The sequence below is a fragment of the Pseudomonas sp. CP-1 genome (assembly GCF_021213715.1).
GTDB lineage: Bacteria > Pseudomonadota > Gammaproteobacteria > Pseudomonadales > Pseudomonadaceae > Pseudomonas > Pseudomonas aeruginosa.
In genome coordinates this window covers 1-57671 of record NZ_JAJQKY010000028.1, presented here as the reverse complement: position 1 = coordinate 57671, position 57671 = coordinate 1, and the positions used below count along the sequence as shown (strand labels likewise).

Below are 57671 nucleotides of genomic sequence, written 5' to 3'. Positions count from 1 at the left end.
CAGCACCTGGGTGTTGACGAACAGGCCGATCAGCCCTTCCACCTCGGCGCGGTTGCGGTTGGCGATGGGGACGCCGACCCGCAGGTCGGTCTGCCCGCTATAGCGTTGCAGGAGGATATTGAAGCCGCCGAGCAACAGCATGAACAGGGTCAGCCCCTGGCGTCGGGCGGTGCCGCGCAGGGCCTCGGCCAGGGCCGGCTCGATGCTGAACTCGTAACGGCTGCCACGGTAGCTGGGAACCGCCGGACGCGGGTGGTCGGTCGGCAACTCCAGGACCGGATGCCGCTCGCCGAGCTTGCCGCGCCAGTACTCCAGCTGGCGCTCCTGCTCACCGGCCTCCAGCCAGCTGCGCTGCCACAGGGCGTAATCGGCGTACTGGATCGGCAAGGCCGGCAGGCCGGGCTCCGCGCCAGTCGCATAGGCACTGTAGAAACGACTGAATTCTTCGATCAGCACGTTCATCGACCAGCCGTCGGACACGATGTGATGCAGGGTCAACAGCAGCACATGCCGCTCCTCGCCCAGGCGGATCAGGCGGACCCGCAGCAACGGCCCCTCGCACAGGTCGAACGGCTGCAACGACTCGCGCTGCGCCTCCTCGCGCAGGCGGGCTTCCTGCTCGGCCTCGGGCAGGCCGCTGCAATCCTCGAAGGCAACCTCCAGCGGGCGTTGCAGGGGCGCCTGCGCCAGGCTGTCGTCGGCGCCGCGCGGGAACACCGTACGCAGGGTTTCATGACGCTGCACCAGGCTGGCGAAGGCGCGCTCCAGCGCCTGGCGATCCAGCGGTCCGTTCAGGCGCACCGCGCTGGGCAGGTTGTAGGCGCCACTCTGTGGCTCCAGGTGCCAGAGGAACCACATGCGCTGCTGGGCGTAGGACAGGCGGTCGCGCTCGGCCGAAGACACGCCGGCCGGAATCGGGAACAGCGAGAAATCGATTCCCTCCCCTCGCAGGGTTTCGAGGAAGACCCGACGCTTCTCAACGGGTAGTTCGATAAAGCGGCGGGCGAGCTTGAGGGAATCTTCTGCGTTCATCGGTCTTCTTCCGTGCACATGGGCAACGAGCGCGGGGCTCGGTCATTCATGTGAAACGGACGACACATCGTGAAAATTAACCGGACAGCGACTTCCGGTCGCACCTTGGCCGATCGGTTTTTTTGCATAGCCATCAGGCGTTTACGGAAGCCCTCGGACAAGCCGCCGGCACCAGGCTGAAAGCAACTGCGAAACATTTGCTTTCATCTTCCCCTTCAGGTTCTACCGGCCTCATTCGTCCTATATGGATGAACGGGGCGCATCCAGTCCCCGCAACCCATGGTCGGTGCCCACGACCCCTAACCTACCGTTAGCCTCATGTCGAAAAAGTCCCGCTCCAGACTCTGGTTCCTCGTCCACAGCTGGCTGGCCCTGCCCATCTGGTTCTTCGTCCTGATCGTCTGCGTCACCGGCACCCTGGCGGTGGTCAGCCAAGAGATCGTCTGGCTGGCCAACCCGGACGTCCGGGCCAGCAAGCCCTACGAAGATGCCGAGCCGCTCAGCTTCAGCCAGGTCCTGAAGGCGATCAACGAAGCCCAACCGGACCTCCTGGTCGAATCCATCCAGCGCCCCGACGAAGAGCATTTCGCCCTTACTGCCGAGGTCAGCTATCCCGGCGGCAGCGAGGCGACCCTGTACATCAACCCCTACACCGGCGCCATCCAGGGCGAAAGCCCCTCCTTCGACTTTCGTCAGTTCACCCGTGCCCTGCACGGATGGTGGCTGGTTCCGTTCAACAACGGCTACAGCTGGGGCTGGTACATGGTCTCGCTGCTCGGCCTCCCCATGCTGGCATCGCTCATCACCGGGCTGGTGGTCTATAAACGATTCTGGAAGGGCTTTCTCAAACCCAGATTACGCATCAACCAGGGCGCCCGGATCTTCTGGGGCGACTTCCATCGCCTGAGCGGCATCTGGTCGATCTGGTTCATCGCCCTGATTTCCATCACCGGCACCTGGTTCCTGATCCAGGCCATCCTTGCCGACAACCACGTCACCCTGACCAACGACGGCATCCCTCCGGTCATCGCACGCGCCGACGTGCCCCGCGCCGCACCCGGTCAGAAGGTTCCATACATCGAGCTGGACGAGGCGGTGCGGCTCGTCACCGGGCGCATCCCCAGCCTGGAGGCCAGCGCGGTGTTCCTGCCCGGCAACGCCTACAGCCCGATGTTCGTGGCCGGACGCGGCTGGTATCCGCTCATGTTCCAGTCGGCCGCGCTGAACCCTTATACCGGCAAGATCGAAACCACCCGCCTGCTCAGCGACCGTACCCCCCTGCAGTTCGTCACCGAATCCATGCGTCCCCTGCACACCGGCGATTTCGGCGGTATCTGGGTCAAGCTGATCTGGTTCGTCTTCGGCCTGCTGCTGAGCATGATGGTGCTCAGCGGCCTGCTGATCTGGAGCAAGCGCACCGCACAGGCCACCGCCGCGCTGGTCAAGCGCGGCAAGCGCCCGGCGCGCCAGCCGAAACCGGCCAAGCCGGCGCCGGTAATGGCCAACCAGACCGCGGAGGGACAGCCATGAGCAAGGCCGCCGTTGCCCAGCCCGTTTCGCCGCTGCGCCAGTTCTGGCTGCGCTGGCGTTTCCACCTGAACGTTCTGCTGATCCTGATCCCGCTCGGTTTCATGCCGCGTTATTTCGCCGACATGGCGTTGTTCTCTGGCAGCAGCGGACTGGGTGAACGCGAGATCGGCGAAGTCCAGGTAGGCCCCTGGAGTCTCAAGCTCGCCGAATGGCGTATCGAACCGCCGCACGACGAAGGCCCCGCCGGCTTCATGAAGGACTTCAATGCCGCCCTCTGCCAGGCCTGCATTCCCCAGGTCAAGGCGACCTACCTGCGCATCGGCAAGCCGCGCAGCCTGCGTGCCGCCGGGGTGATCTTCTTCGGCAGCCCCTACCGCATGGGCACCAGCGTGCCGATCCCGCCGCGCACCCGGCCCGATGCCGAGCTGTGGATCACCATGGAAGGTTGGGACGGCTCCATGCACCAGGCTTCCATTCCCCTGGCCGAGGCATCCCCCGCCACCGTGGCCTGGCTGAACAAACGAGGTAAGCAATGAGCATCCACACCCGCCCCTGGCGCCTGCCCCTGGCCGCCCTGTTGCTCGGCCTGAGCGGCGCGGCCCTGGCGCACAACCCGATCTGCGAATGCGAGGAAGTGCAGGCCGGCGAGATCCGCTGCAAGGGCGGCTTCTCCGACGGCAGCGGCGCCCCCGGCGTAACCCTCGACGTGATCGGCTACGACGAGCAGATCCTGGTTCCCGGCAAGCTCGGCGCCGACTCGACCCTGACCTTCAAGCGTCCCGACGGCGAGTTCTACGTGCTGTTCGACGCCGGCCCCGGCCACGTGGTGGAAATCGACCACGCCGACATCGCCGCGCCATGAGCGTCGAAACCGTCCGCCCGGCCGGCGCCGGCCACGAGACCCTCTACGTACTGCTCGGCAGCGTGCTGATCCTGGCCCTCGCCGCCACGGTGGTCGGGCTGCGCCAGCAGTCCCATGAAGCGCAAGCCCTGGACGCCCACCAGGTGGACGCCCGGCTCGACCTGAATGCCGCCGAACAGGGCATCTATGCCGACCTGCAGGTCGCCGCCGAAGACATCCAGGCGCGCCTGGACGACGGCGAAGCCGCGCCCTCCGTCGACGAACTGGCCGCCGAGGGCTTCCCGCCCTTCGTCGCCGACGTCGCCGCAAGCAGCCGCGGCGAGCACCGCTGGAGCCACGGCGAAACCGCCGGGCGTCCGAGCTACCTAGGCGTCAGCGGCAAGCCCGAGGTGGCCGGCTCGTTCCTCCTGCTGCTCGGCCCCGCCGAAGTCTGGCTGAAGCCCGCCGCGGCCGCTGCCGGCGCCGTACCGGGCGACGCCCGAGCCCTGGCCGACGCCGGCTGGCGCCAGGTGGTCAGCCGCTTCGACGCCGGCGTGACCCGTCAGCACCGCCATTGATCGCACATCGACTCCACAGAAGGCGTTTTTCCATGCTGTTCCCCCGTCGTTCATCCCGTCCGCGCGGCCTCGCCGCCCTCCTCCCGGGCCGTGCCCTGCTGGCCGCCCTGCTGCTGGCCCTGCTCGCCCCGCTGGCCCAGGCCGAAGACGGCAAGCGCCTGCGCATCGGCATCACCCTGCATCCCTACTACAGCTACGTGAGCAACATCGTCGGCGACAAGGCCGAGGTGGTGCCGCTGATCCCCGCCGGTTTCAACCCGCATGCCTACGAGCCGCGTGCCGAGGACATCAAGCGCATCGGCACGCTCGACGTGGTGGTGCTCAACGGCGTCGGCCATGACGATTTCGCCGAGCGCATGATCGCCTCCAGCGAAAAGCCCGGCATCCCGGTGATCGAGGCGAACGCCAAGGTGCCGCTGCTGGCCGCCACCGGCATGGCCGCGCGCGGCGCCGGCAAGGTGGTCAACCCGCACACCTTCCTGTCCATCAGCGCCTCGATCACCCAGGTCAACACCATCGCCCGCGAACTGGGCAAGCTCGACCCGGCCAACGCCAAGGCCTACACCCGCAACGCCCGGGCCTACGCCAAGCGCCTGCGGGCCCTGCGCGCCGACGCCCTGGCGCGGCTGAACAAGGCCCCGGCCGCCGACTTCCGCGTCGCCACCATCCACGGCGCCTACGACTACCTGCTGCGCGAATTCGGCCTGGAAGTCACCGCCGTGGTCGAGCCGGCCCACGGCATCGAGCCGAGTCCGAGCCAGTTGAAGAAGACCATCGACCAGCTCAAGGCACTGGACGTGAAGGTGATCTTCTCCGAGATCGACTTCCCCTCCACCTACGTCGAGACCATCCAGCGCGAGTCCGGGGTGAAGCTCTATTCGCTGTCGCACATTTCCTATGGCGACTACAGCGCCGGCAAGTACGAGGAAGAAATGGCGCGCAACCTCGACACCGTGGTCCGCGCCATCCAGGAGTCCGGCGCATGACCGTAGCCGAACGGCTTTGCGCCATGCCTTGCGGGCCGGCCATCGAGTTCGCCGGGATCGACCTGAGCCTCGGCGGCAGCCGCATCCTCGATGGCGTGCGCCTGCGCGTCGAGGCCGGTAGCGTGCACGCGCTGGTCGGACCGAACGGCGGCGGCAAGAGTTCGCTGGTCAAGACCCTGCTCGGGCAGATGCCGCATCGCGGCGAGCTGCGCCTGGAGTGGCCCGGCGCGCCCGGCTGCATCGGCTACGTGCCGCAGGCGCTGGAGTTCGACCGCGGCCTGCCGCTCACCGTCGACGATTTCATGGCCGCCATGTGCCAGCGCCGTCCGGCCTTCCTCGGCCTGTCGCGCAGCCGGCGCCCGGCGATCGACGCGGCCCTGGAACGGGTCGGCATGCTGGCCAAGCGCGGTCGGCGCATGGGCGCCCTCTCCGGCGGCGAGCGCCAGCGCGTGCTGCTGGCCCAGGGCCTGGTACCGCCGCCGCAACTGCTGGTGCTGGACGAACCGATGTCGGCCCTCGACGAGGGCGGCATCCAGGTCTTCGAGCGGCTGCTGCTGGACTGGCGCCAGGCCGGCGTCACCGTGCTCTGGATCGAGCACGACCTGGAGGCCGTCGGCCGCCTCGCCGACCGGGTCAGCGGTCTCAACCGCCACCTGCTGTTCGACGGTCCGGCGGCCAGCAGCCTGACCCCGGAACGCCTGCTCACGCTGTTCTCCACCCAGCCCCGGAAGAACGCGGAGGCCAGCCGATGAACGACGCCTACGAACAACTGCGCCAGGCCGTCCAGGCCTGGGCCGCCGCCGGCTACCTGCCGGAGACCCTGGCCTACGGCTTCGTCGTCAACGCGCTCCTCGCCGGCCTGCTGATCGGCCCGGTGCTCGGCGGCCTCGGCACCCTGGTGGTGGTCAAGCGCTTCGCCTTCTTCTCCGAGGCGGTCGGCCACGCCGCGCTCACCGGCGTGGCCATCGGCATCCTCCTCGGCGAGCCCTACACCGGGCCCTACGGCAGCCTGTTCGGCTACTGCCTGCTGTTCGGCGTCCTGCTCAACTACCTGCGCAACCGTACCGGCCTGGCCCCGGACACCCTGATCGGGGTGTTCCTCTCGGTGTCCCTGGCGCTCGGCGCCAGCCTGCTGCTGGTGCTGGCGGGCAAGATCAACGTGCATATCCTCGAGAACGTGCTGTTCGGCTCGGTGCTGACCGTGAACGGCCATGACCTCGCGGTGCTGGCGGCGGTCGCCGTGCTGGTGCCGTGCCTGGCCCTGCCGCTGTACAACCGCATCATGCTGGCCAGCTTCAACCCGCAACTGGCGGCGGTGCGCGGGGTCGCGGTGAAGAGCCTGGACTACCTGTTCGTGGCCCTGGTGACCCTGGTCACCGTCGCCGCGGTGAAAGTGATCGGCGCGATCCTGGTCGGAGCCCTGCTGGTGATCCCGGCGGCAGCGGCGCGCCTGGTCAGCCAGTCGCTGAAAGGGTTCTTCTGGCTGGCGGTGCTGATCGCCACCGTCAGCACGCTGGCCGGTATCCTGTTGCCGATCATGTTCGACCTGCCGATTCCCTCCGGCGCCGCGATCATCCTGGTCGCCGGCCTGGCCTTCGGCCTCGCCGCCATCGCTCGCGGCTGCCTGCCGCACCTGAAAGGAACCCCCGGATGAACCTGAAACCCCATTGCCTCGCCCTGGCCCTGGCTTGCGCCGGACTCGCCGGCCCGCTCCCGGCCCTCGCCGCGACGCCGGCCGCGGCTCAGTCCGCGCCAGTCACGGTACTGGCCAGCCTGCCGGTCACCCACGCCCTCGCCGAACGCCTACTGCGGGACACCGAGGTCAAGCTGCAACGGGTCGCCCCGGCCAACCTGCCGGCCAGCCGCCAGGCCTCGTTCTTCGCCGGGCGCGGCGCCGGCGGCCTGGCCAAGGCCGCCGGGCAGGCCGACGCGGTGATCGACCTGCGCTCGATCTGGAGCGACGACCCGCTCTACCCGCTGGCCCGCCGTAGCAATATCCGTATCGTCGAGATCGACGCCGCGCGTCCGGTGGACGGCGCCCTGCCCGGCATCGCCCTGCGCCCCGGCAGCGACCTGCATGCCTACCCCTGGCTCAACCCGACCAACCTGGGGCGCATGGCCGATGTTCTTGCCAGCGACCTGGAACGCCTGGCGCCCGGCGCCGCAGCGACCATCCAGGCCAACCTGGCGACGCTGAAGAAGCAATTGCTGGAAGCGACCGCCAGCAACGAGACTCGCCTGGCGAAGGCCGACAACCTCAGCGTGATCAGCCTCTCCGAACGCCTCGGCTACCTGCTCGCCGGGCTCAACCTGGACCCGCTGGACGTGGAGATCCAGGCCGACGACGGCTGGACCGAGACCAATATCCAGGCTTTCGCCGAGGAGCTGAAGAGCGAGGACATCGCCCTGGTCCTGCACCATCGCCAACCACCCAAGCCCCTCGCCGATGCCATCGCCGCCAGCGGCGCACGCCTGGTAGTGGTGGACACCGAGGCGGCGGACCCGGTGGCCGGCCTGGAAAGCGACATGAAAGCGATAGTCGAAGGGCTGCTGGCCGGTAAAGGCTGAGCCGCGCCTCGTAACGAAAAAGGCCGGGGAGCGCTGCTCCCCGGCCTTTTTTTCGTCGACATCGGACCCGCCGCAGGGCCTATGGCGCCCTCGCGGGCATCAGCAGATCGCCGCCGACTCCACCGCCAACGCCGCGGCGCCCTGCCCCGCGCGCCAGGCCTCGACCTGGCGCTCGACGACCGCCAGCACCTCGGCCTCGCGCTGATGGATGAAGAAGTGCCCGCCGTCGAACAGCTCCAGTTCGAAACCGCTGCGGGTTTCCTCGGCCCAAGCCAGCAACTGTTCCTCGCTGGCCTTGTCCTCCCTGCCGCCAAGCGTTCGGATCGGACAGGCCAGCGGCGGGCGCCGCTGGTGACGATAGCTGCCGCAGAGCAGGAAATCGGCGCGCAGGATCGGCAGGGTCAGGCTCATCAGCTCGCGGTTGCCCAGCACCTCTTCCGGCGTACCTTGCAGGTCGCGCAGGTCGGCGATCAGCTCGGCGTCGCTCTTCGGTTCGGCGAAACCGCGGTCATACTCGGCGCGTCGCGACGGCGCCGCGGTGCCGCAGGCGAAGAACCCCAGCGGCGTCGGGCAACCCAGCTCGCGCAAGGCATACAGCACCTCGCAGGCGAGCAAGGCGCCGAGGCTGTGGCCGAGCATCGCGTAGGGGCCCTGGCGGACCTCGTCGTGCAGCTCGCGCGCCAGTTGCTGCGCCAGGCTCGCCAGGTCGGTCTGCAACGGCTCGGCCATCCGCGCCCCACGCCCCGGCAACTCCACCGGACGCACCGCCAGCCAGGCCGGCAGCTTGCGCCGCCAGCGGCTGTAGGTCATGGCGCTGGCGCCGGAATACGGCAGGCAGAACAGCCGTACGGGCGTACCGCCCACTCAGCCGGCCGCCTTGTCCATGTGCTGGCGCAGGCTCAGCGGGCGCATGTCGGTCCAGACTTCCTCGATGTAGGCCAGGCAGTCCTTCTTCAGGCCGCTCTTGCCGGCCGCCCGCCAGCCCTGGGGAATCTCCTTGTATTCCGGCCAGATGGAATACTGCTCCTCATGGTTGACCACTACCTGGAACTGGATGTCGTCACGGTCGAACACTGAAGTCATTGCTTGCTCCTGATGGGATCGAACGGCCGCGCGCAGCACGGCCCTTGCGTTGGATAACGAAAAGCCCGGCGGGAAAATTAGCCGGCCAGCGCCGCGCCGAGGGCGCGGGCGAAACGCCGGGCCACCTCGTCGATCTGTTCGGCGCCGATGATCAGTGGCGGCAGGAAGCGCACCACGCTGCCGTGGCGGCCGCCCAGTTCGAGGATCAGGCCGCGCCTCAGGCACTCGCGCTGGACCCGCGAGGCCAGGGCGCCGTCGGTCGGCGGATGACCGAGGGCATCCGCCTCGCCCTGCGGGTCGACGATCTCGACCCCGAGCATCAGCCCCCGACCGCGGATATCGCCCAGTTGCGGATAGTCGCGCTGGAGGATGCGCAGGTGCTCGGCCAGGCGCTCGCCCATGGCCGCCGCGTGGGCCGCCAGGTCGTGTTCCTTCAGGTAGCGCATCACCGCCGAACCGGCGGCCATGGCCATCTGGTTGCCGCGGAAGGTGCCGGCGTGGGCGCCGGGCTGCCACTTGTCCAGCCATTCGCGGTAGACCACCACCGCCAGCGGCAGGCTGCCGCCGATGGCCTTGGACAGCACCACCACGTCGGGGACGATGCCGGCGTGCTCGAAGGCGAACATCCTGCCGGTACGGGCGAAGCCGCTCTGGATCTCGTCGACGATCAGCGCCACCCCGGCCTGCTCGGTGATCCGCCGCAAGCCGCGCAGCCAGTCGAGATCGGCCGGGACCACGCCGCCCTCGCCCTGGACCACCTCGACGATCACCGCCGCCGGCAACTGCACGCCGCCTTCCGGATCGTTCAGCAGGTTCTCCAGGTAGTGCAGGTTCGCCTTGACCCCCGCCTCGCCGCCGAGACCGAACGGGCAACGGTAATCGTAGGGATACGGCAGGAACTGCACGCCCGTGCTGAGCACCGCGCCCAGCGGCTTCTTCGGTCCGAGATTGCCCATCAGCCCCAGCGCGCCCTGGCTCATGCCGTGGTAGCCGCCCTGGAACGACAGGATGGTGCTGCGCCCGGTGGCGGTGCGTACCAGTTTCAGCGCGGCTTCCACCGCGTCGGTGCCGGTCGGGCCGCAGAACTGGATCTTCGCCTCGGCGGCCAGCGCCGGCGGCAGCAGGCCGAACAGGTCCTGGACGAACTGGTCCTTCACCGGGGTGGTCAGGTCGAGGGTGTGCAGCGGCAGCTCGTCGGCCAGAACCTGGCGGATCGCCTCGATCACCACCGGATGGTTGTGCCCCAGCGCCAGGGTGCCGGCGCCGGCCAGGCAATCGATGAAGGTCCGCCCCTCGACGTCCTCCACCAGCAGCCCCCTGGCCTTCTTCAGCGCCAGCGGAATCCGCCGCGGATAGCTGCGCGCGTTGGACTCCTGGCGGCTTTGCCGTTCCAGCAAGGGCGACTGGGAGAACTCGTAGAGCGTTTCGCCCTCCGCCGGGGTGGCGCGGAGCGGCTGGTCTTCGATGACGCTGGTGGCGACGTGCATGTCTTCAACCCTCAAGGCGTGGTGGTGTTCCACTGGCAACCGGCGATCCGGCCGCCAGGGGCGGCATTCGCGGATCGGATGCACAGGAGACGCAGGAGGGACGCACGGATTTACTGCGCCGGACCGCAGCACCGTGCCCGGACCGCCAGCTCCGGCCCGGACACCGTCGAGCGGGCCGCTAGTCGGCGCCCGCGGCGCTCACCCGCCAGATCGCGTTGCCGACGTCGTCGGCGATCAGCAACGCGCCGTCGGCCGCCTGCGCCAACCCCACCGGCGCGCCGAACAACTGCTTCTCGTCCGCGGAGACGAACCCGGTCACCACCGGCTGCGGCGCACCGGCGGGCTTGCCGTCGGCGAACGGCACATGGACCACCTGGAAGCCGCTGACCGGCGAGCGGTTCCAACTGCCGTGCTCGCTGACGAAGGCGCCGTTGCGATAGCGCTCGGGCAACTCGTCGCCGGTGTAGAAGAACAGGCCCAGCGCAGCCACGTGGGAACCCAGCGCGTAGTCGGGGACGATGGCCTTCGCCACCAGGTCGGGACGCTGCGGCTTCACCCGCGAATCCAGGTGCTGGCCGAAGTAGCTGTAGGGCCAGCCGTAGAAGCCGCCCTCCCGTACCGAGGTCAGGTAGTCCGGGACCAGGTCGTTGCCGATCTCGTCGCGCTCGTTGACGATGGTCCACAGCTTGCCGGAGACCGGTTCCCACTGCAGGCCGGTCGGGTTGCGCAGGCCGGAGGCGTAGATGCGGCTGCCGCGGCTGGCGACGTCCACCTCGAGAATCGCCGCGCGACGGTATTCGATCGCCGCGCCGTTCTCGGTGATGTTGCTGTTCGAACCGACGCCCACGTAGAGCTTGCGCCCGTCGGGACTGGCGAGCAGCGCCTTGGTCCAGTGGTGGTTGATGGTGTCCGGCAGGTCGGTGAACTCCATCCCCGGGTCGGCGACCCGGGTTTCACCCGGCACGTAGCGGTAGCGCATGATATTCCCGGTATTGGCGACATACAGGTAATCCCCCACCCGCTGCACGCCGAACGGCGAGTCCAGCCCTTCCAGGAACACGTACTTCTGCCACTGGCCTCCGGCGCCGGCTCGGCGCAGCAGGGTGATGCGGTTGCCGCCCTTGCCGGCCTTGCCGGACTTCCCCTTGACCATCCCCGCGATGAGTTGCTTCGGCGTGGTCACCGGCGCGGTGCCGGGCGAGTTGGCCTCCACCACCAGCACATCGCCGTTGGGCAAGACCAGCAACTGGCGAGGGTGTTGCAGGCCATCGGCGATCTTCTCGATCTTCAGGCCCTGGGCCACCGTCGGCTTGGCCTCTCCCGACCAGCCCACGCCTTCCGGTACCTTCATCGGCGGCAGGAGGAAGTGCTTCGGTTCCGGAAGCGCCGGATTGGCGCCGGTCTGCTGCTGCGGATCGTTCTGCGACCCCTGGTTGCAGCCGGCCAGGACCAGGCCGACGGCAAGCGCGACGGGGCGCAGCGAGTGAAAGCTAGCCATGCGCCACCTCCTCCGCGGATACCGCCAGGAGCGCCTCTCCCAGCGCCAGCAGCAGCACCGTCGCGATCGACAGCCATAGCCCGGCCGGCATCACCGCATAGGCGTCGCGGCTGTGCACGAAGGCATTGAAGATGGCCAGGACGATGCCGGCGAACTTCAGCAAGGAGGAAACCCTGGCCGCCGCGACGACTGCCGCGCGCCGCAGCAGCCATACGCGGCACAGGTCGACGACGCAGGGCAGGATGGCGAACAGCAGGCCGAGACTGATCAGCCAGGCCGCGCTCTTGCCCCACATCACCTCCGCCGTGGCGAAATAGGTGGCGTCGAAGACCAGAGCGGCGACGAAGAAACCGAAGGGAACCGGGTTGAGGACGTTGTAGAAGGCGTCCAGGGGTCTGAAGCGTAGTGCGGTGGCCATTGCGAAACACTCCTCTCGGGAAACGCAGGCTTCCCGACGTGAAGGGACGGGCAGGAGATTCGAACCGCCGAGGCCCTGCGCAAGGCGCGGGCAGCGGGGAACGGCACGGCGAAACGGCGACTGGGGGGCTCGCGCCCCTTCTGCGACGGACCTGCACGAAGCGCTGGAGTTCATCCGCAAGGACCTGTCGGAAGCGATAGGTACGCTGGCGATCCTTCCGATGGAACTTCGTGCGCCGCGACTCACCGAAACAGGGGTAGCGCCCTTCCCGGCCCTCCCGCCGGGTTGCCGCGCCGCCCCAGGCGCACCCCGCCGGCGACCGATCCGCGCCCGGCGTTTGCCGAAGAGGAGACAGCCGATGCCTGATCGAACCGCTCTACCCCGCGCCATGCTCGCGGCCTGGGTCCTGCTCCTGCTGGCGGCCTGCAGCCAGGGCCCGGCGCCTACCCCGCCCGCGTCCTGGGGTTGGCAGGACGCCAGCGGCGAACGCGCGATCGCCCCCGACGAAGCCTATCCCGAGCTGTTCCAGGCGGTGCAGGAAAGCCGGCTGTTCAGCGACCAGAAGCACTTCGTCGATGCGCTCCCGCTGCGCGAGCCTGCACGGATCCGCGCCGACTACCTGCACGAGAGGGAGCGGCCCGGCTTCGACCTGCGCGCCTTCGTCGGCCGCAACTTCGAGGAGTCCGGCAGCGTCGAGACCGCCCCGCCGGAAGCGGGTGCCGATCTCGCCAGCCACATCAGCGACCTGTGGCCGGCGTTGACCCGCCACTACGAGCAGGTGCCGGCCCACAGCAGCCTGCTGCCGCTGCCGAAACCCTACGTGGTCCCCGGCGGACGCTTCCGCGAGGTGTACTACTGGGACTCCTACTTCACCATGCTCGGCCTTGCGGAGAGCGGGCAGCACCAGCGGGTGCGCGACATGCTCGACAACTTCGCCTACCTGATCGATACCTACGGGCACATTCCCAACGGTAACCGCAGCTACTACCTGAGCCGTTCGCAGCCGCCGTTCTTCGCCTACATGGTGGACCTCCAGGCAAGACGCGAAGGCGACGCCGCCTACCGGCGCTACCTGCCGCAGCTACAGAAGGAATACGCCTACTGGATGGAAGGCTCCGCCGGGCTGCGCCCCAACGAGGCGCGCCTGCACGTGGTGAAACTGGCCGACGGAAGCCTGCTGAACCGCTACTGGGACAACCGTGACACACCGCGCCAGGAGTCCTTCCTGGAGGACCGGGCGACCGCCGCGCGCGCCCCGCAGCGCCCCGCGGGCGAGGTCTATCGCGACCTGCGGGCCGGCGCGGAAAGCGGCTGGGACTTCTCCTCCCGCTGGCTGGACGACGGCCGCGAACTGGCCAGCATCCGCACCACCGCCATCGTCCCGGTGGACCTCAACGCCCTGCTCTACCATCTCGAACGAACCATCGCCAAGGCCTGCGCCAGCAGCGCGCTGAAGGCCTGCGAGCAAGGCTACGGAGCCCGCGCGGAGAAGCGACGACAGGCCATCGAAGACCACCTCTGGCACCCGGCGGGCTACTACGCCGACTACGACTGGCAACGCCGGCGGCCCATCGAGCGGATCAACGCCGCCAGCCTCTTCCCGCTATTCACCGGGCTGGCCTCCGCCGAACGCGCCGGTCGTACCGCCGACAGCGTCGCCGCCCAACTGCTGCGCCCGGGCGGACTGGCCACCACCACCCGTGCCAGCGGCCAGCAATGGGACGAGCCGAACGGCTGGGCACCCTTGCAGTGGGTCGCCGTACAGGGCCTGCGCGCCTACGGCCGGGACGCCCTGGCGGAAGACATCGGCCGGCGATTCCTCGCCCAGGTGCAGCAGGTCTACGACCGCGAAGGAAAACTGGTGGAGAAATACGACATCAGCGGCAACCAGGGCGGCGGCGGCGGTGGCGAGTACCCGCTGCAGGACGGCTTCGGCTGGTCCAACGGCGTGACCCTGCAACTGCTCCGACTCTACGGCCCGGGCGCCGGTCGCTGAGCCTCAGCCCGGCGCCGGGTACTGGCGCTGCGCGGCGTCGGCGAAGCCTGCGGCGAGAAAGTCGATCAGCGCGCGGACCGAAGGCAACAGCCCGCGCCGCGAAGGGAACATTGCCACCACCATGCCTTCCACCGGCGTCCACTCCGGCAGCACCCGCACCAGCCGGCGCTCGGCCAGGTCGCGACTGACCACGCAGAGCGGCAGGCCGCCGATCCCGACGCCCTCCAGCACCGCCTGGCGCAAGGTGCCGAGGTCGTCGCTGAGCAGTTGCGGGCGCAGGTTGAGGGCCGCGCTGCTGCCATCCGCGCCGACCAGCCGCAGGCTGCCGTCCAGGCGCGAACGCTCCCAGCCGACGTAGGGCATCGCCGACAGGTCGGCCGGCAGCTCCGGCGGGCGGTAGCGGGCCAGCAGCTCCGGGCTGGCCACCAGCACCTGCGGACTGCGTGCCAGCACCTTCATCACCAGGTCGCTGTCCTCCAGCGGCGGGAAACGCAGCGACAGCGAGATGTCGTAGCCTTCGGCGATCACGTCGACCCGGCGATTGAAGGTCTTCACGTACAGCTCGACGTTCGGATACTGCGCCATGAAGCGCGCCAGCATCGGCGCCAGTTCGAAGTGCAGCAGCGGCGTCGAGCAGGTCAGGCGGACCATTCCGCACGGCTCCGAGCGGTTCTGTTCGATGACGTCCTCGGCAGCCTCCGCTTCCACCGTCATCGCCACGCAATGACGGTAATAGGCCTGGCCGATCTCGGTCACCTGGAATTGCCGCGTCGAGCGCTGCACCAGGCGCACACCCAGGCGCGCCTCGAGCTGCGCGACCTTGCGGCTGATGGTCGACTTGGGAATCCCCAGCACCCGCCCGGCGGGGGCGAAGCCACCGTGCTCGACCACCTTGGCATAGATGAAAAGCGCGTTCAGATCGAACACCAGCTCACCACTCATCGTTCCACCTGCGAGACTCTGAGACTTGATTTGCGGACTACCGGTTCCCACTCCCGGGAACTAGCGTATCGCTCCATCGACTCAATCGAGGAGCACCGACGTGAAAAAGGTCCTGGGAATCTACGGCAACGCCAACCGCCACTGGGTGGGCGACGGATTCCCCGTTCGTTCGCTCTTTTCCTACAACACACTGGGCCAGCATATCAGCCCGTTCCTCTTGCTGGACTACGCCGGGCCTGCTGATTTCCCCCCCGCACAGCAGCGCCGCGGCGTAGGCCAGCATCCTCATCGCGGCTTCGAGACGGTGACCATCGTCTACCAGGGCGAGGTCGAGCACCACGACTCCACCGGCGCCGGCGGACGCATCGGGCCGGGGGATGTGCAGTGGATGACGGCGGCCTCCGGGATCCTCCACGAGGAGTACCACTCGGAACGCTTCCGTAGCACAGGTGGAACGCTGGAAATGGTCCAGCTATGGGTCAACCTGCCCTCCAGCGACAAGATGAACCCGCCGCGCTACCAGACCCTGCTGGATGCCGACATTCCCCGCGTCGGCCTGCCCGACAGGGCCGGCGAACTGCGGGTGATCGCCGGACGCTACGGCCGCCACCAGGGGCCGGCGCTGACCCACTCGCCGCTGGCGGTCTGGGACGTGCAGCTGAAGGCCGGCAAGCACCTCGCCCTCGACCTGCCCAAGGGACATACCTGCGCCGTGGTGGTCCTGCGCGGCACCCTCGCGGTCGGCGACGAGATCGTTCGCGAAGCCCAGGTCGCCCTGCTCGACCGCGACGACCCGCGGCTGGAACTGGAAGCCAACAACGACGTGCAGTTGCTGGTGCTCAGCGGCGAGCCGCTGGACGAGCCGATCATTGGCTATGGCCCCTTCGTGATGAGCAGCCGCGAGGAAATCGACCAGGCCATCGAGGACTTCGAGAACGGGCGCTTCATCCGCGCCCACTGAAGTCCGCCCCCCTACGACATGGCCCGCGCAGGAAGCGCGGGCCCGGCCGGGCTTTGCCCGAAATTCACGGACGACCACCCTGCAAGAGGAAATGGAAATGAGCGCTCCCGCCAACTTCAACGGCCAGACCCCGAAGATCGATCCGGCCAACGCCGCCATGTTGCTGATCGACCACCAGAGCGGCCTGTTCCAGACGGTCAAGGACATGCCGATGACCGAACTGCGCGCCAACGCCACCACCCTGGCCAAGGTCGCCACCCTGGCGAAGATCCCGGTGATCACCACCGCCTCGGTACCGCAGGGCCCCAACGGCCCGCTGATCCCGGAGATCCACGAGGCCGCGCCGCACGCCCAGTACGTCGCGCGCAAGGGTGAGATCAATGCCTGGGACAACCCGGAATTCGTCGCCGCGGTGAAGGCCACCGGCAAGAAGCAACTGATCATCGCCGGCACCATCACCAGCGTGTGCATGGCCTTCCCCAGCATCGCCGCGGTACACGACGGCTACCAGGTGTTCGCGGTGATCGACGCCTCCGGCACCTACTCCAAGATGGCCCAGGAAATCACCCTGGCACGGGTGGTCCAGGCCGGCGTGGTGCCGATGGACACCGCCGCGGTCTGCTCGGAAATCCAGCGCACCTGGAACCGCGACGACGCTGTGCAGTTCGCCGAGGCCTACAGCGCGGTCTTCCCGCACTACCAACTGCTGATCGAGAGCTACGCCAAGGCCCAGGCCGTGGTCAACAACCACGAGCAACTGGATTCGCAGCGCAAGTGATCCATGGGAAGGAAGGGGCTGCACGCCCCTTCTTTTGCCGAGCAGGAGCCTGGTGGACAGCAACGACTACGGACCGGACCCATGCCTGATTCCTCCATGAAGCGCGGGGCTACGCTCTGCCTTGCCCTTGCCATAGGTCCGGGCTCGACCCTCGCCGACGACTCCCTGGGCCATCGCGACAACATCAGCACCGGCCTGAACCAGCGGCAGAAAGCCGAAATGAAGGTGCCGCCGGGCTTCGTCGAAGGCTCGACGCTGAACGGTTTCCTCCGCAACTACTATTTCGCCCGCGACAACCACGACACCCCGTCCCGCCGCGACCAGCGCGAATGGGCCCAGGGCCTGATGCTGTCGTTCCGCTCCGGCTATACCGACACGCCGATAGGCATCGGCCTGGATGCGCACGCCTTCTACGGCCTGCGCCTGGACGGCGGTGGCGGCAGCGGCGGTGCCGGCGTGCTGCCGCTGGACTCCGCCGGTCGCCCCGCCGACAGCTTCTCGGCGGCCGGCGCGGCCCTCAAGCTGCGCGGCCTGGACAGCCTGCTGAAGATCGGCGACCAGTTGCTGGAGAACCCGGTGATCGCCAGCGGCGTCAGTCGCATGGTGCCGCAGAGCTACCGTGGCGTGACCCTGAAGAACTACCATTTCCGCGCGTTCGAACTGGACGCCGGCTTCGTCGAAGCCACCCGCCTACGCAACCAGAGCGGCCACAGTCATCTCACCAGCGGCTACGGCAACGGCACCAAGGGCGGTATCGCCGCCGATCGCGAAAGCCCGCACATCGCCTGGCTGGGCGCCAGCTACAGCGCCCCCGGCGGCAGCCAGGCGACGCTCTACAGCGGCCGCCTGGAGGACATCTGGAACCAGCACTACCTCGGCCTCAGCCAGCCGTGGCGGCTTTCCAGCCAATTGACCCTGACGCCCTGGCTGCATTACTACAAGACCCGCGACCAGGGCCGCAGCCAGCTCGGCCGGATCGACAACGACCTCTACAACGTCGGCCTGACCCTGGCCGGCGGCGGCCAGTCGCTGAGCCTCAGCCTGCAAAAGGTCGATGGCGACACCCCGTTCGACTTCATCGCGCAGAACGACCGGACCTTCCTCTACGAAAGCAACGCCATGCAGTACGCCGACTTCAACGGCCCCGGCGAGCGCTCGTGGAAGATCCAGTACCAGGCCAGCCTGGCCTTCCTCGCCGCCCCGGACTGGCAGTTCGGCGCCGCCTACGGCCGTGGCCAGGCCGACCTGACCCGGGTCGACCCGGACAGCGCGGGCTACGGCTACCTCTACAACCCCAATGGCAAGAACGCCCAGCACTGGGAACGCGACCTGTCGCTGCGCTACGCCTTCCCCGCCGGCCCGGCCAAGGGCCTCAGCGTGACCCTGCGCTGGGCCACCCACCGCCCCGGCGAAGGCTACACCGCCCCCGGCAACACCCGCGGCAACTCCAGCTCCGACGAATACCGGGTGGTGGTCGACTACCCGATCAGGTTGCTCTGAACCCACGGAACCAGAAAAAAAGAGAAACTCCCTCATGCGTGCAGCCCTGCTACCCACCTTCGGCGCCCTCTCCGCCGCACTCTGCCTGGAGGCCCGCGCCGACGCCGTCGCGCTGCCGCCGCTGGCGCTCGGCAACGCCAGCTTCATGGACGGCGTCAGCCGTCCCGGCATGCTCTTCGAACTGCCCCTGCAATACGTTCGGGCAAACAACGCCAGCGACGCCGGCGGGCATTCGGTTCCCGGTCGGCAACGGGTTCGTGGCACCATGCTGTTGCCGCACTTCGCCTACCTCAGCCAGAACACCCTGCTCGGCGCCCACTACGGCGCCGAAGTGCTGCTGCCGCTGGTACGCCTGGACCTCGATATCGACGGCGGCCCGGACGGCCGGCGCACCCGCCAGGGCGACCTGATCGTCAGTCCGCTGATGCTGCAATGGGGGCCCGCTACGCTGTTCGGCCGCCCCTACTGGCAGCGCCTGAACTTCGTCTTCTCCCTGCCCACCGGCGACTACGACAAGGACGCCGCGATCAACACCGGCAGCAACACCTGGATCTTCAACCCGCACTACGCCTTCACCTGGGAACTGGGCGAGCGCCTGGAACTCAGCGGCCGCCTGCACTACGCCTGGATCAGCCGCAACGACGACCCCTCGCCGCGCCTGGGCGCAAACGACGTACAGCCGGGACAGGCGCTGCACGCGAACTTCTCGATCTCCTACGCGCTGGACCCGCACTGGCGGATCGGCCTGGCCGGCTACCAGTTGAAACAGATCAGCGCCGACCGCATCGACGACCACCGGCAGGCCGACTCGCGCGAGCAGGTCTTCGGCATAGGCCCGGGGGTGATGTACAGCCAGGGCAGGCAAACGCTGTTCGCCAACCTCTACGCCGAAAGCGGCGCGCGCAACCGCAGCGAAGGCAACCAACTGACCCTGCGCTACCTGCTGGCGTTCTGAATCGGCGGATAACGCCCTGGAAACGCCGACACCTCCCCAGCTCCGTAGGGCGAATAACCGCTCGCGGTTATCCGCCGCTTATCCGGGGTATCGGCGGATAACGCCCTGGAAACGCCGACACCTCCCCCGCTCCGTAGGGCGAATAACCGCTCGCGGTTATCCGCCGCTTATCCGGGGTATCGGCGGATACCGCCTGTGGCGGTATTCGCCCTACAGGCCCTGGAAACGCCGGACAGCTCCCCCGGACATTTCCGCAGGCTCTCTCAGAAGCCCGGGAATTGGATAAAAACCCAGTAGGAGGATGATGGAGGGGCCGGCAAATCCGTCCCGCAGGGACAGGACCGAACGGCACTGCCCTCTATTTTCTGAGGGCAAAAAAGACGCGGGCCGCAGGTGGTGGAACACCTACGACCCGCTAACCACAACCCAGCTTACTAAGGAGCTGACCCATGGCTAAGCCGAATGATACGTCCAACCCCGAGGTAACAGAATCGTCCCCCCGCTTCGTCCCGCTGCTACCCACCTCCCAGGCCGACATGTGTCCGCGTAGCGCCACCCTGTACGTGGACACCCATGCACTCCCCACGCACTTGTTCGACAACGCGAAAGTGCGCTTGAGGTCGGCGATCAACATCCTGGCCATGACCCGTTTGCTCGATGAGAAAGAAGAGCCCGGCGGCACCCTGGCCTACATCAACGGTGCGTTGCTGTCGCTGCTCAGCGATGCCTTGTCCGAAATCGAGGCGGGCCACCCGAGCCTGTAGCGCCGCTCCCTGGCGCGACGCCCCCGGCCTGGCCGGGGGCTTTGCGGCATCGCCATCACAAGACCTTTCGCGTCCGAACGGCACGCTTGATCGCCGTCCCGGTCCTCGCGAAACGGCCGCCAATTGCCCGAAGCTTCCGACCCTTTTTTCGGACGATTTCTTACGCCCTTATAAATCAGCAAGTTACGAGACCTCGAAAAAAGAGGTTTTCTGGCAGGGAAAAACCCGCCGCTCCTGTTTTCCGCCAAATGGCTATAGGTTTTCCGGGCCAGCCCAGTGCCACGCAGATAACCAGGAAATGCTCAGGGAACGGGTTCGGCTGCGAGCAGTTCACCGCCATATAGACAGTGGACAAGAGCCTACCCTCATAGGCCTAGCTGTTCAGCGGGCTTGTGCCATCGGAGACTTCGTACAAGGCTTAGCCATTGCCGTCCTACAGGCGCTGTCAGTAGGCTTTTTTCGCCGGCGACTTCGGTTCCCGGCAGGCCACAGCCTGCTGGCCCAACACCCACGAGCGGCCTGTCTCCCTGCCGCGCCGGCAGAAGCCAGGCAGCGGACAGCTCAGAGAAGGATTTCTCCTATGCACGGCCATACCCAGCTTGCCCCGCACTACTTCTTCCGACAGCAGCGATTGCTGCGCGCGCTGCTGATCGACGACCAGGCCTGGTTCGTCCTCGACGACTTCGCCCGGCTCATCGAACACAGCCAGCCCGAACAGATGCTCGCCCGCCTGGACGACGACCAGGCGCGCCGGGAGTCGTTGCGTTCCGAACGTGGCGAAGACCAGGCGCAGTGGCTGATCAGCGAGTCCGGCGCGTATGCCGCGCTGATCTACCAGCAGCGCGGCGATGGCGGCGAATTGCGCCGCTGGCTCAGTGGCGAGGTGGTGCCGGAGTTGCGCAGCGCCACCGACGACAGCGGCATGCCGCGCTACGTCAAGTTGCGCTGGGAGCGCCAGGTGGTGCACATGCTCGACTGGCAGGGCAAGCTCTGGGTGAATTTCAGCGAGATGCCCGATCTCCTCGAACGCCAGGGCGAACCCATGGTGCAACTGGGTTGGCGACGCTGGTTGCGCAAGTTGCGGCCGCTCTAGGCGAGCGGCCACTTGCTCGTCGCCGGGGCTCCACTCCTCCACCCGTTCGAGACGAAAGCCCGAACCCGATCAACAGGTTGAGCAGGCTGCCCAGCGTGCGGTGACGCTTGACCACGCCGCTGGCCAGCCAGTCGGTGGTACGCGGCCCTTCGTTCGAGTAGCGGTCCGGCAGGTGCGCCGACCCTCCCTGTCCAGCCGCCAGCCAGGCTGGCGGGACCACCTGTAGACAGGTTGCTCGATGGAGACGCCGGGCAGCGGTATGGCGTGCAGGTTGACCGGCAGGCGGCGAAGAAGTCGTCGCGATCGTGGATGTTCTGCGTCATCTGCCACCTCCCGGAAGGACAGCGAAAGAATAAAGGCCGGCGGCGAAGAGCGACCGCCAGCGCAGCGAGCCGAAGCAAGTTCCGAATATAAGTTAATACCCTGTCAGATCTGGCAGCTTAAGGCGTATGGCGGCGCCAGTTAACAATATGGAAATAGACTTTCCCTAGCCTCACCTCCACGCACAACAACAAGAAGTCATCGGCATGAAAAAAATTCGAAAATTAATATTGGATGATTCCTTCGGAGAAGATTATGACTGCCAGGATCTACCGGGAAGTCGTCAACCCGGGAAAACTCGACGAAACACAGAGGGGAAACCTCGCAAGCGAACTCTACGCGATTCACGCCAGGATCTTTCATGGCGTCCAGTATGAATCCTTCGCTCGCGAGGTCATCCACTCCACCGCCCGCCTCACCCGCATCGCCATCTACCGCAACCGCCAGCACGAGATCGTCGGCTACTGCGCCGTGCATTTCCACGACTCGGAAGTCTTCCAGTACAGCAAGGCCTGCGTGATCCGCGCCGAGTCGGGGATCCTCCCGGAGTACCGGGGGAGCAACCAGAGCATTCCCTTCCTTACCCGCCAGGTGCTGCGCTACAAGTTGCTCAACCCCGGCAAGCGCCTGCTGTTCCTCGACACGCTGATCCATCCCTCCAGCTACGCCCTGGTGACCAAGTACGTGGATGACGTCTGGCCCTGCCACTGCGACCTGGAAAGCCACCACGTGAAGTTCCTCGAACACCTGATCGCCCAGTTCAGCTTCAAGCGCAGCAGCAACGATCCGCTGGTGGTCGACACCGGCTGGACCACCACCGAGGCCGATCACGAACGGGCACGCTGGGCTACGCACAGCAATCCGAATGTGCGTTTCTTCCTTGATCGGAACCCGGAATATCACAAGGGCAACGGATTGATCACGGTATTCCCGATTACCTTGAAGAACATCTTTACGGCGACCCGGCGTTTCAAGCGCAGTTCTTCGGTCAAGCGTAAACAGCACCAGCGTTACAACGCGGCTTCGGCGAAAGTCGGGAATATCGCGTTGTAATGAATCAAGCCGACCCATATATCGGCGTTTATATATACGCACATATATGAAGAATGGCCGGAAGGGAGTATGGAACATTCCCTTCCGGCCATTTTCATCGCCCCCCGCGAAGGGCTCGGCGGCCGGATCCGATCAGAGCATTTCCAGCTTCGACATCAGGTCGTTCAGGCGCTCGGCCTTCTGCTCGCTGATCTCGCTCGGGGCCAGGGACTCGATGTAGCTGGCCAGCTCTTCCACCGTGGTGCATTCGAACATCGCCCGTAGCGGCACGTTGCGTTGCAGGGCCTTCTGCACCCGCGAGGCGATCTGGGTGGCCAGCAGCGAATGCCCGCCGAGTTCGAAGAAGTTGTCGAACACCCCGACCCGCTCGACCTTCAGCACCTCGGCCCAGATCCGTGCCAGGGTTTCCTCCAGTTCGTTGCGCGGGGCCTGGTAGGCCTGGTTCTGCATCTGGCCGATGTCCAACGCCGGCAGCGCCTTGCGGTCGAGCTTGCCGTTGGCGTTGAGCGGCATCCGGTCCAGCACCAGCCAGTGCAGCGGCACCATGTAGTCCGGCAGGTCGGCGCGCAGTTGCTGCTTGATCCGCTCGAACCAGGCGCCCTGCTCCACCATCAGTCCGGCCGGCGAGTCGGCGCTGGAACGCGGTGTCTCGCCGGGAACCAGGTAGCCCACCAGGTACTTGCCGTTCGCCCCTTCCTGGACCGCCACCGCCGCCTCGCGGACGTCGGCGCGTTCGTGCAGGCGCGCCTCGATCTCGCCCAGCTCGATGCGGAAGCCGCGGATCTTCACCTGGTGGTCGATCCGCCCGACATATTCCAGCACTCCGTCGGCGCGCCGCCGCGCCAGGTCGCCGGTACGGTACAGACGCTCGCCCGGCGCGCCGAACGGATGCGGGACGAAGGCCTGAGCGGTGCGCAGCGGATCGCCGACGTAGCCACGACCGACGCCGGTGCCGGCCACGCACAGCTCGCCCACCGCGCCCAGCGGCACCAGTTCGAAGGCGTCGTCGGCGCCGGCACCGAGCAGGTACAGGCGGTTGTTGTCGGTGGGACTGCCGATCGGCAGGTAGGTGCTCTCGGTGGAGGCCAGGTCGACGCGGAAGAACGCCACGTCGTCGGAACACTCCGCCGGCCCGTAGGCATTCACCAGGCCGATCCGTGGGTAGCGCTTGAGCCACTGGCGCGCCAGTTCCGGCGGCATCGCCTCGCCGGTGGGCAACATCCAGCGCAGGCCGTCGAGGGCCTGGCGCTCTTCGGCGAGCATGCCCTGGATCAGCGACGGCACGCTTTCCAGCACCGTGATGCCCTGTTCGCCGACGTGCGCCAGCAGGCCCTGCGGATCGTGGGCGATGGCGTTCGGCACGATCGCCACGCGGGCGCCGAACAACGGCGCGGCGAGGAATTGCCAGACCGAGATGTCGAAGCTCTGCGAGGCGGTCTGGGCGATCACGTCGTTCTCGTCCAGTTCCAGGTACGGGACCTTGCTCAACTGGTTGTTGAGCATGCCCGCCTGCTCCACCATCACGCCCTTCGGCAGTCCGGTGGAGCCGGAGGTGTAGATCACGTAGGCGAGGTTCTGCGGCCCGCTGTAGACCTGCGGATCATGCTCGGCGCCCTCGCCCTGCTGGATCTCGTCCCACACCAGCAGGCGCGGCCGGTCGACGCAGCCGAGTTCGTCGAACAGCGCCAGCGCCTGCTCACGGCAGGCCTGGGTGCAGACCAGTACCGGCGTGCGGCTCAGCTCGACGATCCGGGTCAGGCGCTGGGTCGGATAGCCGGGGTCGAGCGGCAGGTAGCCGGCACCGGCCTTGAAGCTGCCGACGATCATGCCGAGCAGGTCGAGGCCGCGCTCGGCCAGCAGTGCCACCGGCTGGTCGATGCCGACGCCGGCGGCGCGCAGGGCGTGGCCGAGACGGTTGGCCCGGCGGTTCAGCTCGGCGTAGCTCCAGCGCTGCTCCAGGCAACTGGCGGCGATGCGCTGCGGATGGGCCGCCACCTGCGCCTCGAACAGCCGCACGTAGCCTTGCTCCAGCGGGTAGTCGCGGGCGCTGCGGTTGCAGCCGTCGAGGAGGAAGTCGCGCTCGTCCTCGCCGAGCAGCGGCAAGGCCTCCAGTTCGCCATGGAAACCGTCGGCCAGGGCCAGCAGCAGGCGCTTGAACTCGCCGAGCAGGCGCTCGACGGTCGGCGCCTCGAAGTAGCGCTGGTCGTAGGACAGGTGCAGGCCGAGGTCATCGCCCGGATAGCAGACCACGGTCAACGGGAAGTTGGTGTGGGTACGCCCGGAGTCGGAACTGGCGTTCAGGCTCTGCGCGCGGTCCAGCACCGAGACTTCCACCGGAGCGTTCTCGAACACGAACAGACTGTCGAACAGCGGCTGGCCCTTGGGCAGCTCGCTGCTTTCCTGGATGGCCACCAGGGGCAGGTGCTCGTGCTCGCGCAACTCCAGGTTGCGCTCGAACAGCCGGTTCAGCCACTCGCGCACCGTGCAACGCTGGCCGGCGGCCGGCATCTGCACGCGCAATGGGATGCTGTTGATGAACAGGCCGACGGTGCGCTGCATTTCCGGCATGCCCACCGGGCGCCCGGCCACGGTGACGCCGAAGAGCACGTCGCGCTCGCCGCTGAAGCGGCGCAGGGTCAGCGCCCAGGCGGCCTGGGCGAAGGTGTTGACGGTGAGCTGGTAGCGCTGCGCCAGTTCGCGCAGGCGCGCGCCGTCGGCGGCGTCCAGACGCGTGTAGCGGTCGCCGACGATCATCCCGCCGCTCTCGCCGGCGTGCTCGCGGAGGAACGGGCGGTCGCTGGGCACCAGGGTCGGCCGCTCGAAACCGCGCAGGCTCTCGCTCCACCAGCGGCGCGATTGCTCCAGGTCCTGGCGTTGCAGCCAGGCGATGTAGTCGCGGTAGCGCGGCGGCGTCGGCAGGTTCGCCGGGCGGCCTTCGCCGAGGGCGCCGTAGATCTCGAAGAAGTCGTTCATCAGCAGGCCACGGCACCAGGCATCGATGAGGATGTGGTGGTTGCTCATCATGAACCAGTAGCGCGCCTCACCCAGGCGGATCAGGCGCAGGTGGAACGGCGGCTGTTCGAGCAGGTCGAAGCCGGCCTCGCGCTCGCGCTTGTGCAGCGCTTGCAGGCGTTCCTCGTGGCCGTCCTCCGGCAGTTCGCTCCAGTCGAGGAACTCGATGCGGGTGCGACCGGGCTTGTGGATCACCTGCAACATCGTTTCGCCGGCATTCCAGACGAACGACGCACGCAGCGCCTCGTGGCGGGCCACCACCGCCTGCCAGGCAGCGGCGAAGCGCTCGGGATCGAGCGGGCTGTCGATCCGGTAGCGGTCCTGCATGTAGTAGATGCCGGTGCCCGGTTCCAGCAGGGTGTGCAACAGCAACCCTTCCTGCATCGGGGTCAGCGGATAGACGTCCTCGATCTCGCCGGCCGGCACCGCCAGGGCGTCCAGTTGCGCCTGGCTCAGTTGCGCCAGCGGGAAGTCGGACGGGGTCAGGCCGCCGGCGCCGTCTTCCAGGCAATGCTCGATCAGCGCCTGCAGTTCGGCGAGATAGGCCTGCGCCAGCTCGTTCACCGTCCGCGCGTCGTAGCGCTCGCGGCTGTAGGTCCAGCGCAGCACCAGCTCGCCGCCGTAGACCTGGCCATCGACGCTCAGCTCGTTGGGCAACGGCGCCTGCTCGTCGTGGATCGGCCCGGTGGGCTGGTCCAGCGGCTGGAACAGGGCGTCGGCGAAGCTCTGGTCGAACTGTCCGAGGTAGTTGAAGGTGATCGGCGCCGTCGGCAGCGCGGCCATCGCCTGGCGCACCGCCGGATCGGCGAGGTAGCGCAGCACGCCGTAGCCGAGGCCCTTGTGCGGCACCGCGCGGAGCTGTTCCTTGATCGCCTTGATCGACTCGCCCGGGCTCTGCGCCGGGGTCAGGCGCAACGGGTAGGCGCTGGTGAACCAGCCGACACTGCGGGTCAGGTCGATATCGTCGAACAGCGCCTCGCGGCCATGCCCTTCCAACTGCACCAGCGTCGACGGCTGCCCGCTCCAGCGGCAGAGCACGCGAGCGAGGGCGGTCAGCAGCAGGTCGTTGACTTGGGTGCGGTAGGCCGCCGGCGCCTGTTGCAGCAATTGCCGGGTACGTTGCGGGTCGAGCCGCAGGCTGACACTTTCCGCCAGCGCCTCGCGGTTGTCGCCCTGCGGGCGGTCGCATGGCCACTCGGCCGACTGCCCGCCCAGCCGGGCTTGCCACCAGCCCAGCTCCTCGCGCAGCGATTCGCTGCCGGCGTAGGCCTGCAGGCGTCCGGCCCAGTCGCGGAAGGCGCTGGTCTTGGCCGGCAGCGCCGGTTCGGCGCCCTCGGCGAACTGACGGTAGACCTGTTGCAGATCCTCCAGCAGCACCCGCCAGGACACCCCGTCCACCACCAGGTGGTGGATCGCCAGCAGCAGGCGTTGCTCGCCGGCCGGGCCGTCCACCAGCACCGCGCGCAGCAGCGGCCCCTGTTCGAGGTCGAGGCTGCGCTGGGCCTTGGCGAACAGCTCGGCGCATTCGTCGAAGGATTGCACCGGGACGTGCCAGAGCAGTTCCTGTTCGCGCAGCGGACGATGCTGCGCCAGCCACTCGCCGTCGACCTGGCGGAACGCCAGGCGCAGGGCATCATGCTGTTCGACCAGGCGTTGCAGGGACTTGCGCAGCAGGCCGAGGTCAATGGCCTGCCGCGGCTGCAACAGCAGCGACTGGTTCCAGTGTTCGCGGCGCGCCAGCGGCAGGTCGAAGAACCAGTGCTGGATCGGCGTCAGCGCGCTGTCGCCCTGCACCGGCCCCTGCTCGGCCTGGCTGGCCTGGCTGTGCCGGGCCACCGCGGCGAGGCTCTGCACGGTCTGGTGCTGGAACAGGTCGCGGGGGCTGAAGTGGATGCCGAGCTGGCGGGCGCGGCTGACCACCTGGATCGACAGGATCGAATCGCCGCCCAGTTCGAAGAAGTTGTCGCCGAGACCTACCCGCTCGACGTTCAGCACCTCGCGCCAGACCCCGGCCAGTTGCTGCTCCAGCACGCTGCGCGGGGCCTCGTAGGCCTGCCGGTTGAGCGCCGGGTCGGGCGCCGGCAGCGCGCGGCGGTCGAGCTTGCCGTTGGCGGTCAGCGGCAGGCTGGCGAGCAACAGCAGGTGGGCCGGCACCATGTAGTCCGGCAATTGCTGCTTGAGATGCGTTTTCAGCGCCTCGCGCAGCGCCGCCTGGGCGTCCTCGTCCTGCTCGGCCACCGCGCTGGCGACATAACCGGCCAACTGCTTGCCGCTCGGGCTGTCGAGCGCCAGGACCAGCGCTTCGCGAACCTGCGGATGCTCCAGCAGGCGCGCCTCGATCTCGCCCAGTTCGATGCGGAAGCCACGGATCTTCACCTGGTGGTCGATGCGGCCGACATATTCCACCTGGCCGTTGTCGCACAGGCGCACCAGGTCGCCGGTGCGGTACAGGCGGCCGCCCTCGGCAGCGAAGGGATCGGGCACGAAGCGCTCGGCGCTGAGCGCCGGACGCTCATGGTAGCCGCGCGCCAGGCCGGCGCCGCCGACGTAGAGTTCGCCGGTCGCGCCCTGCGGCACCAGGGCCAGGTCGGCATCCAGGATGTAGGCGACCCGCGCGCCGACCACGCTGCCGATCGGCACGCTGGCGGCACCCTCCTCCAGGCGTTCGGGAGCCAGGCAGGCCAGCGGCATGACCACCGTTTCGGTCGGTCCGTAGGCATTGAAGAACGACGCCGGGGCGAAGGCCTGGCGAATCCGTTGCAGGTGCTCGCCGGTCAGCGCTTCGCCGCCGGTGATGCACATGCGCACCGGCAACTGCCGGCCCTGGCTCTCCAGCCACTGGGCGAGCTGGCTGCCGTAGCTTGGGGTGAAGCCGAGGATGCTCACGCCCTCCGCGCGGATCAGCTCGCAGATTTCCTCCGCGCCCCACTGGCCCTGGGCCCGCAGCACCACGCGGGCGCCGCACAGCAACGGGGCCAGCAGGCGCTCGCTGGCGGCGTCGAAGTTGATCGAATAGAAGTGCAGTTCGCAATCCTCGGCGCGCATGCCGAAGCGCTCGATCACCGCGGCGCAGTGCATGGCGATCTCGCCGTGGGAGACCGCCACGCCCTTCGGCTTGCCGGTGGAGCCGGAGGTATAGATCAGGTAGGCCTGGTGCTGCGGACCGCTCAGCGCTGCCAGCGGCGCGGGGTCCTCGGCGTCCAGCGCCGGGCCGTCCTCCTCGAGGCACCAGCGCGCCACGCCCGCCGGCAGCTCGCCGAGGGCCTCGAACAGCGCCGCGTGGCTGAGCAGCAGGCGTACGCCGCTGTCCTCGATCATGTATTGCAGGCGCTCCAGCGGATATTCCGGGTCCAGCGGCACGTAGGCGCCGCCAGCCTTGAGGATCGCCAGCAGGCCGACGACCATCTCCAGCGAACGCTCCAGGGCCAGGCCGACCCGCACTTCCGGGCCGACGCCGTGACTGCGCAGGACGCGCGCCAGACGGTTGGAGCGGGCATCGAGTTCGGCATAGCTCAGGGTCTGTCCGGCGAAGGTCAGCGCCGGGGCCTGGGGGCTGGCCGCCACGCGGGCGGCGAACAGGCCATGGAGGGTGTCCTGGAGCCCTGCCTCGCCGGCCGTGCCGGCGAGCAGCAGTTGCTTCCGCTCCTCGGCGGCGAACAGCGGCAATTCGGCAATGCGCCGCTGCGGGTCGCCCAGCAGCGCCTCCAGCAGGTTCTGCCAGTGTCCGGCCATCCGCGCGATGCGCGGTTCGTCGAACAGGTCGCGGCTGTAGGTCAGGCAGCAGCCGAGGCGCTGGTCGAGGTCGGTGACCTCCAGGTTGAGGTCGAACTTGGTCGCCCGCGCATCGTTGGCGATGTACTCGACGGTCATCCCGGCCAGTTGCCGGGTTTGCTGGAACTCCCAGCGCTGAACGTTGCACATCACCTGGAACAACGGGTTGTAGGCGGCGCTGCGCGGCGGTTGCAGGGCTTCCACCAGGTGGTCGAACGGCAGGTCCTGGTGCGACTGGCCATCGATCACGGTCTGCCGCACCTGCTCCAGCAGCTCACCGACGCTCATCTGTCCGTCGAGCCGGCAGCGCAGCACCTGGGTATTGAGGAAGGCGCCGATCAGCCCTTCGCTCTCCGGGCGGATGCGGTTCGCCACCGGCGCGCCGATGCGCAGGTCCTGCTGGCCGCTGTAGCGGTAGAGCAAGGCCGCAAGGGTGGCGGTCATGGTCATGAACATGGTCAGTCCGCGGGCGGCGTTGAAGCGCCGCACGCGCTCGGCCAGCTCGGGGCTCAGGTCGAAGCGGTAGAGGTCGCCCTGGTGGCTCTGCACCGGCGGGCGTGGCCGGTCGCCCGGCAGTTCGAGCAGCGGATGCTCGTTGCCCAGCTGGGCCTTCCAGTAGTCGAGCTGGCGCTGGCGCTCGCCGCTCTCCAGCCACTCGCGCTGCCACACGCTGTAGTCCAGGTACTGGACCGGCAACGGCTCCAGCGGCGATTCGCGGTCGTCGAGGAAGGCCTCGTAGAGCGCGCCCAGTTCGCGGGCGAAGATGTCCATCGCCCAGCCTTCGGTGACGATGTGGTGCAGGGTCACCACCAGGTAGTGCTCACGCTCGGCCATCTTCACCATGCAGACCCGCAGCAACGGCCCGCTCTCAAGATCGAAGGGCCGGTGCGCCTCGCTGTCGGCGAGGGTCTGCAGGTGCTGCTGGCGGCTGTCGCGGTCGAGCGCGGAGAAGTCCTGCCAGTCCATGTGCAGGCCGCCATCGCCATGTACGCGCTGTACCGGCACGCCGTCGACGCTGGGGAACGTGGTGCGCAGGGTCTCGTGGCGCTGCACCAGGGCCTGTAGCGCGGCCTCGAAGCGCGCCACGTCCAGCGGCCCGCTCAGGCGCGCCAGGCCGCCGACGTTGTAGGCCGGGCTGTCCGGCTCCAGTTGCCAGAGGAACCACATGCGCTGCTGCGAGTAGGACAGCGGCACCGGCTGCTCGCGGTCGATGCGGCGGATCGCGCCGTGGCTGTCGGTACGTCCGGCGGCCTGGGCTGCGCGGACCTGTTCGCAGAAGGCCTCCAGTTCGCTGGCCTCGAACAGCGCGCGCAACGGCAGTTCGACGTCGCAGGCCTGGCGGGTGCGCGAGACGATGCGGGTGGCCAGCAGGGAATGCCCGCCGAGTTCGAAGAAATCGTCGCGCAGGCCGACCCGCGGCAGGCCGAGCACTTCGCTCCAGATCGCGGCGATGCGCCGTTGCAGCTCGGTCCGCGGCTCGACGTGCTCGCGCTGCTGCCAGACCGGCTCCGGCAGCGCCCGCGTATCCAGCTTGCCGCTCGGGCCAAGGGGCATCTGCGCCAGGCGCATCAACTGTGCCGGAACCATGTATTCCGGCAGTTCGGCCTGTAGCGCGGCGCGCAGACGCTGGTTCTGCTCGGCTTCCGCCTCGGCGCCGGCAGCGCCGGTGTAATAGCCGACCAACTGGCTGCCGGCCACGCCTTCGCGGATCACCACCACCGCCTGGGCCACCCCCGGCTGCGCCAGCAGGCGTGCCTGGATCTCCTCCGGCTCGATGCGGAAGCCACGCAGCTTGACCTGCTGGTCGAGGCGGCCGAGGTATTCCAGCACGCCGTCGGCGTTCCAGCGCGCGCGGTCGCCGGTGCGGTACAGGCGCTCACCGTCGGCCGAGAACGGATCGGCGACGAAGCGCTCGGCGCTCAGCGCCGGGCGCCCCAGGTAGCCACGGGCCAGGCCCAGGCCGCCGATGCACAGCTCGCCGGCGACGCCGGCCGGCAGCAGGTTGAACTCGGCGTCCAGCACGCGGCAGACCACATTGCCCAGCGGCCGGCCGATCGGCGACCGCTCGCCGTCTTCCGCGCGGCACTGCCAGTGGGTGACGTTGATGGCGGTCTCGGTCGGCCCGTAGCGGTTATGCAGGGCCACTGCCGGCAGGCGTTGCAACACGCGGTTGCGCAGCTCCGCCGGAAGCGCCTCGCCGCCGGAGAACAGGCGGCGCAGGCTGCCGCAGGCGGCGACGCCGGGTTCGTCGATGAACAGTTGCAGCAGCGGCGGCACGAAGTGCAGCGTGGTCACCCCGAACTGCCGCACCAGTTCCACCAGGCGCGCCGGATCGCGGTGCTCGCCGGGGGCGGCGAGGGCCAGCCGGCAACCGGTGACCAGCGGCCAGAAGCACTCCCACACCGACACGTCGAAGCTCACCGGCGCCTTCTGCATCAGCACGTCGTCGCCGTCGAGGGCGTAGGTGGCCTGCATCCATTGCAGGCGCTCGGCCAGCGCCGCGTGGGTATTGCCCACGCCCTTCGGCTGGCCGGTGGAACCGGAGGTGTAGATGACGTAGGCGAGATTGTCGCCGTGCAGGTGCAGGCCCGGTGCCTGGCTCGGCCAGTTGTCGAGCTTGAGGCTGTCCAGGCAGATCGGCGTGACGCCCTCCGCGCCAGGCAGGCGCTCGAACAGATGGGCCTGGGTCAGCAGCAGCTCGACGCCGCTGTCGGCGAGCATGTAGGCCAGGCGTTCGCTGGGGTAGTCCGGGTCCAGCGGCACGTAGGCGCCGCCCGCCTTGACGATCGCCAGCAGACCGACCAGCAGTTGCGGCGAACGCTCGGCGCAGATCGCTACCCGCACGTCCGGGCCGACGCCCTTGTCGCGCAGGTAGTGGGCCAGGCGGTTGGCCCGGGCGTGCAGTTCGGCGTAGCCGAGGCTGCCGCCGTCCCACTCCAGGGCGACGCGTTCGGCGGACTGCGCCAGTTGCCGCTCCAGCAGCTCCGGCAGCCAGGCGCGCGCCGGCTCGCAGGGCGCGCTGCCCCATTCGGCGAGGCGCGCCGCCTGCTCGGCGTCGACCAGGGCGATATCGCCGAGGCAGCGCTGCGGGTCTTCCGCGACCTGGCGCAGCAGCTCCAGGTATTGCGCGGCGAAACGCCGGATACTGGCCTCCTCGAAGAGGTCCGCGGCGTAGTCGAAGTTCAGGGTCAGGCGACCGCGAGCGTCCTCCTCGCTCTGCAGTTGCAGGTCGAACTTGGCTTCGCGGCTGTGCCAGGGCAGCTCGTCGGCGAGCAGGCCAGGCAGCCGGCGCAACGCCGACAGGTCGCGCTGCTGGTGGTTGAACAACACCTGGAACAACTGGCCACCCTGGCCGCAGGCTGCGAGCACCTGGTCGAACGGCAGGTCCTGGTTGGCCTGGGCGCCGAGGGTCGCCTCGCGAGCCTCGCCGAGCAACGCGGCGAACGGCTGGCGCGCCCGGGGCGTGCCGCGCAGGACCAGGGTGTTGATGAAGAAGCCGACCAGCCCCTGGGTCTCCAGGCGCTGGCGGTTGGCGCTGGGCACGCCGATGCGGATCTCGCCCTGCCCGCTGTGGCGATGCAGCAGCGCCTGGAACGCCGCCAGCAGCCACATGAAGACACTCGCCTCATGGTCCAGCGCGGCCTCGCGGATGGCCCGCGCCAGGGCTTCGTCGACCCGCAGGCTGTAGCGCGCGGCCGGCGACGCCTGGCGCGCCGTGCGCGGATGGTCGGTGGCCAGTTCCAGCACCGGCGCCGCGTCGCCCAGGCGTTCCCGCCAGTAGGCCAGTTGGCGGGCGCCCTCGCCCGCGTCCAGCCACTGCCGTTGCCAGGCGGCGAATTCGGCGTAGTGCAGTTCCAGCGGCGCCAGGTCGGCCGGCTGGCCACCGCAGGCTTCGGCGTAGAGCCGCGAGAATTCGTCGAGCAGCAGGTTCAGCGACCAACCATCGGCGACGATGTGATGCAGGGTGACCCAGAGCTGGTGCTCCTGTTCGTCCAGGCGCACCAGGCTGACCCGCAGCAGCGGCCCCTTTTCCAGGTCGAACGGCTGCTGCGCCTCGGCTTCGCGGCGCTGCGCGGCAGCCGCGTCACGTTCGTGCTCGGCCAGCGCGGCGAGGTCGACGAACTGCCAGGCGAACTCGCCCTGCTCGTCGATACGCTGCAAGGCTGCGCCGTCGCGCTCGAGGAAACGCGTGCGCAGCGCTTCGTGGCGTTCGACCAGGCGCTGGAAGCTGGCGCGCAGCGCCGCTTCGTCCAGCTCGCCGCGCAGGCGCAGGCCGCCGGGGATGTTGTAGGCGGCGCTCTGCGGATCGATCTGCCAGGTCAGCCAGAGACGCTGCTGCGCCGCCGACTGCGGCAGGTCGACACCGCGCGGCAGGTGCGCCATCGGTGCCTCGGCCGGCAGGCCGGCGGCCAGTTGGCGGGCCACCGTGGCGCTGAAGGCCTGCAGGGTCGGCGCCTCGAACAATTGGCGCAGGTCGAGGGCGACGCCGAGACTGTCGCGCACCTGGGCGACCACCTGGGCGGCGCCGATGGAATTGCCGCCAAGCAGGAAGAAGTGATCGCGCGGCGCTACCTGCGCCACGCCCAACCGGGCCTTCCAGATCTCGCCGATGCGTGCCAGCAGTTCGTCGTCGCCTGCCGGCGGCTGCGCTTCCTGCACGGCCTGGAGGCCGGGAAACAGCGCATAGCTGTCCAGGCTGCCGTCTTCCAGGCGCAGGCGGCAGGCGGAACGTTGCAGCTTGCCGCTGGATGTCTTCGGCAAGGCGCCGGGATTGAGCAGCGCCACCACCTTCGGCGCTTCCTGGTAGGCCTCGGCCACCGCCTGGCGGATCGAGTCGATCAGCTCCTGGGCCGGCACCGACTTCTGGACGCCGCGACCGATCTCGGCGGCAATGCCGATACCTTCCTCGCCATCGACCGTGACCGCGAAGGCCGCGACCCTGCCCTTGCGCGCCGACGGCACCTCGCTCTCGACGGTGCGCTCGATGTCCTGCGGATAGAGGTTGTGGCCGCGGACGATGAGCATGTCCTTCAGGCGCCCGGTGACGAACAGTTCGCCGTCGCGGAGGAAACCAAGATCGCCGGTGCGCAGCCAGGTGCGCCCGTCACGCTCGACGAAGGTCTTCGCCGAGGCTTCCGGGTTGCGCCAGTAGCCGTGGGCGATGCTCGGTCCGGCGGCCCAGATCTCGCCGACGTTGTCGTCGCCGAGAACCTCGCCGCTCGCCGCGTCGACGATCAGCACGGCGTGTTCCGGCTGGCTGCGGCCGCAGCACATCAGCACGCTGCCTGCGCCTTCGGCGATGCGGTTGCGCGCCAGCGCCTCGCCATCCACCGCCAGGGCGGGAATGCCCTGGCCGCGCTGGCCGCCGGTGACGAACAGGGTCGCCTCGGCGAGGCCGTAGCAGGCGAAGAAACTGGACGCCTCGAAGCGGCTGGCGGCGAATTTCTCGGCGAAGCGTTCCAGGCTGTCCTGGCGGATCGGCTCGGAACCGGAGAAGGCTACCCGCCAGCCGCTCAGGTCGAGACGCTGCAGGGCCGACTCGGCGACCCGCTCGCTGCACAGCCGGTAGGCGAAATCGGGACCGCCGCTGACGGTGCCGCCGTACTGGCTGATGGCTTCCAGCCAGCGCACCGGACGTTCGAGGAAGTAGCGCGGCGACATCAGCACGCAGGGTACGCCGCTGAAGATCGGTTGCAGCAGGCCGCCGATCAGGCCCATGTCGTGGTACAGCGGCAGCCAGCTGACGATCACGTCGTCGGCACCGATGCCGAAGCCTCGGCGGATCAGCACCTCGTTGGCGACCAGGTTGCCATGGCTGACCTGCACGCCCTTGGGCAATGCGGTTGAACCGGAGGTGTACTGGAGGAAGGCGATATGCTCGGGACGCACTTGCGGCTCGTCCCAGGCCTCGGCAACGGCCGGGTCCAACTGGTCGACGCAGAGCAGTTGCGGGGCGTTGGCGGCGGACAGTTGCGCGTTCATCTGCAGCAATGGCTCGCGCAGGTCAGCGGTGGTCAGGACCAGGCGCGGCTCGGCGTCGGCGATGATCGACAACAGGCGTTCCTGGTGATGGCGGCGCGCCGACTCCGGCGGATAGGCCGGCACCGCAATGACCCCGGCATACAGGCAACCGAAGAACGCCGCGACGTAGTCGGGGCCGCTGGGAAACAGCAGCACCGCGCGATCGCCCAGCTGCGCATGGGCCTGCAGGGCCGCGGCGATGCTCCGCGCGCGCAGGTCGAGATCGCGATAGCTGAGGACCACGCCTTCGCCATCGTCCTCGGCGAGGAAGCGCAGCGCCAGGCGCTCGGGCTCCTGGACAGCGCGGCGACGCAGGGCCTGGACCAGGGTGGTGGGAAGTTCGAAGGCGTCCATCATGTGTTTTCCTGCCTGAATTCGGCTTGCAATCGAGTTCTAGTGAGTCCCGGAAACAGTCGTCGCGGTCGCCCCTCAACTGGCGGCGCGCATGCTTCCCCGGACCTTGTCCTTGTGCCAGCGCAGCAGATGCTGGCCGGCGTAGCGACGCAGCAGGCGCAGCAACTGCCCCTGCTGTTCGCGGATGAAAAAGTGCTGCCCGTCGAGCAGGTCGAGGGTGAAGTCGCCCCCGGCCTCATGCAGCCAGCCGAGCAACTCGGCGCTGCGCAGGCTGTCCTCGCGTCCGCCGAACAGGTGCAGCGCCGCGTCCAGCGGCCCATGCGCCTGGTAGCGGTAGCTGCCGGTGACGAGAAAGTCCGCTCGCACCACTGGCAACAGCATCTGCATCAGCGACAGATCGTTGAGGACGGCCTCCGGAGTACCCCGGTAGTCGCGCAACGCGGCAACCAGTTCGGCGTCGGCCTTGGCGCGCCGGTAGCCGCTGACATCGTTTTCGGCGGGCGGGGATACACCGGAGAGGAATAGCGCCAGCGGCCCTTCGAGGCCGCGCCGACGCATGGCATGGGCCAGTTCGAAGGCCAGCAGCCCGCCCAGGCTGTGGCCGAAGAAGGCGTAGGGAGAAGCGCTGTCGAGGGTGCCTTGCAGCTCGCCGGCCAATTGCGCGACCAGGCTGGCGGCATCGGTATGCAGGGCCTCGCCGAAGCGGAGGCCGCGCCCCGGCAATTCCAGGGGCAACAAGCGGATCCAGCCCGGCAGGCTGGGCTGCCAGCGGCGGAACAGCGTGGCGCTGGCCCCCGAATAAGGCAGGCAGAACAATTGCAGGGAAACGGCCGGGCTCACCTGCCGACCTCCTTGCGCCGCTGTCGTGGCCCTCGTCCGGGGCAGAGCGCTTTCCCATGATCGATCGGCATTTCCGTCTCCTGCTGCGCACGCCGGGGCGCCGGGCACCTGCCCGCGCTGTCACAGAGGGGAACGGATAACAACGGCAAATAATTAGCGCATGTAACCGCAATCTCCGGGCAACCGCGGAGCATTGCGCGAAAGGACGCCAACCCCTATCCATTCTGATGGGTTGTGCCCGGCGCTATCGCCGCATCGGCGATAGCGATGTACGCCATGGAGCAGCCGGGGACGGTTGTCGCAGCGCCTTCGCGCAGTTCTTGCGCGGAACGTCGGCAGGAGCCGCGAGGCATTCAATACCTATTTCTAACTAGCTGATTCCTAAAGATTATTAAAAAAATTTCGTCTGCGACGCATGACTGCAACATTGGCGCGGCCATCCTTCTGAAACGCCGAAGAATTTCTCCCCTCCATCATTCGCAGCGGCTATTTGCCAGCATGCGGACCATTCACGAATAAAGGTGAGATTGGTTATTTCTTCGTAATTGACAATCATTATCATTCAACATAATTTGTTGCGCCATGTGTGGGTCTCCCCCACCGCCAGTGCTCTGCAGCCCCCTCCGCAGCAAGGTGATTTCCATGTCGGAACAACTGTCTACCCGCAGATGCGATACCCCGCTCCTCCAGGCTTTCGTCGATAACCGCACGATCCTGGTGAAGATCGCCGCCCGCATTACCGGTTGCCGCTCGCGAGCCGAAGATGTGGTCCAGGATGCGTTCTTCAGGCTCCAGTCGGCGCCGCAGATCACTTCGTCGTTCAAGGCACAGCTCAGCTACCTGTTCCAGATCGTCCGCAACCTGGCCATCGATCACTACCGCAAGCAGGCGCTCGAACAGAAATACTCGGGGCCGGAGGAAGAAGGCCTGAACGTGGTGATCCAGGGCGCCTCGCCGGAAACCTCGCACATCAACTACGCGACCCTCGAACACATCGCGGATGCCCTCACCGAGCTGCCCAAGCGCACCCGCTACGCCTTCGAGATGTACCGCCTGCACGGCGTGCCGCAGAAGGACATCGCCAAGGAACTGGGCGTCTCGCCGACCCTGGTCAACTTCATGATCCGCGACGCCCTGGTGCACTGCCGCAAGGTCACCGCCGAGCGCCAGGGCGACAACGTCACCCATCTCAGCGCCCGCCGCTGACGGCGGCGAGCATTCCTCAGCGCCGGTAGCGGCGCACCGACGCCGCCTGCGCCTCGGCCCTGGCGGCGAAATGGGTTCCCAGCAGCAACAGCGCCGCGCGCTTGTGGCGAAAATCGAAGGGTTGGCCGCAGCAGCGGCAAAGGCCCGGCGCGGTTTCGCAGCGCTCCTTTCCCAGCGTTGTCCTCGGCGGCTCAACGGGACCGTCCAGGTAGAAATGGTGGACCAGCGCCGCCAACCACTCCGCCACCCGCTCCGGCTCTCCCCGCTCCCGCGGCCCAAGGGCGTAAAGCAAGCCCGTGGGATCGCCACGCCGGCGCTCCTCCTCGATGAATGCGCAGGTCGCGACAGGTTCAGGACGCTCCTGCGCCGGCTCGTGCGACTCGTTGCACGCAGGCCGCTGCCTGTCGCAGCGGGCATATGGATCGGCCTCGCGGCGCTCGAGGGGCGACGGAAACGACAGGCTGGAGGCTGGGGACGGAAGCATGGCCGGCTACTCGTGGGGCTTGCCTGAGTAACGTCGCATCCCGCCGCGAATTTACCCGTCCAGCCCGGCGTCCGGCCGAACGGCCATCAATAGACTTCCGGCACGATGATCTCACCGGGCGTCGGATGCCTGACGTAATCGGCGTGGCGCAGGCGCTCCGGCAGGTGTACCGGCGGCTGCGGAACTTCCCGGTAGGGCATCTGCTGCAACAGGTGGTGGATGCAATTCAGCCGCGCGCGCTTCTTGTCGTCGGCCTGTACCACCCACCAGGGCGCCTCGGGGATGTGGGTGCGTTCGAGCATGGTTTCCTTGGCCTTGGTGTAGGCCTCCCAGCGCCGCCGCGACTCCAGGTCCATCGGGCTGAGCTTCCACTGCTTGAGCGGATCGTGGATACGGCTGAGGAAGCGCAGGTGCTGCTCGGCGTCGGAGATGGAGAACCAGTACTTGAGCAACTGGATGCCCGAGCGCGCCAGCATCTTTTCGAACTCCGGCACGCTGCGGAAGAATTCCTCGTATTGTTCGTCGTTGCAGAAACCCATGACCCGCTCGACCCCGGCACGGTTGTACCAGCTGCGGTCGAACAGGACGATCTCGCCACCGGCCGGCAGGTGCGAGACGTAGCGCTGGAAATACCACTGGGTCTGCTCGCGGTCGTTCGGCGCGGGCAGCGCGGCGACCCGGCAGACCCGCGGGTTGAGGCGCTGGGTGATGCGCTTGATCACGCCGCCCTTGCCCGCCGCGTCGCGCCCCTCGAAGAGAATCACCACCTTGTGCCCGGTGTGCACCACCCAGTTCTGCAGTTTCACCAGTTCCCGTTGCAGGCGGAACAGTTCGCGGAAATAGCGGCGCCGACTCAATTCGCCGGGCGCATCCTCCTGCTCGGGACCGAACAGCTCGTCCAGGTTCAGCTCGTCGTCGAGCAGTTCCTGCTCCAGCTCTTCGTCGTGTCGATCGAGCCAGTCGCGACCGATGCGGCCCGAGGTATCGCCATAGGAGTCCATGCGCTGCTCTCCACGTCATGCCGAAATACCGCGAATGCTAGGCGCGTCTTCATGACGGTTTGGTGACGGTTAGATGAAAACGTAGCGATCGCTCGCCGTCGAAAACAGTCGAAAGGTCACTGAAAGTCAGAAAATTCCCTAATCATTTGAATGACTTGGCCTAAGCTGGCCAGCCTCTCCGCACTTTCCACATGCTCCGCGCACCCCGGCGACCGCCGGGGCGAACCGCGCCCTTGCGGCGCCATTGATCGGAGATCAACCATGCAAGCGTTTTCCAAACAGCAACTCATCGATGCGCTGAACGCCCAGAGCAGCGACCTGGCCACCCTGCAGAGCCTGGTCATGGGCCTCTACCTGTGGATTCGCGACAGCCATGGCCAGGCCAGCGTCGATGCGGCCTTCCAGCGCGCCCGCGAGGAGGCCAGGCAATTCCGCCAGCAGAGCGGCAACCAGGCTGACGAGCGATTGATCCTGCAACTGGCGGAAATCGTCCGCGAACAACCCTGAGCCATGACCGGCACAGACTGACCGGTTCGGCCTGACTCAAGGCCGCAAGGCAGTCCCGGGCGCCGCGGAATCGACTTTCGCGGTGTCCTCCGCGGGCAGCACCCGGATGGTCGCGGTCACGCCGGCGCGCAAGGTGTTGCGCTGGCGATAGGCGGGATCGATGGCGATGCGCACCGGAATTCGCTGGGCCAGCTTGACCCAGGTATAGCTCGGGTTGATGTTCGCCAGCAGGCGCGAGCCCTCGGCATTCTCCCGGTCAGTGATGGCATGGGCGATGCTCTGCACGCGCCCGTCGAAGCGCTCGCCGCTCATCAGTTCCACCCGCGCCCGGCTGCCGACGCGGATGCCCGGCAACTTGGTCTCCTCGAAGTATCCGCTGACATAGAACGAATCGCGGTCCACCAGCGCCAGCAATGGCACCCCGGCGTGGGCGTAGTCGCCTTCGCGGGTCTGCAGGTTGGTCACGTAGCCGCTGACCGGGGCGCGTACCTGGGTACGTTCGAGGTCGAGACGGGCCTGCTGCAAGGCGGCTTCGGCAAGCTCCACGTTGGCCTGGGCCAGGCCGAGGCTGGCCTGGTTCCTCAGCAACTCGGCCTGGGCCAGGCTGACGTCGGTCTGGGCCTTTTCGTTCTCTTCCACCGATAGCATCGAGCGCTTCTGCAATGCCGAGCGCCGCTGCGCCTCGCTGCGGCGCTGGCGCAACTGGGCCTGGCTGGCCTCGATCGCCGCGCGCGACTCGCCCAGCGCCGCCCGCGCCACGTTCACCGCGCGCTCGGCGCGCAGCACCGCCAGTTCATAGCGCGCCGGATCGATGCTGAGCAGCAGCTCGCCCTTCTCCACGGGCTGGTTGTCGCTCAGCGGCAACCGGGTGATCAGCCCGGAAACGTCCGCCGACAGCGTCACCACATCGGCGCGGACCCGCGCGTCACGGGTCCACGGCGTGCGGGTGTAGCGTTCCCAGGCGAGGAACACCAGCGCCGCCGCCACCAGCACCGCCAGCAGGGTGGCCAGGCGCGGCCATTTGCCTTGCAACAGGTTCATCGGGACATCTCCCCCATCCACAGGATCAGACCGGCGCAGATCGCGCAGTACAACGCGCCCTGGAACAGCGCTTCGTGCCAGACCCGCTGCAACACGCCGAAGCGCCGCAACAGCGGGTTGAGCAGCAGCAGGATCAGCCAGGCCAGCAGCAGCGCCTGGGCGATCGGCGGCAGGTAGGCGCCCCCGATCTCGACATCAGCGGGCATGTCCGCCCTCCTCTTCTGGTTCTTCGACGACCGCCGGTGCGCCGCGGTCCTCCTCCAGCAGCGTCCGATAGCGTTGCAGCGACTGCTGCAGGATCAGTACCGCGACATTCATGATGAAGCGCTGCCGCGTCGCCCCGAGGTCCTTCGACGGCTGCGCCAGCAAGGCCTCCAGGCCCCGGCCGAAACGCCGCAGGGCGGCCAGGGCGAGGTCCTGCCGCGGGGCGTCCGCGCCGCCTGCTATGTAGGCGGCGACCTCGCGCAGCGCCTCGCCCAGCAGCGGCTGCAACTCCAGCGGCACCACCCCGGCGTCATGCAGCGGCTCGCGCAGGCGGTTCAACGCCACGCCCATCACCACGCAGCCCAGGGCGCACTGGAAACGTTCCGCCGAAGCCGGCTCCTGGCTCGCCGGCAGCAGGCCGACCATCACCGCCAGGCGATCGATCATCCGCGTCTCGAAGGCGAAGCGCTGCGCCTCGCTGGCCTCGCAGCGCGACATTTCCGCGACGTCCTGGCGCGACAGGTAGAGCAGCCGGCGCAGGCGCGGGTCGGCGCGGAACGGATAGACCAGGGCGAACACCAGCACGGCGAGGACCGCCGCGGCGAGGAAGCCGCCGACGAACTCGAACCACTGCGAAGCGTTGCTGTAGTAGACCGCGATATTCTGCGGCGCCACCATCAGCAGGGTCTCCAGGCCGATGCCCATGGCGATCCCGGCGCTCAGCGGGCTGCTCAGGCCGACCGCGACCACGTACAGCAGCAACGCCATCCACAGCGCCAGCCACTCGAAGTCGGCGGATGCCGGCAACAGCACGAACAGCAGCGCCGCCGAGATCAGGATCGCCAGCAGCAGCCCGCGCAGGAAGTTCTGCGCCGCCAGCAGCGGACGCGGGAAGGTCGCCATCAGCGAGCACATCACCCCGACCAGCAGCAGGCTGCTGAGGGCGCCGTTCCAGGCGCTGGTGATCCACAGCCAGGCTGCGCAGGACAAGGCGACGAAAGCGCGCACGGCATTCATCGAGGCCAGCGCCCAGTCCAGGTGCAGCGCCTGCGCCTGGCCACGGCGGTAGAAACTGCTGGCCTGGCGGCCGGACTGGATCGCATCGTTGAGTTCGAGCACTTCGCCCAGGCGCTGGAACAGCCGCGCGTATTCCCAGCGCAGGATCGCCACCTGCGGGCGCAGCGCCGGGCTCAGCGCCTCGTCGTAGGACTCCGCGCGCGTCGCCGCGGCATCGAAGGCCTGGCGCACCGCCTGGAACTCCTCCAGCACCTCGGAGGGTACCGCCCGCCCCTGCTCGGCCAGCGCGTCCAGCACCCGCAGCGCACGATCCAGCAGCGCCTGGATATCCGCCGGCAACGGCCCGACCCAGTGCGCCCGCACCAGCAGGCGATGCTGGCGCAGCAGCAACAGCCGCGAGGCCATCAGCACCAGCAGGTTGCCCAGCAACTGCACCAGGCCATCGGCGCGGCGCAGGTTCGGCGCGTCGAAATAGAGGTGCCGGCGCAGGCCGTCCAGCGCGGTGATGCTGGCGACCAGTTGCATCTGCCGCTGGTTGAATGACTCGTCGCCCTCGTCGCCGCGGATCACCGCCGCGGCGTGCCGCGCGGTACTGCGGATCAGGCCGTCGACCTGGGCGAAGTAGCCCTTCGCCACCGCCTGCGGACGCGCGCTGAGCAGGCTGACCAGGGCCACGCAGGCGACGCCCAGCAGGGTCTCGGTGAGCCGCACCACGGCGAGCATGAAGGTGTTTTCCGGATCGGGAATCGACAGCACGGCGACGATCACCGCGGTGAAACCGCTGAGCACGAAGGCGTGCGAGTCGGTGTAGCGCAGCAAGGTGCCGCCGGCGGTGCAGAGCGCCAGCCAGAGTCCCAGGGCGACGAAGAACGGCAACGGTTGCTGGGCGAACAGCGCCATGATCAGCACCGCCACCACGGCGCCGGCGAAGGTACCGACGACCTGGGCGAAGCTGCGCTTGAGAGCCATCCCGGCCAGCGGCTGGCTGACGATGACCACGGTCATCAGCGCCCACTTCGGCTGCTCCAGGTCGAAGAGGAAGGCCAGGTAGAGGGTCAGCAGCCCGGCGGCGACGGTGCGCAGGGCGAACAGCAGGGTTTCCCGCGGCGGCCGCCAGAGCAAGCGGGCGTAGAGTTTCAGCCCTTCCATGCCCGGCCCCGCACCTCCAGGCAACGGTTGGCCGCGGACCAGGCGGCGATGAAGCGACTCGACATGCTGGTTTCTCGTTCGGGGTTGATGCGGCGGGTTCGCTTCCAGTCTAGAAGGCGCAAGGAAATCCGTGGCCGCCTACGGGGGCGGGCAGGTGCGGTCGGCCACGGAGCGACGAGTCGCGACTACAGGGTAAAAGCCCCGGCGGCCTTCCCGGTAGCGCGTCCAGGCGAAAACCGTTTTCGCTGAGAACGAACGCTGCGGCGCCTTTCGATTGGGTAAGCTTGCTCAGGGCTGGATCGATTTAGCTTGCGAATCAAGCGGATAGAAAGCCCAAGGAAAACGACCAGGAGGAGCCGAGAATGCGTCGAGCGATTGCCACTGTATCGTGGGCCCACCGATGAGCCTGCGCTTCGACGATATCGAAGCCTTCCTCAACGTCGCCGAACTCAACAGCGTGACGTCGGCGGCCGAGCGCATGAGCCTGTCCAAGTCGGTGATCAGCAAGCGCGTCAGCGATCTCGAACGACGCCTCGGCGTCCGCCTGCTCTATCGCACCACGCGCAACGTCGAGCCGACCGAGGCCGGGCATTTCTTCTACAAGGCCGCCAAGGCCTCGCTGCAGGAACTCAACAACGCCGCGGAGATCGTCGCCCTGCGCGAGAACGACCTGTGCGGCGAATTGCGCATCGTCACCCCGATGAGCTTCGGCACCCTCTGGCTGTCGCCGATCATCGCCGACTTCATGAGCCAGCACCCGCGCCTGGAGATCGTCCTGCAGATGGACGACCGCCTCACCGACTTCGAGAAGGAAGGCTACGACCTGAGCATCCGCGTCACCCGCCTGGACGACAGTTCGCTGATCGCCCGGCCGCTGGCCAACAGCCAGCGGGTGGTCTGCTGCAGCCCCGACTACGCGGAACGCCACGGCACGCTGGACACCCTCGAACAACTGATGCAGCACGAGTGCCTGGGCTACAACAACGCCACGCCGAGCCAGGTCTGGACCTTCGAACCGGCGTTCCCCGGTGCCAAGCCCCGCGCCGTCTCGCCACGCGGACGCTTCAGCAGCAACAACGGCCAGGCCATGCGCGACGCCGCCCTGCGCGGCCAGGGATTGGCGTTGCTGCCGCTGTTCATCGTCGCCGAGGACCTCAAGAACGGCCGCCTGGTGGACGCCGCGCCCGGCCTGCGCCCACTCGACGACGTGATCTACGCGATGTATTCGCGGGCGGCGGCGATGTCGCCGAAGGTCAAGGCGTTCATCCAGCATCTCCAGCAGGCGCTGTCGATCCCGCCCTGGGGCAACGGCTGAGCGACCGAACCATTCCGGCGACGCTCCGGTCAGATACTGGGCATGCGGAGAAGACTCCCAGGAGCCTGTCGTCTCTCCCCCGTCCGGCCACCCGGCCCACAAAGGAGAACTGCCATGATCGTGCGTACCCTGCTCATCGCCGCCGCCCTGCTCGGCGGCACCGCCCAAGCCGCCGAAAGCACCGACCTGTGCGGCGCCAACCTGCAGAAGCTGGACGACATCCTCGCCGTACGCGGCAAGACCTCGGTCACCGGTGCGCGGGTCACCGAGGTCAAGGAACTCCAGGCCAAGGCCAGGCAGGACCAGGCCAGCGGCGACACCAAGGGCTGCATCACCGCCACCACCCAGGCCCTGCAGATCCTGCAGAACGCCGGGAAGAAATGATCCGCGACAGACGCAAGGCGGATAACCGCAAGCGGTTATCCGCCCTACCCCAATGCAACCCTCCGTAGGGCGAATAGCGCCGCAGGCGTTATCCGCCGACACTCCAGCCCCCGCCCCGACCGCGTCCGATTTCGCTCACTCGAAGCGCAGGCTTTCCCGTACCGCGCGGATTTCCGCCTGGCTGGCGTCGTAGGCCTCGGCCAGGCCGGCATAGGACAGCGAATAGGCCGAGGTCTTGCCGGCCGCGGTGAGCAAGGTCTGCTTCATCACCACGGCGCCGCGCTGGCGAATGGTGCAGGTGGTCTCCAGCGCCGCCAGCCCGCCGGTGGTGGACGGCTGCGGCGAGGTGCAGGCGGTCTGCAGGCCGTTGCGCAGGAACTCGATCTGCACCAGCTTGCGCATGTGCCCGAGGACTTTCTCCAGGTTCACTGCCTGCCCGCTCTGCAGGGGCATCCGCGTCACTTCCATCACCAGTGCCTGGGAGCCGTCTGCCTGCAACTTGACCGCGCGCTGGCGCTGGCCGGCGCCGGCCTGGCCGGGCTGCGCGGCGGGCAGGTCGCTGACCTGCCAGCCCGCCGGCCAGCGCGCCATCGACGCCTCGGCCAGGCTCAGCGCGGACAGCGTGCCGACCGCCAGGGCCAGCCAGCGCCAGCCGTTGCGTCGCGTTTGCGCCTGCCTCACGGTGTACCCTCCTCTTCGCGTCTCTCCACGGCCGGCCGGGGCTGCCCGAGGGGCTCCTCGAAACGCAGCAGGCGTCCGGCATTGCCCAGCACCAGCAAGGTGCTGAGGTTATGCAGCAGCGCCGCGACCATCGCCCCGGCCGCGCCGAGCAGGCCAAAGGCTGCCGCGGCGACGATCGCCAGGGTCCAGCCGAGGCCGATCGCCACGTTGACCTGCAGGGTCCGCCGGCATTGCCGGCTGAGCCGCACGCAGGTGCCGAGCCGGCGCAGGTCGCTGCCGATCAGCACGATATCCGCCGAGGCCAGGGCGATATCGGCGCCGCCGGCACCCATTGCCACCCCGACCACACCGGCCTTCAGCGCCAGCGAATCGTTGATGCCGTCGCCGACCACCATCGGCCGGAAACCGCTGCCGATCTCCGCGCCGACCTGGCGCAACTTGTCCTCCGGCAACGCCTGCGCCACCAACTGGCGAATCCCCACCTGCTTGGCCACGGCGTCGGCCACCGCCTGGCGATCGCCGGTCAGCAACAGTTGCCGGCCCAGACCCAGTTCGCGCAGATCGGCCAGGGCCTCGGCGGCCTCCGCGCGTACGCTGTCGGCCAGCAGCAGCCAGCCGAGGAAGCGCCCGTCCAGGGCGATTCCGGCGATCGGTCCCTCGTGCGCCGGCACCTCGCCGGCGTCGATGCCCAGTTGCTGGAACAGTTCGGGCCGGCCGAGGGCGGCTTCGCCCGCCGCTGTTCGTGCGACCACGCCGAACCCCTGGCGTTCGCGGATATCGCTCAATGGATGATAGGCATCGTGCGCCGCCAGGGCCGCCAGCGCTCGGCTCACCGGATGGCTGCTGGCGGCGCCGAGGCTGGCGGCCAGGCGCAGCACCGACGCCTCCTCGGCGGCATCGGCCAGGCGCAGCGCCTGCAGACGCAGGCTGCCGTGGGTCAGGGTGCCGGTCTTGTCGACCACCAGCGAAGTCAGGTCCGCCAGTTCCTCGAGGAAGGCCGAGCTGCGGATCAGGATGCCATGACGGGCGGCCACGGCGATCCCGGCGATGGCAGTGGCCGGGGCGGACAGCACCAGGGCGCAGGGACAGGCGGCGACCAGCACGGCGAGCATGGCCTGGGCATCGTTGGTGACGAACCAGGTGACCGCGGCGATCAGCAAGACCAGCAACATGTACTGCCCGGCGTAGCGCTCCAGCAGGCGGGTGATCGGCGGCTTGGCGCGCTCGGCCTGCTGCATCAGGCCGATCACCTTGCCCAGGGTCGAGGCCTCGCCGGTACGGGTTATCTCGATGCGCAGCAGGCCGTCGAGGTTGATCGCGCCGCCGTAGACCTCCATCCCCGGCGCCACCTCGAGCGGCACCGACTCGCCGGTGATCGGCGCGGTGTCGAGACTGGCCTGGCCTTGCAGGACCCGCCCGTCGGCCGGAACCCGGTCACCGGCGCGCACTTCCACCTGGTCGCCCGCCCGCAGGCTGGCGTTGTCCACCTCGCTCAGGCTGCCGTCGGCCTCGATCCGCCGGGCATGGCTGCGGGTCAGCTCGCCGAGGGCGGCGATGGCCTCCTGGGAGCCGATCACGCTGCGCTCCTCCAGCACATGGCCGAAGATCATGATGATCGGCAGCAGCGCGGCGGTCAGCAGGTCGCCGCTGGCCCAGGCGCCGAGCATGGCCAGCGCGATCAACTGGTCGGTGACGCCGTGCAGGCTCGGATGCCGCAGGCTGTCCCAGGCCGAGCGGGCCACCGGCAGCGCCACCAGCAGCGACGCGACACCGAGCAGGATCTGGCTGACCCCGGCCTGGTCCGCCGCCAGCCAGCGCCAGGCCAGGCCGAGCAGCAACAGGCCAAGGGCGAGCATCGCCAGGCTCAGCTGGCGGGCGGCGCGGCGTTGCTCGTCGCGGCTGAGCAGGCCGCCGCCGAACGGCAGGTGATGATGATGCGCGCAGCCGCCATGGCTGCCGTGGGCGGACGGCTCGCTCATGCGCACCTCCCGGGGCGAGCCGCGGCGGCTATTGCGGGAAGCGCGCGTCCGGCCGGCGTACGTAGTCCAGGGCTTCCTTCTCGGTGAGTTCCCAGATCTGCTTGACCTGCCCGTTGTTGTCGCTCTTCAGGCCGACGAAACTGCCCTTGAGCTGGGGCATGCGGCCATAGACGATGAACAGGTTCTGCGCCGTGCGGATGCGCACCGACGGCGCCACCGAATAGCTGACGGTCTTCTTCCCCAGCCCCAGGGTAAGCACGCTGCGCAGCAGGCTCTGCTTGGGCTTCTTCAGGGTGATGACCGGGTACTGCGCGCTGGCCACGAAGCCCACCAGCATGTCGCTCGGCAACTGCCGCGCCAGCGCCTCGCCGCCGCACAGCAACAGCGCCAGCCCGCACAGCAGGGCCCTGCCCGGTGATAGCCGCGCACCGTTGCCCGTGAATGGAATACCGCCTGCCGTCATTGCCCGTCCCGTTCGCCTGGTTGTTCGACTCGGCGCCGCGTTCCGCTGGCGGAAGCGCGTACCGAAGGTTGATGCCGACGCAGGGTAGCCGTTTCACGTTCGCTTGTCCGTCCATTGTTTCACAGCCCGCGAAGGGCACCGTCGGGCAGCGGCTCATGGCTGCCCGCCTTGCAGAATCAGGCGGCCGTCGTCGCGCGGATCGACGCTGCCGACCGAACCGGCCTTGCCGAGGATCGCCGGCACCCGTTCGCGGTACAGGCGCCAGAGCAGGCCGGCATCGGTCGCGCCCAGCGCCGGGGCCAGGCCAACGATGCTGGCGGTGTCGCGGCGCGCCTGGGCCAGCCGTTCGCCGGCCTCGGCGCGGGCGAGCTGCAGGGTGCGGTCGGCCCCCTCGGTGGCGGCCTGGGTGAGTTTCTCCGCCTCGGTGCGCGCCTTGGCGACGTTCTGCTCGGCCAGTTGGCTGGCGGTCAGCACCGCGTTGAAGGCGCTTACCGCATTGCGCGGCAGGCTCGACTGCACGTCGACCCGCACCACCTGGATGCCCAGGCCGCTGCCGGCCGCGGCCAACGCCGCCAGGCTGTGGTTGATGCCCTGCACCAGGTCGCCGCGCAGGCGTTCGCGGCGCTCGGCGACCGCGCTGTCGTTGCCGAGCAACTCCGGGCGCGCCACCAGGATGGTGTCCAGGTCGCGCGCGGCGCAGACCTGCACGGCGTTGCGCGCCACCAGCCGGTCCAGCGCCGGCAGCACGTGGGCGCCCTGGAGGACGTAGGCGTACGGGTCGTCGACCTTGTAGAACACCCGCACGTCCAGTTGCACCACCCCGGCGTCGCCGGTCAGCAGGTAGCCGGAGCCGGCCAGCGCGTCGCTGGACAGGCTGACGTCGAGATCGGCGCGACGCGCCTGCTCGGAACGCAGCAGGCCCTCGACGCGGCGTTCGATCACCTGTTCGGCGGACGGCAGCAGCACCACCTGCTCCAGCGGCTGCGGCCAGGCCAGCAGCAGGCCGGGACCGGCCAGGCGCTCCAGCGCGCCCAGGCGCAGCACTACGGCGCGGTTCTCCGGGCCGATCTGGCGGACGTTGGAAAACGCCCAGGCCAGCGCCGCCAGGAGGGTCACGCCGAACAGTGCGAGGAACGCCAGGCGTCCGGCCTGCAGCCAGGGGCTGCGCAGCCCCTCGCGCGCTTCGCCGCTCATGGCCGGCGCCCGTTGGCCGGCGCTTCGGCGGGGAGCGCCGGCGGCCCGTCGACCAGCACGCGGAACGGTGCGGCATCGGTGCGCAAGACCAGCCGGGTATCGCCGTTGACGATGGTGCCGAGGGTGTCCAGCGAGCGCAGCAGGTTGTATAGCTGCGGCGAACCGGCGTAGGCCTTGCCGTAGATGCGCGCCGCCTCGACCCGTGCCTGGGCCTCGATCTCCGCGGCTTTCACCGAAGCCTCGGCCTGGATCACCCGGGCGTCGCGCTCCGCCGCCGAACGGATCTCCGCGGCCTGGCGACGGCCCTCGGCGGTACGCTCGGTGGCGATGGTCTCGCGCTCGGCGCGCATGCGGTCGACGGTGGCGCCGAGGGTCACCTTGGGCAGGGTCAGGCGCTCGATGCCGACCTGCACCACCTTGACCCCGTAGGTCGCCAGCAACTGATTGTCGATCTGTTCGCGCAGGCGCGCTTCGAAGTCGCCGATACGCACCCGCGACGCCTCGGTATTCACCAGGTCGGCCAGGTCATAGGCGCTGGCGGTGGTTTCCAGCGCCGAGCCGACGAAGGTGCGCAACTGCCGGGCAGCCTCGTCCGGCTGGTTGCGCACCGCGCGCATGAAGCGCTGCACGTTGTCGGCGTCGCCCTGGACCTGCCAGGCCACGTAGGCCTGGACGATGATCCGCAGGCCATCGCGGGTGCCGACGTCCTGCAGGCCGCTGGAGGTGGTGCGCAGGCGCAGGTCGACCGGGATCGCGCTCTCGAACGGCAACGGCAGGCGCCAGGCCAGGCCCGGTTCGAGCAGGACCCGCGCCGGGTTGCCGAAACGGGTGATGACCATCGCCTCGCCGGAACGCACCTGCACCAGGCAAGCGGCGGCGACGGCGAACAGCACCAGCAGCGCGGCGACCAGCAGCCGGCGCCAGGGCGGCGCGGCCTGTGCGCCATGGCCGTGATCGTGATCGTGATCGTGATCGTGATGATGCTCGTGGTGGCTGTGCGAGTGGGAGTGACCGAGGCTCAAGAGCGCTCTCCTCATGGTGCGGATTGCCCGGCCGCGGACGCCGGAGCGGCGGACGGACGGGACGAAGACGGGGAATCCAGGCGGCCGAGGCCGAAGCTGCGCAGGTCGATGGTCGGCGCGCCGGCGCCGGCGATGCGGTGGTCGATGAGCAGCAGGTTGGCCTTGCCCAGGCCGCGTCCGAGTTGGCGGTAGTAGGCCTCCAGCAGGAAAGCCTGGCCGGCGTCGGCATAGCCTTCCCGCTCGGCGGCGAAACGCCGGTCGGCGGCCTGCGCGGCGGCCAGGGTCTCGCGGGCCTGCGCGCTGGCCCGGTCGTGCGCCACGCTGGCCTGTAGTTGCGCCTCGTTGCGCTGCGCGGCGGCCTGCCCGCGCTCGCGGGCGATCAGCGCCTGGGCGGTGATCTGCGCGGCCTGCACCGCGTGGTAGGCGTTCGCCGCACCGGCCGGCGGATGGATCGCCTCGACCGCCGCGCCCAGTACCTCGACGCCGCTGCCGAGGCGGTCGAGATCGGCCTGCACGGCCTGGCCGATCTGCTCGGCCAGGCCCGCGCGCTGCTCGCCGAGGACCTCATCGAGGGTCCGCGAGGCGAAGGCATGCACCAGTACGCGGCTGGCGGTGCTGCGCACCAGCGTCGGCACGTCGGCGCTGCGGTAGGTCGCCGCCAGCGCCGATGCGTCGTCGAGAGCGATGCGGTAGACGATGCGCACGTCCATGTTGACGATCTGGAAGCTCTGCCGATGGTCGGCCAGGCTGGCGATGACCTGCGATTTCTCGCTGACGTGGGAGGCGTCCCACAAGCGGTTGGCGCTATCCGGGGCCGGACCTTCGGCGGGCGCGAGCGGCTCGGCTCCGCCGTCGCCGGCGGCGACGCTGGTGGCCAACTCGTGGACCACCCCGTTCTCCACCGCCAACACCCGCCCCAGCGGCCAGGGCAGCCCCAGGTGCAGGCCGGGGCCGAGCACCGCGACCGGCTTGCCGAAGCGCTCGTAGACGCCCCGTGCATCCATGCCGATCTCGCGTACGCCGCTGAGCAGCCAGCCGCTCAGCGACACCACCGCCAGCACCGGCAGGAACGCCCGCCGCATGAAACCGAAGGCCCAGACCTGGCGCAGGTCGATGCCGAAGCGCTGGTGCAACTCATGCTGCAGACGCTGCAGGGGACGCGGCGGCCAGCGCAACAGGTCGGCCAGCAGGCTGGTGGCGACCAGGCGCGGTTCGAGGCCGGCACGCTGCGGCGCGAACATCGCCAGGATCGCCCTGCCCAGCAACTCCAACGCCAGCGCCGCCGGCAACAGGCCGAGCAGTACCGCCAGGCGCGGGGCCCAGGGGTGTCCCTGGCGAGCCAGGAACAGACAGAGGGCGGCCAGCACCAGGGTACCGATCAGCGCCCGCGCCAGTTGCCCGAGGGCCGGGGCTTCCGGCCACTGCGCCGGCCCTTGACTGGCGAAGCGACGTTCCAGCACCAGCACCGCGAAGGCCAGCAGCAGGCAGATCCCGATGGCGAGGTCGGCCGCTTGCCCGGAACTGGCCGGCGGCAGGTCGAGACGCCAGCCGGCGGCTACCAGGCACAACGCCAGCGCCGCGCTCGCCGCCAGCCACAGCGCAGCGTGCCCGAGCTGGGCCAGGCCGTGGGCGATGGCCTGGCCCAGGCGCTCCAGCAGCCGTTCATAGGCGCTGTCGGCGGCGGCGTCGGGTTCGCCCCGCTGCCAGCGCAGCCAGGCAGGCCGCGCGCTGGCCTCCGCGCCGAGGACCACGCAACGCCAGGCCGCGACCCGGTAGGCCGCGTGCAGACCGGCGAACAGAACCAGCCAGGCCGCGCCGAGGTTGTACAGCAGCGGCGGCCAGAGCGAGTCGGCGGCGAACAGGCCGATGAAGAACCCCAGCACGGCGCAGGCGGCGGCCAATGCGACGCTGGCCGCTGCCCATCGCCACAACTGGCGCAACTGCCGGGGCGCCTGCTGGAAACGCGGCAGCGATTCGGCGGCGACGCCCTCGGCGTCCAGGTCGACTCTCATCTTCACTCCAGGCAAAACTCGAAGGTGCCGGCCAGGCCGGCGCAAACGTCCGCAACTTTATAACAATGCGCGTTAAGAAGTTGTCATGATTTGAAAAACAGTCTGCATCCCCAGGCTCTTGACTGGAAGACGAAAGACTGGGGGCAACCCACTTGGCAAGCCCCCGTCCAACCGAAAGGTTCTAAGCAGCCGGGAAAAACCACCGGACATCCGCACAAACGACCATTCGTCGGCAATTTTCATTCGAAACGGATTTCTTATAACCAATCCGCATAGGCCTGCCGGCTCCCCCGCTTCCCCCTCAAAGGCACGCCGCTCCGGGCCTCCACGCGTAGCCAGCAGGACTTTTCGCATAGCCTGACGGTTTTATAACAGCGGCAAAGCGTCAATAATTCGACTATCGACTGTGGTAGCGTCAAAAAAGAATCACATCGATCCTTTGCAGCGTTATCCGGTGCCATGCAGTCCTTATCGAACACCCGCCGGGTCCCCGCCAAGCCCCGGTTCGAGCCACGCGTTGGCGTGGCCGCAGCAAACGTTTGTGCGGATTACCCAGGAGGCTCGCCCATGACCGAATCGACCGCCGGGGCCGGAGTTCACGGCGCAGCGTCCGGACAGGCTGGCGAAAGCCCTGCCGCGCACGCGGAACCATCGCCGGTGACGGATCGTCGATGAGCCGGGGGATGCCATGCGAAGCCTGATCGGGATGACGTTCCTGAACTCCTCCGTGGGCCAGCGCCGGCTGCGCCAGAACGGCATCGTGCTGCGCCTGGGACGGGTAGTCGCGGATCGCCGGCGCGCGGCCCTGCCGCACCGGCAAGGGCGCTGCCTCGACCGCCAGGGCCTGGAAACCCTGCTGCTGTGGCTACAGCGGCACTTCCTCTGCGTGCCCCTGGAACACCTGCTCGAGAGCCCCGCTCCAGCCTGCTTGCGGATCGCCCTGAGCGTCGACGGCAACCCTGCGGAACTGGCCGAGCTGGTCTACCCGCTGCTGGAGCGCTACGAAATGCCAGCGAGCGCCTTCATCGGCGGCGACCCGCGCAGTTGGCGCGAAGCGGTCGCCGACACCCTCTGGCAGGCCGATGCGGCTGCCGCCGAGCCATTGCTGGAACTGCTGGAGCGTTACGGCGGCGCTGCGCTCATGCGGGTGCTCGAACGCACCGGCGACGACCAGCGTCGCAGCCGTAGCCTCGACCTCCTCCTGCGCAAGCTGGAACGCCTCGACCCGGCTTCGCAGCAGGCCTTGCGCGCGGCCTGCACGGACCCCGCGGCGTACGGCGCGGGCGATTGGGAACGGGTCCGCCGCCTGGAAAACAGCGGCCTGGTTCGCTTCGGCCTGCACGGCCAGGACCCGCACCCAGCGACAGGCCTTTGCGCCGAGGACTGTCTCGGCCGCGCCCACCGCCAGCTCCAGCAGCATTGCGCCGCCCCTCTGCCGGTGTTCTGCCAAGCTCGCGCCACGCCCGCCGCGACGCCTGCGCAACCCGGCCTGCGCGCCACCCTCGGCCGGCTTGGCTACCGCTTCGCCTTCGGCGCGCGCAATGGCCTGGTGGATACCCGTTGCGACCCGCTGGACCTGCCGCGCATCGAGGTGGACGCGGCGATCGCCGCCCGTCCCGGCCGGCTGGCCTGGCGCATCTATCGTGGAGCCCGTCCATGAGCACGGCCTCCAGCCCATTCCCAAGGAGGCGCGACAGGCAGTCGCCCTCCGCCGGAAGACCGCCCGAACCACGGGAAGCGAACGCGCCGTCGCCCGCCACGCCGCAGCGACGCCGCTCTCAGGGATATGGCCAGCCCAGCTGGCCCGGTATCAGCAAGGATCGTCCCATGACTGCAGACACCCCTACCTCTGTCGCTACCATCAACCACCTGCTGCTCGGCGCGCCCTACACCAGCCCGCTGGTGATCCCCGGCGACTGGCTGGTCGACGAACTGGAAGGCGCCGTGGAAGTCGGCGGCTTCACCGACGGCCTGTTCCGCTGGCCGACGCGCAAGCGCAGCGGCCGCCCTTCGCCGATCCTCTGCGGCGACCTGCTGCGCGCGGTACGTACCGAATGCGCCGAGTCGGTGCAGTTCTGGTGGGGTTTCAGTCCGAGCCTGGTGGGGCGCTGGCGCCGCGCCCTCGGCGTGACCCGCCGCAACAATCCCGGCGACCAGGCGGTGGCGCGCGCCCGCGCCGCCCTCGCCCGCTCGCTGGACCGCAAGGCGCCGCCGAAGGCACCGGCCGCCTGGTCCAGCGAAGAGGTCGAGTTCATCCGCCGCCACGGCAGCAAGCGCAGCCTGGCCTGGTGCGCCTACATGCTCGGCCGCAGCTACCAGAGTGTCGCCAGCAAGGCCGAGGAGCTTTCCCCGCACAGCGGGCGCGACCGCAACAATGCGATCTGGAGCAAGTCCGAGGAAGACCTGCTGCGCCAGCACTACCAGCAGCGCGGCTCGCTATGGTGCGCGCAGCAGACCGGCAAGACCCGCGCGGCGGTATTCCACCGGGCCAAGAAGCTGGGCCTGCAACGGCAGCGGCCGAAACACCCGTGAGGCCGGTCGCCGCCCTCTCCCGCCGAAGCGAGAGAGGGCCAGGGCTCAACCGCGGTAGTAGCGCTGCGCCACGAAGGGCATCTTGCTGACCACCAGGGTCACCGGCTTGCCGCGCACCATCGCCGTCACCTCGCAGCCCAGGCCGGCCAGTTCGTTCGGCACGTAGCCCATGGCCAACGGCGCGTTGAGGCTCGGACCGAAACCGCCGCTGCTGACCTTGCCGATCGCCCGGCCCTGGGCATCGACGATCTCGGCGCCCTCGCGCACCGGCATCCGCCCCTGCGGCAGGAAACCGACGCGCTTGCTGGCAACGCCCTGCGCCTGCTGGGCGAAGATCCGCTCGGCGCCGGGGAAGCCGCCAGCGCGCACGCCGTCGGCGCGACGCGCCTTGGAAATGGCCCAGCCGAGGCTGGCTTCGACCGGCGTGGTGGCGCTGTCCATGTCGTGGCCGTAGAGGCACAGGCCGGCTTCCAGGCGCAGCGAGTCGCGCGCGCCGAGGCCGATCGGCGCCACTTCCGGCTCGGCCAGCAGGCGCCGCGCCAGGGCCTCGGCATGGGCGGCGGGCACGGAGATCTCGTAGCCGTCTTCGCCGGTATAGCCGGAGCGGCTGACGTAGCAGTCCTGGCCGAGCAGCTCGACGCGGGCGAACTGCATGAAGGTCATCTGCGCCACCTGCGGCGCCAGGCGCTCCAGCACCCGCACCGCCGCCGGTCCCTGGAGGGCGAGCAAGGCACGCTCCTCGAACAGCGGCTCGACGCTGCAACGGCCCTCCAGGTGACGACGCAGGTGCGCCAGGTCCTGGTGCTTGCAGGCGGCGTTGACCACCAGCAACAGGCAATCGCCGAGGTTGGCCACCATCAGGTCGTCGAGGATCCCGCCCTGCTCGTCGGTGAACAACGCGTAGCGCTGCTGGCCCACCGGCAGGTCGAGGATGTCCACCGGCACCAGGCTTTCCAAGGCCAGCGCCGCATCGGCGCCCACCAGGCGGATCTGGCCCATGTGCGAGACGTCGAACAGACCGGCGTGCTCGCGGGTGTGCAGGTGCTCCTTGAGCACCCCGGCCGGGTACTGCACCGGCATGTCGTAGCCGGCGAAGGGCACCATCTTCGCCCCCAGTTCCAGGTGCAGGGCGTGCAGGGGCGTCTTGGCGAGGGTTTCTGCGGTCATGTTTCACTCCATGGCATCCCGGCCTCCTGTCTGCCGGAGAGCCGCGATCGATTGTCGGGAAAGAAAAAAGAAGCGCCGGCGCAGCGGCGCGGTTCAGCATTCGATGATGTTCACGGCGAGGCCGCCGCGCGCGGTTTCCTTGTATTTGCTTTTCATGTCGGCGCCGGTCTGGCGCATGGTGCGGATGACCTTGTCGAGAGAGATGAAGTGCTGGCCGTCGCCGCGCAGGGCCATGCGCGCCGCGTTGATGGCCTTCACCGAAGCCATCGCGTTGCGTTCGATGNAGATGAAGTGCTGGCCGTCGCCGCGCAGGGCCATGCGCGCCGCGTTGATGGCCTTCACCGAAGCCATCGCGTTGCGTTCGATGCAGGGCACCTGGACCAGCCCGCCAACCGGGTCGCAGGTCAGCCCGAGGTTGTGCTCCATGCCGATCTCGGCGGCGTTCTCGACCTGCTGCACGCTACCGCCGAGCACTTCGCAGAGCGCCCCGGCGGCCATCGAGCAGGCCACCCCGACCTCGCCCTGGCAACCGACCTCGGCGCCGGAGATCGAGGCGTTTTCCTTGTAGAGGATGCCGATCGCCGCGGCGGTGAGCAGGAAGCGCACCACGCCGTCGTCGTCGGCCCCGGGGATGAAGCGCGCGTAGTAATGCAGCACCGCCGGAATGATCCCCGCCGCGCCGTTGGTCGGCGCGGTCACCACGCGGCCGCCGCTGGCGTTCTCCTCGTTCACCGCCAGGGCGTAGAGGTTGACCCAGTCGAGCACGCTGAGGGCGTCGCGCAGGCCGGCCTCCGGCCGCTGGCACAACTGGCGGTGGAGCGCCGCCGCGCGGCGCCTGACCTTCAGTCCGCCGGGCATGATGCCCTCGTTGCGGCAGCCGGCCTCGACGCAATCCTGCATCACCTGCCAGATACGCAGCAGGCCGGCGCGGGTTTCCTCGGCGGGGCGCCAGGCCTTCTCGTTCTCGGCCATCAACTGGCTGATCGACAGGCCTTCGCGGACGCAATGGTCGAGCAGTTGCCGCGCGGTCTTGAAGGGGAACGCCAGCGGCGTGCGGTCCTCGACGATGCGGTCGAGGCCGGCGGCCTCGTCGTCGACCACGAAACCGCCGCCCACCGAGTAGTACTCGCGGCTGCGGACCTGCAGGCCGGCGGCGTCGAAGGCACGGAAGATCATGCCGTTGGGATGGTAGGCCAGCGGCTTGCGGATCAGCGCCAGGTGTTCCTTCTCGACGAAGCGGATCGGCCGCTCGCCGAGCAGGCGCAGCTCGCCGCTGGAACGGATGGCATCGAGCCGGGCGGGAATCGCGGCGGTATCCACCGTGTCCGGCTGCTCGCCCTCCAGGCCGAGCAGTACCGCCTTGTCGCTGCCGTGGCCCTTGCCGGTGGCGCCGAGCGAGCCGTACAGCTCGACCTTGACGCTGGCAGTGGCCTCCAGCAACCCCTCGCGCCTCAGCCCCTCGGCGAAGCGCGCAGCGGCACGCATCGGCCCCACGGTGTGGGAGCTGGACGGCCCGATGCCGATCTTGAACAGATCGAAGACACTCAGGGACATGCTCGTCTCCGCTTGCGGATTGGCCGCCACCACGGCGGCGTTCCTGTTCAATCAGCGTAGACCGGGAAGTGCCGGCAGAATTCGCCGACCTGGCCCCTGACCCGTTCGCCGACCTCGGGATTGTCGATATCGTCGAGGATGTCGCAGATCCAGCCAGCCAGTTCTCGGCACTCGCCCTCGCGGAAACCGCGAGTGGTCACCGCTGGGGTGCCGATGCGGATGCCGGAGGTGACGAACGGGCTCTGTGGATCGTTCGGCACGGCGTTCTTGTTCACCGTGATGTGCGCCGCTCCGAGCGCCGCGTCGGCGGCCTTGCCGGTCAGCCCCTGCTTCACCAGGCTGATCAGCATCAGGTGGTTGTCGGTGCCGCCGGAAAC

General features: G+C 68.6%; 44 protein-coding genes and 1 pseudogene (1 of these 45 running past the window's edge). 22 read left to right on the top strand and 23 right to left on the bottom strand.

Annotation, left to right across the window (positions count from 1 at the left end; genetic code table 11):
• Nucleotides 1–1032, bottom strand: part of the annotated coding region (locus LT948_RS30825) for a condensation domain-containing protein (RefSeq protein ID WP_073662843.1) (this coding region is incomplete at its 3' end). Its footprint begins 351 nt before the window's first position; 1032 of its 1383 annotated nt are in view.
• 318 nt (nucleotides 1033–1350) lie between these two features.
• Between LT948_RS30825 and LT948_RS30820 the strand changes: the two genes are divergently transcribed.
• From LT948_RS30820 to LT948_RS30785, 8 genes are read left to right on the top strand one after another with little or no spacing between them, the layout of a single operon-like run.
• Complete coding sequence (locus tag LT948_RS30820; protein WP_003106912.1) at nucleotides 1351–2562, top strand: PepSY-associated TM helix domain-containing protein; 1212 nt, start codon at nucleotides 1351–1353, stop codon at nucleotides 2560–2562.
• Nucleotides 2559–3098, top strand: a complete 540-nt coding sequence (locus LT948_RS30815) for a hypothetical protein (protein WP_003111932.1) — start codon at nucleotides 2559–2561, stop codon at nucleotides 3096–3098. The genes LT948_RS30820 and LT948_RS30815 overlap by 4 nt, the downstream gene beginning before the upstream one ends.
• Nucleotides 3095–3424: a hypothetical protein gene (locus LT948_RS30810; RefSeq protein WP_003089624.1), complete on the top strand. Its 330-nt coding sequence runs from the start codon at nucleotides 3095–3097 to the stop codon at nucleotides 3422–3424. The genes LT948_RS30815 and LT948_RS30810 overlap by 4 nt, the downstream gene beginning before the upstream one ends.
• Nucleotides 3421–3981, top strand: a complete 561-nt coding sequence (locus LT948_RS30805; RefSeq protein WP_003089625.1) for a DUF6162 family protein — start codon at nucleotides 3421–3423, stop codon at nucleotides 3979–3981. The genes LT948_RS30810 and LT948_RS30805 overlap by 4 nt, the downstream gene beginning before the upstream one ends.
• Before the next feature lie 32 nt (nucleotides 3982–4013).
• The gene (locus LT948_RS30800) at nucleotides 4014–4967 is read left to right on the top strand and encodes a metal ABC transporter substrate-binding protein (protein ID WP_033995061.1); all 954 of its coding nucleotides are present in this window, start codon (nucleotides 4014–4016) and stop codon (nucleotides 4965–4967) included.
• Entirely contained in the window at nucleotides 4964–5719 is a 756-nt protein-coding gene (locus LT948_RS30795) for a metal ABC transporter ATP-binding protein (RefSeq protein ID WP_033995062.1), read from the top strand. The genes LT948_RS30800 and LT948_RS30795 overlap by 4 nt, the downstream gene beginning before the upstream one ends.
• Nucleotides 5716–6621, top strand: coding sequence for a metal ABC transporter permease (locus tag LT948_RS30790; protein ID WP_003106903.1), 906 nt, complete (start codon nucleotides 5716–5718; stop codon nucleotides 6619–6621). The genes LT948_RS30795 and LT948_RS30790 overlap by 4 nt, the downstream gene beginning before the upstream one ends.
• The gene (locus LT948_RS30785) at nucleotides 6618–7535 is read left to right on the top strand and encodes a metal ABC transporter solute-binding protein, Zn/Mn family (protein ID WP_003120118.1); all 918 of its coding nucleotides are present in this window, start codon (nucleotides 6618–6620) and stop codon (nucleotides 7533–7535) included. Before LT948_RS30790 ends, LT948_RS30785 begins: the two co-directional genes overlap by 4 nt.
• A gap of 99 nt (nucleotides 7536–7634) precedes the next feature.
• On the opposite strand, the gene LT948_RS30780 is transcribed toward LT948_RS30785, so the two are convergent.
• The 5 genes from LT948_RS30780 to LT948_RS30760 form a co-directional block, all read right to left on the bottom strand.
• Entirely contained in the window at nucleotides 7635–8399 is a 765-nt protein-coding gene (locus LT948_RS30780; protein WP_003105945.1) for a thioesterase II family protein, read from the bottom strand.
• The gene (locus tag LT948_RS30775) at nucleotides 8400–8618 is read right to left on the bottom strand and encodes an MbtH family protein (protein ID WP_003089636.1); all 219 of its coding nucleotides are present in this window, start codon (nucleotides 8616–8618) and stop codon (nucleotides 8400–8402) included. It abuts the gene before it with no gap.
• 77 nt (nucleotides 8619–8695) lie between these two features.
• On the bottom strand, nucleotides 8696–10105 hold the full coding sequence (locus tag LT948_RS30770; RefSeq protein ID WP_003089638.1) for an aspartate aminotransferase family protein: 1410 nt from the start codon (nucleotides 10103–10105) through the stop codon (nucleotides 8696–8698).
• A gap of 178 nt (nucleotides 10106–10283) precedes the next feature.
• Nucleotides 10284–11603 carry a PQQ-dependent sugar dehydrogenase gene (locus LT948_RS30765; RefSeq protein WP_031636119.1) on the bottom strand — a complete coding sequence of 440 codons (1320 nt, stop codon included), beginning with the start codon at nucleotides 11601–11603 and terminating at the stop codon, nucleotides 10284–10286.
• Complete coding sequence (locus LT948_RS30760; protein WP_003111287.1) at nucleotides 11596–12021, bottom strand: hypothetical protein; 426 nt, start codon at nucleotides 12019–12021, stop codon at nucleotides 11596–11598. Before LT948_RS30760 ends, LT948_RS30765 begins: the two co-directional genes overlap by 8 nt.
• A gap of 358 nt (nucleotides 12022–12379) precedes the next feature.
• On the opposite strand from LT948_RS30760, the gene treA reads away from it, so the two are divergent.
• Nucleotides 12380–14017, top strand: a complete 1638-nt coding sequence (gene treA, locus LT948_RS30755; protein ID WP_003111286.1) for an alpha,alpha-trehalase TreA — start codon at nucleotides 12380–12382, stop codon at nucleotides 14015–14017.
• Between the two features lie 3 nt (nucleotides 14018–14020).
• Here the strand turns inward: treA and LT948_RS30750 are convergent, their stop codons facing one another.
• Complete coding sequence (locus LT948_RS30750) at nucleotides 14021–14959, bottom strand: LysR substrate-binding domain-containing protein (protein WP_003105956.1); 939 nt, start codon at nucleotides 14957–14959, stop codon at nucleotides 14021–14023.
• Between the two features lie 100 nt (nucleotides 14960–15059).
• Here LT948_RS30750 and LT948_RS30745 point away from each other — a divergent pair, with 100 nt between their 5' ends.
• The 7 genes from LT948_RS30745 to LT948_RS30715 all read left to right on the top strand — a co-directional run bounded on the left by LT948_RS30745 (nucleotide 15060) and on the right by LT948_RS30715 (nucleotide 22384).
• Nucleotides 15060–15920: a pirin family protein gene (locus LT948_RS30745; protein WP_003089646.1), complete on the top strand. Its 861-nt coding sequence runs from the start codon at nucleotides 15060–15062 to the stop codon at nucleotides 15918–15920.
• A gap of 97 nt (nucleotides 15921–16017) precedes the next feature.
• The gene (locus LT948_RS30740; RefSeq protein ID WP_003111283.1) at nucleotides 16018–16698 is read left to right on the top strand and encodes a hydrolase; all 681 of its coding nucleotides are present in this window, start codon (nucleotides 16018–16020) and stop codon (nucleotides 16696–16698) included.
• Between the two features lie 81 nt (nucleotides 16699–16779).
• On the top strand, nucleotides 16780–18198 hold the full coding sequence (locus tag LT948_RS30735; protein WP_033995065.1) for an OprD family porin: 1419 nt from the start codon (nucleotides 16780–16782) through the stop codon (nucleotides 18196–18198).
• A 34-nt stretch (nucleotides 18199–18232) separates the two neighbouring features.
• Nucleotides 18233–19153, top strand: a complete 921-nt coding sequence (locus LT948_RS30730) for a SphA family protein (protein WP_003120113.1) — start codon at nucleotides 18233–18235, stop codon at nucleotides 19151–19153.
• Nucleotides 19154–19602: 449 nt separating this feature from the next.
• Nucleotides 19603–19917 carry a hypothetical protein gene (locus LT948_RS30725; RefSeq protein WP_003113065.1) on the top strand — a complete coding sequence of 105 codons (315 nt, stop codon included), beginning with the start codon at nucleotides 19603–19605 and terminating at the stop codon, nucleotides 19915–19917.
• 580 nt (nucleotides 19918–20497) lie between these two features.
• On the top strand, nucleotides 20498–21010 hold the full coding sequence (locus LT948_RS30720) for a BRO-N domain-containing protein (protein ID WP_003089651.1): 513 nt from the start codon (nucleotides 20498–20500) through the stop codon (nucleotides 21008–21010).
• 576 nt (nucleotides 21011–21586) lie between these two features.
• Nucleotides 21587–22384 carry a hypothetical protein gene (locus LT948_RS30715; RefSeq protein ID WP_003102987.1) on the top strand — a complete coding sequence of 266 codons (798 nt, stop codon included), beginning with the start codon at nucleotides 21587–21589 and terminating at the stop codon, nucleotides 22382–22384.
• A gap of 132 nt (nucleotides 22385–22516) precedes the next feature.
• On the opposite strand, the gene pvdL is transcribed toward LT948_RS30715, so the two are convergent.
• Nucleotides 22517–35545 (bottom strand): pyoverdine non-ribosomal peptide synthetase/polyketide synthase PvdL, encoded by a 13029-nt coding sequence (gene pvdL, locus LT948_RS30710; RefSeq protein ID WP_033995067.1) that lies wholly within the window; start codon nucleotides 35543–35545, stop codon nucleotides 22517–22519.
• 72 nt (nucleotides 35546–35617) lie between these two features.
• Nucleotides 35618–36382 (bottom strand): thioesterase II family protein, encoded by a 765-nt coding sequence (gene pvdG / locus LT948_RS30705; RefSeq protein ID WP_209364737.1) that lies wholly within the window; start codon nucleotides 36380–36382, stop codon nucleotides 35618–35620.
• A 642-nt stretch (nucleotides 36383–37024) separates the two neighbouring features.
• On the opposite strand from pvdG, the gene pvdS reads away from it, so the two are divergent.
• Nucleotides 37025–37588: a pyoverdine signaling pathway sigma factor PvdS gene (gene pvdS, locus LT948_RS30700; RefSeq protein ID WP_003113068.1), complete on the top strand. Its 564-nt coding sequence runs from the start codon at nucleotides 37025–37027 to the stop codon at nucleotides 37586–37588.
• 16 nt (nucleotides 37589–37604) lie between these two features.
• Here the strand turns inward: pvdS and LT948_RS30695 are convergent, their stop codons facing one another.
• Nucleotides 37605–38072, bottom strand: coding sequence for a hypothetical protein (locus LT948_RS30695; RefSeq protein WP_003113069.1), 468 nt, complete (start codon nucleotides 38070–38072; stop codon nucleotides 37605–37607).
• An 86-nt stretch (nucleotides 38073–38158) separates the two neighbouring features.
• Complete coding sequence (gene ppk2, locus LT948_RS30690) at nucleotides 38159–39073, bottom strand: polyphosphate kinase 2 (RefSeq protein WP_003089666.1); 915 nt, start codon at nucleotides 39071–39073, stop codon at nucleotides 38159–38161.
• A gap of 261 nt (nucleotides 39074–39334) precedes the next feature.
• Between ppk2 and LT948_RS30685 the strand changes: the two genes are divergently transcribed.
• Complete coding sequence (locus LT948_RS30685) at nucleotides 39335–39580, top strand: hypothetical protein (RefSeq protein ID WP_003089668.1); 246 nt, start codon at nucleotides 39335–39337, stop codon at nucleotides 39578–39580.
• A 36-nt stretch (nucleotides 39581–39616) separates the two neighbouring features.
• Here the strand turns inward: LT948_RS30685 and LT948_RS30680 are convergent, their stop codons facing one another.
• The 3 genes from LT948_RS30680 to LT948_RS30670 are packed head-to-tail and all read right to left on the bottom strand — an operon-like array spanning nucleotide 39617 to nucleotide 42991.
• Nucleotides 39617–40621: an HlyD family efflux transporter periplasmic adaptor subunit gene (locus LT948_RS30680; RefSeq protein WP_003116902.1), complete on the bottom strand. Its 1005-nt coding sequence runs from the start codon at nucleotides 40619–40621 to the stop codon at nucleotides 39617–39619.
• Nucleotides 40618–40827 carry a DUF1656 domain-containing protein gene (locus LT948_RS30675; protein ID WP_003102972.1) on the bottom strand — a complete coding sequence of 70 codons (210 nt, stop codon included), beginning with the start codon at nucleotides 40825–40827 and terminating at the stop codon, nucleotides 40618–40620. The genes LT948_RS30680 and LT948_RS30675 overlap by 4 nt, the downstream gene beginning before the upstream one ends.
• Nucleotides 40817–42991 (bottom strand): FUSC family protein, encoded by a 2175-nt coding sequence (locus LT948_RS30670; protein WP_003102970.1) that lies wholly within the window; start codon nucleotides 42989–42991, stop codon nucleotides 40817–40819. The genes LT948_RS30675 and LT948_RS30670 overlap by 11 nt, the downstream gene beginning before the upstream one ends.
• Before the next feature lie 400 nt (nucleotides 42992–43391).
• Between LT948_RS30670 and LT948_RS30665 the strand changes: the two genes are divergently transcribed.
• A complete protein-coding gene (locus LT948_RS30665) occupies nucleotides 43392–44306 on the top strand; it encodes a LysR family transcriptional regulator (protein ID WP_003089677.1) in 915 nt (304 codons plus the stop codon).
• Nucleotides 44307–44420: 114 nt separating this feature from the next.
• Nucleotides 44421–44690, top strand: coding sequence for a hypothetical protein (locus LT948_RS30660; protein ID WP_003089681.1), 270 nt, complete (start codon nucleotides 44421–44423; stop codon nucleotides 44688–44690).
• A 135-nt stretch (nucleotides 44691–44825) separates the two neighbouring features.
• Here LT948_RS30660 and LT948_RS30655 read toward each other — a convergent pair whose 3' ends face one another.
• From LT948_RS30655 to hflK, 6 genes are all read right to left on the bottom strand, one after another.
• Nucleotides 44826–45371 (bottom strand): DUF4946 domain-containing protein, encoded by a 546-nt coding sequence (locus LT948_RS30655; protein ID WP_003116899.1) that lies wholly within the window; start codon nucleotides 45369–45371, stop codon nucleotides 44826–44828.
• The gene (locus LT948_RS30650; protein ID WP_033995069.1) at nucleotides 45368–47350 is read right to left on the bottom strand and encodes a cation-translocating P-type ATPase; all 1983 of its coding nucleotides are present in this window, start codon (nucleotides 47348–47350) and stop codon (nucleotides 45368–45370) included. The genes LT948_RS30655 and LT948_RS30650 overlap by 4 nt, the downstream gene beginning before the upstream one ends.
• 28 nt (nucleotides 47351–47378) lie before the next feature.
• Nucleotides 47379–47813, bottom strand: a complete 435-nt coding sequence (locus tag LT948_RS30645; RefSeq protein WP_003089693.1) for a hypothetical protein — start codon at nucleotides 47811–47813, stop codon at nucleotides 47379–47381.
• A gap of 153 nt (nucleotides 47814–47966) precedes the next feature.
• The gene (locus LT948_RS30640; protein WP_003113076.1) at nucleotides 47967–49007 is read right to left on the bottom strand and encodes an SPFH domain-containing protein; all 1041 of its coding nucleotides are present in this window, start codon (nucleotides 49005–49007) and stop codon (nucleotides 47967–47969) included.
• Nucleotides 49004–50029: a protease modulator HflC gene (hflC, locus tag LT948_RS30635; protein WP_003136343.1), complete on the bottom strand. Its 1026-nt coding sequence runs from the start codon at nucleotides 50027–50029 to the stop codon at nucleotides 49004–49006. Before hflC ends, LT948_RS30640 begins: the two co-directional genes overlap by 4 nt.
• A gap of 11 nt (nucleotides 50030–50040) precedes the next feature.
• A complete protein-coding gene (gene hflK, locus LT948_RS30630) occupies nucleotides 50041–52041 on the bottom strand; it encodes a protease modulator HflK (protein WP_023114425.1) in 2001 nt (666 codons plus the stop codon).
• A gap of 688 nt (nucleotides 52042–52729) precedes the next feature.
• On the opposite strand from hflK, the gene LT948_RS30625 reads away from it, so the two are divergent.
• Both LT948_RS30625 and LT948_RS30620 read left to right on the top strand, forming a co-directional pair.
• Nucleotides 52730–53701 (top strand): polysaccharide deacetylase family protein, encoded by a 972-nt coding sequence (locus LT948_RS30625; RefSeq protein WP_033995075.1) that lies wholly within the window; start codon nucleotides 52730–52732, stop codon nucleotides 53699–53701.
• Entirely contained in the window at nucleotides 53698–54573 is an 876-nt protein-coding gene (locus LT948_RS30620) for a hypothetical protein (protein ID WP_031627916.1), read from the top strand. Before LT948_RS30625 ends, LT948_RS30620 begins: the two co-directional genes overlap by 4 nt.
• A 45-nt stretch (nucleotides 54574–54618) precedes the next feature.
• Here LT948_RS30620 and gcvT read toward each other — a convergent pair whose 3' ends face one another.
• From gcvT to glyA, 3 genes and pseudogenes are all read right to left on the bottom strand, one after another.
• Nucleotides 54619–55740, bottom strand: a complete 1122-nt coding sequence (gene gcvT / locus LT948_RS30615; RefSeq protein WP_033985277.1) for a glycine cleavage system aminomethyltransferase GcvT — start codon at nucleotides 55738–55740, stop codon at nucleotides 54619–54621.
• A gap of 93 nt (nucleotides 55741–55833) precedes the next feature.
• Nucleotides 55834–57294, bottom strand: a complete 1461-nt coding sequence (locus LT948_RS30610) for an L-serine ammonia-lyase (RefSeq protein WP_269670554.1) — start codon at nucleotides 57292–57294, stop codon at nucleotides 55834–55836.
• Nucleotides 57295–57341: 47 nt separating this feature from the next.
• Nucleotides 57342–57671 (bottom strand): annotated as a pseudogene (glyA, locus tag LT948_RS30605) (serine hydroxymethyltransferase); the annotation flags it as partial.

Bases quoted from the DNA above. Each gene is read 5' to 3' on its own strand.
- LT948_RS30650 (WP_033995069.1), bottom strand. From the start codon at position 47,350: ATGAGCGAGCCGTCCGCCCACGGCAGCCATGGCGGCTGCGCGCATCAT.
- LT948_RS30645 (WP_003089693.1), bottom strand. From the start codon at position 47,813: ATGACGGCAGGCGGTATTCCATTCACGGGCAACGGTGCGCGGCTATCA.
- LT948_RS30730 (WP_003120113.1), top strand. From the start codon at position 18,233: ATGCGTGCAGCCCTGCTACCCACCTTCGGCGCCCTCTCCGCCGCACTC.
- LT948_RS30760 (WP_003111287.1), bottom strand. From the start codon at position 12,021: ATGGCCACCGCACTACGCTTCAGACCCCTGGACGCCTTCTACAACGTC.
- LT948_RS30770 (WP_003089638.1), bottom strand. From the start codon at position 10,105: ATGCACGTCGCCACCAGCGTCATCGAAGACCAGCCGCTCCGCGCCACC.
- LT948_RS30735 (WP_033995065.1), top strand. From the start codon at position 16,780: ATGCCTGATTCCTCCATGAAGCGCGGGGCTACGCTCTGCCTTGCCCTT.
- LT948_RS30715 (WP_003102987.1), top strand. From the start codon at position 21,587: ATGACTGCCAGGATCTACCGGGAAGTCGTCAACCCGGGAAAACTCGAC.
- LT948_RS30820 (WP_003106912.1), top strand. From the start codon at position 1,351: ATGTCGAAAAAGTCCCGCTCCAGACTCTGGTTCCTCGTCCACAGCTGG.
- LT948_RS30800 (WP_033995061.1), top strand. From the start codon at position 4,014: ATGCTGTTCCCCCGTCGTTCATCCCGTCCGCGCGGCCTCGCCGCCCTC.
- LT948_RS30750 (WP_003105956.1), bottom strand. From the start codon at position 14,959: ATGAGTGGTGAGCTGGTGTTCGATCTGAACGCGCTTTTCATCTATGCC.
- LT948_RS30775 (WP_003089636.1), bottom strand. From the start codon at position 8,618: ATGACTTCAGTGTTCGACCGTGACGACATCCAGTTCCAGGTAGTGGTC.
- LT948_RS30815 (WP_003111932.1), top strand. From the start codon at position 2,559: ATGAGCAAGGCCGCCGTTGCCCAGCCCGTTTCGCCGCTGCGCCAGTTC.
- LT948_RS30765 (WP_031636119.1), bottom strand. From the start codon at position 11,603: ATGGCTAGCTTTCACTCGCTGCGCCCCGTCGCGCTTGCCGTCGGCCTG.
- LT948_RS30795 (WP_033995062.1), top strand. From the start codon at position 4,964: ATGACCGTAGCCGAACGGCTTTGCGCCATGCCTTGCGGGCCGGCCATC.
- LT948_RS30670 (WP_003102970.1), bottom strand. From the start codon at position 42,991: ATGGAAGGGCTGAAACTCTACGCCCGCTTGCTCTGGCGGCCGCCGCGG.
- LT948_RS30805 (WP_003089625.1), top strand. From the start codon at position 3,421: ATGAGCGTCGAAACCGTCCGCCCGGCCGGCGCCGGCCACGAGACCCTC.
- LT948_RS30680 (WP_003116902.1), bottom strand. From the start codon at position 40,621: ATGAACCTGTTGCAAGGCAAATGGCCGCGCCTGGCCACCCTGCTGGCG.
- LT948_RS30640 (WP_003113076.1), bottom strand. From the start codon at position 49,007: ATGAGCGGCGAAGCGCGCGAGGGGCTGCGCAGCCCCTGGCTGCAGGCC.
- hflK (WP_023114425.1), bottom strand. From the start codon at position 52,041: ATGAGAGTCGACCTGGACGCCGAGGGCGTCGCCGCCGAATCGCTGCCG.
- LT948_RS30675 (WP_003102972.1), bottom strand. From the start codon at position 40,827: ATGCCCGCTGATGTCGAGATCGGGGGCGCCTACCTGCCGCCGATCGCC.
- LT948_RS30660 (WP_003089681.1), top strand. From the start codon at position 44,421: ATGATCGTGCGTACCCTGCTCATCGCCGCCGCCCTGCTCGGCGGCACC.
- pvdS (WP_003113068.1), top strand. From the start codon at position 37,025: ATGTCGGAACAACTGTCTACCCGCAGATGCGATACCCCGCTCCTCCAG.
- LT948_RS30695 (WP_003113069.1), bottom strand. From the start codon at position 38,072: ATGCTTCCGTCCCCAGCCTCCAGCCTGTCGTTTCCGTCGCCCCTCGAG.
- LT948_RS30720 (WP_003089651.1), top strand. From the start codon at position 20,498: ATGCACGGCCATACCCAGCTTGCCCCGCACTACTTCTTCCGACAGCAG.
- LT948_RS30625 (WP_033995075.1), top strand. From the start codon at position 52,730: ATGCGAAGCCTGATCGGGATGACGTTCCTGAACTCCTCCGTGGGCCAG.
- LT948_RS30725 (WP_003113065.1), top strand. From the start codon at position 19,603: ATGGCTAAGCCGAATGATACGTCCAACCCCGAGGTAACAGAATCGTCC.
- LT948_RS30665 (WP_003089677.1), top strand. From the start codon at position 43,392: ATGAGCCTGCGCTTCGACGATATCGAAGCCTTCCTCAACGTCGCCGAA.
- LT948_RS30810 (WP_003089624.1), top strand. From the start codon at position 3,095: ATGAGCATCCACACCCGCCCCTGGCGCCTGCCCCTGGCCGCCCTGTTG.
- treA (WP_003111286.1), top strand. From the start codon at position 12,380: ATGCCTGATCGAACCGCTCTACCCCGCGCCATGCTCGCGGCCTGGGTC.
- pvdL (WP_033995067.1), bottom strand. From the start codon at position 35,545: ATGATGGACGCCTTCGAACTTCCCACCACCCTGGTCCAGGCCCTGCGT.
- LT948_RS30785 (WP_003120118.1), top strand. From the start codon at position 6,618: ATGAACCTGAAACCCCATTGCCTCGCCCTGGCCCTGGCTTGCGCCGGA.
- LT948_RS30620 (WP_031627916.1), top strand. From the start codon at position 53,698: ATGAGCACGGCCTCCAGCCCATTCCCAAGGAGGCGCGACAGGCAGTCG.
- LT948_RS30740 (WP_003111283.1), top strand. From the start codon at position 16,018: ATGAGCGCTCCCGCCAACTTCAACGGCCAGACCCCGAAGATCGATCCG.
- gcvT (WP_033985277.1), bottom strand. From the start codon at position 55,740: ATGACCGCAGAAACCCTCGCCAAGACGCCCCTGCACGCCCTGCACCTG.
- ppk2 (WP_003089666.1), bottom strand. From the start codon at position 39,073: ATGGACTCCTATGGCGATACCTCGGGCCGCATCGGTCGCGACTGGCTC.
- LT948_RS30790 (WP_003106903.1), top strand. From the start codon at position 5,716: ATGAACGACGCCTACGAACAACTGCGCCAGGCCGTCCAGGCCTGGGCC.
- LT948_RS30685 (WP_003089668.1), top strand. From the start codon at position 39,335: ATGCAAGCGTTTTCCAAACAGCAACTCATCGATGCGCTGAACGCCCAG.